The following is a 56,875-nucleotide window of genomic DNA, read 5'->3' on the forward strand; positions in this document are numbered from 1 at the left end:
CTTGAACCTCCGACCCCACGCTTATCAAGCGTGTGCTCTAACCAACTGAGCTACCAGCCCAAGCTCTCGCCACGCGGCAAGGGCCTGCGCAGCTGTTTCAGGATGAAGGGACATGAGGACGGCGGCAATGTTCTTTAGAAGCGATGGAAACCATGATGCTGCCAAGGCAGCGGTTGATCCATCACATCCTTAGAAAGGAGGTGATCCAGCCGCAGGTTCCCCTACGGCTACCTTGTTACGACTTCACCCCAGTCGCTGAACCGACCGTGGTCTGCTGCCTCCCTTGCGGGTTAGCCCACAGCCTTCGGGTCAATCCAACTCCCATGGTGTGACGGGCGGTGTGTACAAGGCCTGGGAACGTATTCACCGCGGCATGCTGATCCGCGATTACTAGCGATTCCGCCTTCATGCACTCGAGTTGCAGAGTGCAATCCGAACTGAGACGGCTTTTGGAGATTAGCTCACCCTTGCGGGTTTGCAGCCCACTGTCACCGCCATTGTAGCACGTGTGTAGCCCAACGCGTAAGGGCCATGAGGACTTGACGTCATCCCCACCTTCCTCCGGCTTATCACCGGCAGTTTCCTTAGAGTGCCCAACTGAATGGTGGCAACTAAGGACGAGGGTTGCGCTCGTTGCGGGACTTAACCCAACATCTCACGACACGAGCTGACGACAGCCATGCAGCACCTGTGTGTAGGCCCCGAAGGGAGAGATCCATCTCTGGAAATCGTCCTACCATGTCAAACGTTGGTAAGGTTCTGCGCGTTGCTTCGAATTAAACCACATGCTCCACCGCTTGTGCAGGCCCCCGTCAATTCCTTTGAGTTTTAACCTTGCGGCCGTACTCCCCAGGCGGACAACTTAATGCGTTAGCTGCGCCACTGAAACTCTAAGAGTCCCAACAGCTAGTTGTCATCGTTTACGGCGTGGACTACCAGGGTATCTAATCCTGTTTGCTCCCCACGCTTTCGCACCTCAGCGTCATCAATGGTCCAGTGAGCCGCCTTCGCCACTGGTGTTCTTCCGAATATCTACGAATTTCACCTCTACACTCGGAATTCCACTCACCTCTCCCATGATCAAGCGAGACAGTTTCAAAGGCAATTCCGGAGTTGAGCCCCGGGCTTTCACCTCTGACTTGTCAAGCCGCCTACGTGCGCTTTACGCCCAGTAATTCCGAACAACGCTAGCCCCCTCCGTATTACCGCGGCTGCTGGCACGGAGTTAGCCGGGGCTTATTCTCCCGGTACAGTCATTATCTTCCCGGGTAAAAGAGCTTTACAACCCGAAGGCCTTCTTCACTCACGCGGCATTGCTGGATCAGGCTTTCGCCCATTGTCCAATATTCCCCACTGCTGCCTCCCGTAGGAGTCTGGGCCGTGTCTCAGTCCCAGTGTGGCTGATCATCCTCTCAGACCAGCTAAGGATCGTCGCCTTGGTAGGCCTTTACCCCACCAACTAGCTAATCCTACGCGGGCTCATCCTCTGGCGATAAATCTTTGGTCTTGCGACATCATTCGGTATTAGCAGTCATTTCTAACTGTTATTCCGAACCAAAGGGCAGATTCCCACGCGTTACGCACCCGTGCGCCACTAAGGCCGAAGCCTTCGTTCGACTTGCATGTGTTAGGCATGCCGCCAGCGTTCGTTCTGAGCCAGGATCAAACTCTCAAGTTTTTGACCAGATCATCAGCCAGGGGAAAACCCGACCGACAACCCTGTTCAAGGAGCTTGTCTACTCTGCACAACGTTTTACTGACTTATTCACCGGTATAAACCGGCACAAGCGTATTGCGTTAGACATATAGACAGCTTGGTTTGACCGACCATCCAGACCTTGAAGCTCTGGGGGCCGGGACCGCCGTCCACATGTCCCTTCATATAAACCGACAATGAGAAAGAGCGACGCAATCCCTACCGGTCTTTTTCAAGTGACCGGTCAAACCGCTAGGCTTGAAAGGGATGCCAACCGAACCGCGTCGTTCCGAAGAACTTGGCGACCCGTCGTTGGCTGCGGAGGCGGCATATGACGCCGCGACCCACACCCGTCAACAGCTTTTTTCCAAAGGCTTGCGATTTTTTCGCCGTGCCGCAGGAACCAAGCCGAAACACTCATATGGCGTAATTTTCCGTCTTTTTCAACCCGCGCTGATATAATCTTTCAGCGCCAGCGCTTCCTGCTCGGCCTGCTCGATCCGCCGCTTCACCAGATCCCCGATCGAAACCAGCCCCACCAGCGAATCTGCCTCCACCACGGGAAGATGCCGGATTCGCCGATCGGTCATCAGCTCCATCGCGCTCACCACCGATTCGTCGGGCGCGATGGTGATCACCGGCGCCGTCATGATCGTCGCGGCACGCTCCGCCAGCACCGCGGCGCCGCGCGTCGCCAGACCGCGCACCACGTCGCGTTCGGATACCACGCCCACCACATGCCCCGATTCGACCACCAGCACGGCGCCGATCCGGCGCTCATTCAGCATCGCCACGATGTCCGCCACGCCGGTATCAGGCGAGACATGCGCGACCGCGCTGCCCTTTCCCCGCAAAATTGCCGCGATCGTCATCTGCGTCTCCCCAGCCAGAGGCGGCCCGCGTCAGCCGCGCGGATTGCCGCATGGCTTGAATGTCGCGCAAAAGCGGCGCTTTGAAAAGCCCATGACGAACGGCCCCGACCTTCCATCGCCGCTGGCGCAGGCGCGGCGCCGGTTCCGGCGGCTGATGCTGTGGATGTTCGCCTTCAGCCTGCTCGTCGTCGCGGCCGCCTATGCCTGGTTGTCGGGCAGCGGCACCCCGATGCGCGCGCACTTCCTGATCGCCGTGGCGCTGGGCATCGTTGCGTCGCTGATGCTGGCAGCCGTCCTGATGGGGCTGGTGTTCTTCTCCAACGCCTCGGGCGCGGACAAACAGGTCGGTCAGGACGACTGAGACCGCCACACAGGCCACATCGTGCACAGAACAGCGGGAAGGGAGCGACGGAATCGCACCGCCGCTCCCCCCCTGTTCCGCGGGCCGCGATCAGAAGTCGAGCGTGGCGCGCAGCCCGATCGAGTCGGACGAGTAACGACGGCCGGTCAGCGGTTCGCTGCCAAACGGCACCACCGTGCCCGCCAGCGGACCACCTTCCACATTCACATGCGCATATTGCAGCATGAAGCGCACATAATCGATCGGGATCCAGATCACGCTGGCCTGATAGGCGGTTTGCGAGCCCCCGTTCAGCACGCCGTTCACCACGCCGGTGCCAGTGCCGCCGACATTGTCCTTCAGATCGACATAGTCGACCCGGACATTGCCCTGCAACGCGCCCCAGCCGCCCTTGTCGAAGGGGTTCAGAACCCGCGTACGATCCCAGCGGCCATTGCGGTAGCCGCGGGTCTCACCCGTGAAGAAGTAACCCACTTCACCGTAGGCCGTCGTGAAGCCGGGATTGCTGGCCAGAAAGGTTCCCAGCGCCACCGAACCCGGCGGCAGAAGGGTGCCCGGGCGGAAGCCGTCGATCTTCGCGATCTGCCCCTCGGCGGCGAAGTGCAGCGCCTGGAAGATGGCGCCGAACTCCACGCCGACGATGTCATCGGCCTTGCCGGCGATGTTCCCGGTGGACACGAACCGCTGGTCGGTCAGCTGCGTCACCGGCCGGCTCTGATAGTTCACGCCAAGACCATTCTGCTGGAATTCGCGATGCTGATAGTTGGCGCCCAGGTGGAACTGGCCGCCGAACCACATCGGCGAGTAGGTGGCGCGCGCCGAGAACTGCCAACCGGTGTTCTGGAAGCTCTGCGGATTGCCGCTGATCGGCTGCCCGAAAAGACCCAGGTTTAGGCGCATGTCGCCCGCCTTGTTCACCAGGCCGAAATTCACCCCGATCCGGCGGCTGATCCCCCACGCCTCATGGACCTGCCCCCGTTCCAGGAAGGAGGTGAAGCGGTTGCTGGTCATCGTCTCCAGGCTGGACAGCGGCCATTGATGCCCGATCGTGATCGAGAAGGGCCGGCCGGCGGGCTCATAGGACAGCACGACATCCTCATAGTCGACGGCATTGCCAGCGAAATTGAACTCAGCATTGTAGCGGAAACCGCCCGGCAGCTCGCCTTCGGCCCCCAGCAGAAGCCGCCGCGCTCGCGAGGTGAAGCCGAGGTTCGGCGTATTGATCAGGTTCCCAGGGTTGCTGGTATAGCCGGCGTCGAACTGCACCGTGCCGCGCACCTTGAACGCCCAGTCGGTCCCGCGGAAGCGCGGCGCGCCGGCAAAAGCCGGGGTGATCTGCGTGGTCGTCTTCTTGACCGCATCCAGCTGCGCCTGCAGGGCATCGACCTGCGCGCTCAGGAATTCGGCGTTCGCCGCCGCCTCCTCGTCCGCCGCCGGTGCGGGCGCGGGCGCCGGGGCCGCGCTCATCGCCGTCACCCTGGCGTTCAGCTCATCGATTTTCGCCTGCTGCGCGGCGATCAGCGCGCGAAGCTCCGCTTCGGCCGAGGGACGGGCGGCCTTCTTGGTGGCGGCCGGCTTCTTCTTCGGCGCGGCGAGCACCGGCGCCGTGGCAACCGCCGAGAGCGCGGTCGCGCTGAGCAGCAGCAGGCCGAAAGTCCGGATGGAACGCGTTTTCATTGGGAAACCCCCTGACATGGAAATAGCGCCGCCGAATGCCATCGGCAGGCGAGGCAAGCGGTTAGTCGGGAGGAATGACGGTTTGGAGACTTCAAAGTTACGTATTTATGACAAGCACCCCGATCGTCCGATCGCCTGCCATCCTGCCGGCAACTGTGTCCCCACGGGCACAGTCAGGGCAGCAACCAGCGCCCCCGCCAGTGCCCACCATCCCAGTCGAGTCGGCCGCGCCGGTGCCCCGCATGGGCCAGGAACAGCCATTCCAGGCTGTCCACCGCCACCAGCATCACGCCGAATGCCCCCCTGCCGGCCTCGCTTTCGGCAAGACCCGGTTCGCGCTCGTCGAGACCGGTCGGCAGGCCGGACGCGGGCAGCGGAGTCTCGGCACCCGGTGCGTCGGGGGCCATGTAACAGCGGCGACTGAACGGCCGGGTGGCGGACCAGGCCGCATCCGCCACCGGCGATGCCGCCTCATACCATGCGCGGCCGCGAAGCCGCAGCTGCAAACGCAGCGGTGCATCATAGCAAAGCAGGCTGACCGCGGGATTCGCCGCAAGCTCGCGGACCTTCGCGCTGCGGCTGTCACTGTGCAGGCGCAATGTCCGACCAGCCTCGTCCGCCGCCCGCAGCACCATCACCCTTGCCTCTGGGGCGCCGTCCAGCCCCACCGTCGCCACCACTGGCACATGCCAGGGGGAACGGCGGTCGCCAGCGGCCTCACGCAACAATCGCCACAGCAGCGTCGCCACCGTCGCATGGTCGGTGAAATCCGCCTGCGATAGCATGATCTCAGGCTTCGACAGGAAGCGCCCCACCGGTCTTCGCATCCGCTTTCGCCGCATCGCTCTTGCGCGGCCGGCCTCGCTTCTTGGGCGCCTCGGCCACCGCCTCGACCGGCACCGGCTCCGCCGGCTCCGGCCGGCTGATCGGGCCACCAAAGGCCACCAGCGCCGCCTCGCCGTCGCTCACCGCCAAACGGTCGCGCCGGTCATCCCGGCGCCCTTCGTCGCGACGCGCCTCCTCCCGCCGATCACTGCGGCGTGGCTCCTCCCGCCGTTCATCGCGCCGGTCATCCCGGCGCGGTTCCTCCCGCTGGAACGTTTCGCGCCGCTCATCATCCCGCGCCGCGCGCGGTTCCCGATTGTCGCGGTTGCCTTCGCGATTGCCGTCCCGGTTGCCATCCCGGTCGCGCCGGTTGCGATTGTCGCGGTTGCCGTCCCGATCGCGTCCGTTCGGTGCGCCATTGTCGAAACGCCGACGTTCCCTGTTGCCGTCCCGGTCGCGGTTACCGTCACGCGCGACTTCACGGTTGCCGTCGCGGCGGCCGTCATCGCCCTCGTCACCATCATCGCGGCTCTCGTCGGCGCTGTCGTCCGCCTCGTCATCCTCGCCCTCGACCTCCTCGTCCAGCGGATCGAAGATGTTGCGGCGCGCGCGCATCTCCTCCTGCCGGATGCGGCCGTCATTGAGCACGCGGAAATAATGGTCGGCATGCTGAAGATAATATTCCGCCGCCACCCGGTCGCCGGCCTGATGCGCGTCGCGCGCCATCTGGCGATATTTGTCCAGCAACTGGTTGGCGTTGCCCCGCACGCGCACTTCCATGCGGTTGGCGCTGGGTTGCCCCATCGGGCGCGGGTTGTTGCCACCCCCTCCGCGGCTCCGCCTGCGCCCATTCTGCCGATTCTGCATCAAATCCGTTTCCTTGAACCAGATTGACCGGGGATGCGTCCATGCGCGACGCGCCGCAGGGGCCTTGCCCAACAAGGCGGTGGCCCGTGCCAGAGGATGTGCGAAATCCCGGTTACCGGCGACCCATCTGTCGATATCTGCCCCGGCGCATCCGTCCTAGCCGCTGTTTGCGCCCTTGCCAAGGGGGCGCAGCACCAGCGCGCGCGCATGCCCGCCAAGATCATGGCGCAACGCTGCTGACAGGCCGGGCGCCATCGCGATGACTGCCGTCGCCTGCCCGGCCCCCAACTCCAGCACGGCAACGCCATCCGGTGCCAGCAGGCGTGGCAGGTCGGGAATGATCCGGGCATAGGCGTCCAGCCCGTCGCGGCCGGCGAACAGCGCCGACGCCGGCTCGAACGCGGCCACCTCCGGCGGCAGCACCGCGCCTGTCTCGACATAGGGTGGGTTGCAGAGGATGAGGTCGAACCGCTCCCGCAAACCAAAGCCCCAGTCGCTGATGATGAACCGTGCGCGCGCCTCCAGCCCGTTGTGCGTCGCGTTCGCCCGTGCCACCGCCAACGCCGCTTCGCTTGCATCCACGCCCAGCCCGGTCGCATTCGGCCACACCGACAAGGCCGCCAGCAGCAGTGCGCCGCTGCCGGTGCCCAGATCCAGGATGCGCGCCGGCGGAACCGCGCACGCGTGGATGGCCGCCTCGATCAGCGTTTCGCTGTCCGGCCGCGGGATCAGCACCGCGGGTGTCACCGCCAGGTCCAACGTCCAGAATCCCCGCCGTCCGCATATATAGGCAACCGGCTCATGCGCGGCACGACGCGCCGCCAGCGCCTCGAACGCCGCGCGCTGTGCCGCATCGGGAACGACCTCCGCTGTCAACAGCTGCAACCGGTCGATACCCAGCGCATGGGCAAGCAGCAGTTCCGCATCCAGCAACGGCGTTTCACTGGTGAACCGCGCCGCCGCCGCCCGCAGCAGCGCGGCTGTGCCCCTGTTCATTCCGCGTCCAGCGCCAGCAGCCGCTCCGCCTCGTCTTCCGCGATCAGCGCGCCCACCAGCTCGTCCAGGTCGCCCTCCAGCACGCCGGGCAGGCGGTGCAGCGTCAGGTTGATGCGATGGTCGGTAATGCGCCCCTGCGGGAAATTATAGGTGCGGATGCGCTCGCTGCGGTCGCCGCTTCCGACCTTGCTCTTCCGATCAGCGGAGCGCGCGTCCGCCAGCTTCGCCCGCTCCAGCTCATAGAGCCTCGCCCGCAGCACCTTCAGCGCTTTCGCCTTGTTCTTGTGCTGCGATTTCTCGTCCTGCTGGCTCACCACCAGGCCGCTCGGCAGGTGGGTGATCCTGACCGCGCTGTCGGTGGTGTTCACCGATTGCCCGCCCGGGCCCGAGGAGCGGAACACATCGATGCGCAGATCCTTCTCGTCGATCTGCACATCCACCTCCTCCGCCTCCGGGAGCACCGCCACCGTCGCCGCGCTGGTATGGATGCGCCCCTGCGCCTCGGTCGCCGGCACCCGCTGCACGCGGTGCACGCCACTTTCGAACTTCAGCCGCGCGAACACGCCTTCGCCGGTGACGCTGGCGATGATCTCCTTGTAGCCGCCCAGCTCCGCGGCGCTCGCGCTCATCGGCTCCACCCGCCAGCCGCGCGCGGCGGCATAGCGTTCATACATGCGATAAAGGTCGCCCGCGAACAGTGCTGCCTCATCGCCGCCGGTGCCGGCGCGGATTTCCAGGATGGCGGACCGGCTGTCCGCGGCGTCTCTCGGCAGCAGCTTCAGCGCCAGGTCCCGCTCCGCCCCCGGCAGCGCCGCCTTCAGCGCATGCAGTTCCTCGTTCGCGAGCGCTCGCATGTCGGCATCGGCGTCCGCATCCTCGGCCATCGCCGCCAGCTCGGCCAGCTCGCCGCGCATTTTCACCAACGCCGCCGCGGCCTCCGCCACCGGCGCCAGCTCCGCCCGATCCCGCGACAGCTGCACCACCCGCGACGGCTGCAAGGCCGGATTGCCCAACTCGGCATCCAGCGCGGCGAAACGGTCGGCGATCTGGCGCAGCCGATGGTCGGAGATCGTGGTCATGCCGTCGCGATCGCAGTATTGCCAGCTGGCAACGCCAGTTGAAGCCGCAGAAGAGCTTCCTGGCCGCGGATGGTGTCGCTAACAAGAAAGAGTGGGACAACCGGACCATAGTCATCATGTCCTTCACCGCGAACATACAGCAGCCCATCTACTTTCGCCTTAAGGGCCTGCTCCTTCTGCCTCTTGGATGTCGATGCAAAAGTTTCCAAGACGCCTATGCCGTTGTTCCTTAACGATTGCCGGATCGCCGCCGCCTGTTCAGCTTGCTCGCATGTGTTAGGAATAACCGCTAGGAGCCAATCGTTCCGTAACGCTTCGCCAGCCAGCATTGCCAGCCGCTCGATCCCCGCTGCCCAGCCCACCGCCGGTGTCGCCGGTCCGCCCAGCGTCTCGATCAGCCCGTCATAGCGGCCGCCGCCCAGCACCGTACCCTGTGCGCCCAGCCGGTCGGTGACGAATTCGAACGCGGTGTGCCGGTAATAATCCAGCCCCCGCACCAGGTGCGGCGCCAGTTCATAGGCCACGCCCGCGGCGTACAGCCCCTCGCGCACCTTGCCGAAGAAATCCTGCGCCGCCCCGCTCAGCATCATCTTCGGCGCGCTGTCCGCCGCCGGCCGGTCGCGCGGGTCCTTGCTGTCGAGGATCCGCATCGGATTCTTTTCCAGCCGGCGCAGGCTGTCCTCCGACAAGTCGCCGCGATAGGCCTCGAAATGCGCCACCAGCGCCGCCCGCCAGGCTTCACGGCTTTCGCCATCGCCCAGCGTGTTCAGTTTCAGCGTCACGCCCTCGACCTTCAGCTCGCGCAGCAACTGGTCGGCAAAGCACAGCAGCTCCACGTCCGCCGCCGGTTCCGCCGCACCGATCACCTCGGCATCCAGCTGGTGGAACTGCCGGAACCGGCCCTTCTGCGGCCGCTCATAGCGGAACAGCGGGCCGTGCGTCGCCACCTTCAGCGGCGCATATTGCTGCCAGCCCTCGGTCAGGTAGGCGCGCGCGATGCCCGCGGTGAACTCCGGCCGCAGCGTCAGCGAATCGCCGCCACGATCCTCGAACGAATACATTTCCTTCGACACGACATCGGTGGTCTCGCCCAGGCTGCGCGCGAACACCGCGGTCGCCTCGAACACCGGCACCTCGACCCGGCCGAAACCATAGAGCCGCCGCACGCGGTCGAAGGTCTGCACCACATGGTTGAACCGCTCGGCCTCCTCGCCACGCAAACTCTGGGTCCCGCGGATCGGGCGTGGGGTCTCACGTCTGGCCATTGCATCCCTTAACCATTGCTTCGCGCGGCTGCCGCCACCAGACGGTCTGTAAGGCAAGCCGGGCTTGACCATAGGCATGCAACTGGCAAGTCTCAATCCATGCTGCACCCCCTCGCATTTCTGGTAAGCCTTGCCCTCACCGCATCCGCCGCGAACGCCGCCGAGCTCAGCGCGCCGCAACCGCTGCCCATCGTCGATGCGATCCCGGCACCACGCGACATCCCCTATCCCGGCACAATGACGCTGGCGGTGGACGCCACCGATACCGCCCGCGGCATCTTCCGCGTCACTCAGCGCATTCCGGTTCCCGCGCCCGGCCCCTTCACGCTGCTCTATCCCAAATGGCTGCCCGGCAACCACGCGCCGCGCGGCCAGATCGAGAAGCTGGCCGGCCTGACGATCAGCGCCGGCGGCAAGACGCTGCGCTGGGAACGCGACCCGGTGGACATGTACGCCTTCACCGTCGATGTCCCCGCCGGGGTCGGCATGCTCGATGTCAGCTTCCAGTTCCTGTCGGCGACGTCGGCCGACCAGGGCCGCATCGTCGTCACCAGCGACATGATGAACCTGCAGCCGAACAGCGTCGCGCTCTATCCCGCCGGCTGGTTCACCCGCCGCATTCCCGTCCAGCTGAGCGTCACCTGGCCCGAGGGGTGGCAGGCCGCCGGCGCGCTGCGGGAAACGAGCCGCAGCGGCACCACCATCAGCTATGCGCCCGTAAGCTTCGAGACGCTGGTGGACAGTCCCTTTTTCGCCGGCCGTTGGTTCCGCAAAATCGACCTCGGCCAGAATGTCAGCCTGAACATCGTGGCCGATGACGAGCGGTTCCTGAAAATCGCACCCCTGCATGTCGAGGCGCACCAAAGGCTGGTATCACAGGCGATCAAGCTGTTCGGCAGCCGCCCGTTCGACCGTTATGATTTCCTGCTGGCGCTGACCGACACGATGGGCGGCATCGGCCTGGAGCACCACCGCAGCAGCGAGAATGGCGTCAACCCCGGCTATTTCACTGAGTGGGATGCCGGCCCCGGGCGGCGAAACCTGCTGCCGCACGAGTTCGTTCATGCCTGGAACGGTAAATACCGGCGCGGCGCCGACCTGTTCACGGCGGATTTCCGCACGCCGATGCGCAACAGCCTGATGTGGGTTTATGAGGGGCAGACACAATTCTGGGGCTATGTCCTGGGCGCCCGCAGCGGCCTGTTCAGCAAGCAGGACACGCTGGACGCGCTGGCGACCATCGCGGCCACGCTCGACAACCGCCCGGCCCGCGCCTGGCGCAGCCTGGACGATACCACCAACGATCCGATCATCACCCCGCGCGCGCCCAAGGGCTGGCTGAGCCAGCAGCGCAGCGAGGACTATTATAATGAGGGGATGCTGATCTGGCTGGAGGTGGATGCCATCCTGCGGCGCGAGACCGGCGGCCGAAAGGGCATGGACGATTTCGCCCGCGCCTTCTTCGCCGGGCGGGAAGGCGACTGGGGAGTGGTCACCTACCAGTTCGACGATGTGGTGAAGACGCTGAACGGCGTCCACCCCTGGGACTGGCGCGGGCTGCTGACACGCCGCCTGACCGAAAAGGCGAGCAGCGCGCCGCTCGCCGGGTTCACGCTGGCGGGTTATCGCCTGACCTATGGCGAAAACCCGACGCCCTTCCAGAAGGACGCGATGAAGTCGGCGAAGGTCAATGACCTCAGCTTTTCCGGCGGCCTGGTGGTGGGCGCGGCGGGGAAATTGTCCCAGGTGATCTGGGGCAGCGCGGCGTTCGATGCCGGGCTGACCGTGTCCGACGAGCTGATCGGGGTGGATGACCGGCCCTATACCGATGACGGCCTTAAAGCCGCCATTGCGCTCAAGGCCCCGGTGAAGCTGCTGGTCAAGGCGGGCGACCGGATGCGTGCCGTAACCCTCAACTGGACCGGCGGCCTGCGCTATCCGCGGCTGGAAAGGCTGAGCGCCAGCGACGGCAGCCTCGACCGCCTGCTGGAACCACGACCGTGACGCTTGAGCTGACGCCGCAGGCGATCCTGCCGCTGGCAATCCCGGTCATTGTCGTCATCGTCATCCTGATCCGGTCACGCCGGCACCGGCGGGTGCATGCGGAGCGGTTGTGGATCATGCCGGCGCTGGTGACGCCGCTGATCCTGCTGGGCCTGTGGTTTCAGCCGCATCCGGCACCGAGCATTCTGACGGTCACCATCGCGCTGCTGGGCATCGCAGGGGGCATCGCCTTTGGCACCTGGCGCAGCCGGATGATGACGCTGTCGAGGGACCCGGGGACGGGGGCGGTCATGATGGCGCCATCCCGCGCCGCGCTGCTGGTGATCCTAGCCATGTTCGCCGTGCGCAACGGCCTGCGGTGGATGGCGGGTGACAGCGGCCATCCGGGAGCGGCCGCGCTGGCGATGACCGATGCGCTGATGCTGTTCGCGCTGGCGATGATCATTTCGCAGCGGGTCATGTTGTGGCGGCGGATTCGCGCCTTGCCAGTTGCCGGCTGAGGCCGCAGGATCGGGGTGGCGATGGTGTCGCAGGGTCGGAAAACGACACCATCGCCACTGCATGTCCCCTGCGCTTGCAGGCGAGGGCTCATGCGTCCCGGCTTTCGTTTGGAGGGCCGAAAGCCAGACCTTGATGCCCCCCACCCCTGTCATTCGCAACCGGGCGCGCTTGGCATACCAAGGATTGGCATGTCGGCGACGCACAGATCCAAGGGAAAACCGGCATGTATATGGTGATCTGTCAGGATGACGGGGGATCGGCGGCGGTCACACAGCGCGCGACGCTGTTGCAGGCGCACCTGGCGCATGTCGAGGCGAACATGGCGCATTATGCCGTCGCCGGACCGCTGCTGGACGAGGCTGGCCGAGTGACGGGTTCGCTGCTGATCCTGGATGTGGCGACACTGGCCGAGGCGGAGGCGGTGATGGCGGGCGATCCCTACAGCCATGCGCCGATCTGGCGGTCAGTCACCTATGCCCGATTTCGCGGGGTGGCAGGAAATTGGGTGGGCGGCGCGGCGTGGAAGCGTGCCTGATTGTTGCGACGTCGAAACTTGGAAGGTTTTTCTCAAAAAGTGACAGCCTGAATCAAGGGCTTAGGCGATTCCTCAATCGGTCAGATCATCCCAGGCATTTTTCAGCCGGTCCCAGAAGCCGTGCGATTTGGGACAGTTGCCGTTGGCGTCGCCTTCGATGGCGCGGAACTCCTCCAGCAGTTCCTTCTGCCGGCTGGTGAGCTTGGTGGGGGTCTCCAGCTCGACCTGCACCACCAGGTCGCCGAAACCATGGCCGTTCAGCGCCGGCATGCCACGCCCGCGCACGCGGAACTGCTTGCCGGTCTGCGTGCCCGCTGGAATCCGCACCTCCACCGGCTTCTTGTCGAGACCCGGAATGCTGAGGTCGCCACCCAGCGTCGCGGTGACGAAGCTGACGGGCACCTGCGCGAACAGCGTGGTGCCATCGCGTTTCCAGATCGGGTGCGGCTTCATGTGAACGAAGATGTAAAGGTCGCCGGGGCCGCCGCCGCGCGGGCCGGCCTCGCCCTCGCCCGCCAGCCGGATGCGCGTGCCGTCGTCCACACCCTTGGGGATGTTGACGTTCAGCGTCTTGCGCCGTTCCACCCGGCCTTCGCCATGGCAGGTGTCGCAGGGGTCCGAAATGACGCGGCCGCTGCCATGGCAGCCCGGGCAGGTGCGTTCGACGATGAACAGGCCGTTCTGCATCCGCACCTGGCCGCGGCCGCCGCAGGTGGTGCAGGCCTGTACCTTGGCCCCCGGCTTGCCGCCGGTGCCGTTGCAGCCATCGCACTGCGCCGCGACATCAAACGCGATGTCGGCGCTGCCGCCGTTGAAGGCGTCGTCGAAACTGACCTCCAGGTCATAGCGGATGTCGGCACCCCGTTGAGGCCCGCCCCGCTGGCGGCCACCCCCCATGAATTCGCCGAAGATATTTTCGAAGATGTCGCTGAACCCGCCGCCGGCGAAGCCCTGTCCGAAGCCACCGCCGCCATTCTGCTGGAAGGCGGCATGGCCATAACGGTCGTAAGCGGCGCGCTTCTGCGGATCCTTCAGCACCTCATAGGCTTCGCCGATGGCCTTGAAGCGCGCCTCCGCCGCCTTGTCGCCGGGGTTGCGATCCGGGTGCCAGCGCATCGCCAGCTTGCGATAGGCGCTTTTCAGCGTGCTGTCGTCAGCGGTGCGCTCGCATTCAAGCAGTTCGTAATAATCGACTTCGGTGACCATCTACGACAGTTCCCCCGCGCGTGTCCCGGAAAAGTGGATACCGGTTTTTCGTCAAGGACACGCGCCATCAAACCAAGCCGGGGGGATGATCCCCCCGCACCCCTCATTTCTTGCTGTCGTCCACTTCGGTGAAGTCGGCGTCAACCACATCTTCGGCTTTCGCCGCCGTGGGTTCGGCCGCCTTCGCCTGCTCGGCGGCATAGACCGCCTCGCCCAGCTTCATCGCCACCTGGCCCAGCGCCTGCGCCTTGGCGTTGATCGCCGCCGCGTCGCCGCTGTCCAGCACCGCCTTCATCTCGGCGATGGCGGTTTCGATGCCGGCCTTCGTCTCGGCGTCGACCTTGTCGCCATGTTCGGACAATTGCCGTTCGGTGGCATGCACCAGGCTGTCGGCCTGGTTGCGCGCTTCCGCCGCCTCGCGCTTGGCCTTGTCCTCGCTGGCGAAGGCTTCGGCTTCCTTCACCATCTTCTCGATGTCGTCCTTCGACAGGCCGCCCGAGGGCTGGATGCTGATCCGCTGTTCCTTGCCCGTGCCCTTGTCCTTGGCGGACACGGCGACGATGCCGTTGGCGTCGATGTCGAACGTCACCTCGATCTGCGGCACGCCGCGTGGTGCCGGCGGAATGCCCTCCAGGTTGAACTGGCCGAGCGACTTGTTGTCGCGCGCCATTTCCCGCTCGCCCTGGAAGACGCTGATCGTCACCGCGCTCTGGTTGTCATCCGCGGTCGAGAAGGTCTGCGACTTCTTGGTCGGGATGGTCGTGTTGCGGTCAATCAGGCGCGTGAACACGCCGCCCAGCGTCTCGATGCCCAGCGACAGCGGGGTCACGTCCAGCAGCAGCACGTCCTTGACATCGCCGGCCAGCACGCCGCCCTGGATGGCGGCGCCCATGGCGACCACCTCGTCCGGGTTCACACCGGTGTTGGGCTCCTTGCCGAAAATGTCCTTCACGAACTGGCGCACGCGCGGCATGCGGGTCATGCCGCCAACCAGGATCACCTCGTCGATGGCGCTCGCCTTCACGCCCGCTTCGTTCATCGCGTCGACACAGGGCTTGCGGGTGCGCTCGATGAGGTCGATCACCAGCTTTTCCAGGTCGGCGCGGCTGATGGTCTTCACCAGATGCTTCGGCCCGGTCGCGTCTGCGGTGATGAAGGGCAGGTTCACTTCGGTGCTGGCGCTGGACGACAGCTCGATCTTCGCCTTCTCGGCGGCCTCCTTCAGCCGCTGCAACGCCAGCTTGTCCTTGGTCAGGTCGATGCCCTCCGCCTTGCGGAACTCCGCCGCCAGAAACTCCACCAGCTTGGCGTCGAAATCCTCGCCACCCAGGAAGGTGTCGCCGGAGGTGGATTTCACCTCGAACACGCCATCACCCAGTTCCAGGATGGAGACGTCGAAAGTGCCGCCGCCAAGGTCATAGACGGCGATGGTCTTCGCATTGGCGTTCTTGTCGAGGCCATAGGCAAGCGCCGCCGCGGTCGGCTCGTTGATGATGCGCAGCACATCCAGCCCGGCAATCTTGCCGGCGTCCTTGGTCGCCTGCCGCTGCGCGTCGTTGAAATAGGCCGGCACGGTGATGACCGCCTGCGTCACCTTCTCGCCCAGATAGCTTTCGGCCGTTTCCTTCATCTTCTGCAGGATGAAGGCGCTGATCTGGCTGGGGCTGTAATCGGTGCCGCCGGCCTGCACCCAGGCGTCGCCATTGCCGCCCTTGACGATCTTGTAGGGCACCAGCGCCGCGTCCTTCTGCGTCAGCGGGTCGTTATACCCCCGGCCGATCAGGCGCTTCACCGCATAGATGGTGTTTTCCGGGTTGGTGACCGCCTGGCGCTTTGCCGGCTGGCCCACCAGCCGCTCGCCGTCCTTGGCGAAGGCCACCTGGCTGGGCGTGGTGCGCGCGCCCTCGGCATTTTCGATGACCTTCGCGGTTGCGCCTTCCATCACGGCAACGCAGCTGTTGGTCGTTCCCAGATCGATCCCGATCACCTTGGCCATAGTCCAGTCCTCTTGTCTTTGGTCTTGCTTGTTCAATGGAATGCAGTGGAGGGGCGTTGCCGCTTCTCCACCATGCCCTGCGACATATAGGGGCGGCATGAGCCGCATCAATGGTATCGGCGGAGAATCTGACTCCGCGACAGTCTGCCGGCTGGACGCCGCGACCGCACTTCCCCAGATGGCAGCCATCATCGATGGAGTGCGGAATGGCGGCGAAACGTCTGGGTTTGGGGGCGATCATCCTTTCGGTATTGCTGCTGCTGGCAGCTTTGATGTCCGGCCGTGGCGCCTTTGCCAGCGTCGGCGGCGCGATCGGCGTGGAGAGCGGCGCCTGGGTGCGGCTGCCGGTGGTGGCGGGGCGGCCGGGCGCCGGCTATCTCGTGCTGCGCGGCGGCGCGAAGGACGACCGGCTGGTGAAGGTGACGAGCCCGCTGGCCGGACGCATCGAATTGCACACCATGTCGATGGAGGGCGGCATCATGCGGATGGCGCAGGTGGACGGCTATGCGCTGCCCGGGGGCGGCCTGCTGACGCTGGCGCCGGGCGGCAACCATCTGATGCTGTTCGACCTGAAGGCCGGGGCGAAGCCGGGAGCGAAAATCCCGCTGACGCTCGCCTTCGCCAGCGGCGCGAAGCTGGAGCTGATGGCCGAAGGGCGCAGTGCCACCGACAGGGCCAGCGACAAGCCGGCCGGGCACGCCCATCATTGAGAGGCCACTGACGGAAGGTGAGCGCGCGCTGGTGGCGCGGGTGTTCGGCGCCGCCGTCGATCCGGGACCGGTACGGATCAGACAACAGAAATACTGGATGTGGCAGCCGGCCTGGGTGACGATGGCGCCGGACGGTGACCTGTGGTTTCACCCCAATGGCGACAATTGCTGCGCCGATTTCGCCGCCACCGACATCGACCGCGAAGGCCATTTCATCCATGAAATGACGCATGTGTGGCAGGTGCAGATCGGCGGCAACCTGCTGTGGCGGCGGCTGCCCTGGGCCCCCTATCGCTACCTGCCGCTGGTGCCGGGAAAGCCGTTCGCCGCCTATGGGCTGGAGCAGCAGGCGGAGATGGTGCGGGAGGCGTGGATGCTGGCGCGGGGGCTGCGGCTGCCGGGGCGGCCGGCGCTGGCGGATTATGCCGCGATCATTCCCTTTTTCCAGCCATAACCGCCGACGAGTTCGCCATACATGTCGAACAGGGCATCGAAATGCCGCCCCGCCGGCGCCACGCGGGTGCGGCCGGCGGCGATGGCGGCGTGGCGCAGGGCATCGGGGTTGCGCGCCAGCAACCGGTTGATGGCGGCGGTCGCCCCGGCACGGCTGCCGGGTTCATAGGTTTCCGACCAGTCGGGGTGGGCGAGCGCGCTGCACCCGCCGACACTGGGGACGATCAGCGGGGTGCCGCTGGCCAGGGCCTCGGCCGCGACCAGTCCGAAGGTCTCGCTGCTGCACCCATGGATCAGCGCATCGGCGGAGGCGAGGAGGCGGGCGATGAGCGCGCGGTCGCCGATCTGGCCGGCGACATGGACGTGCGCGGCGTTCGCCGCGGCCCGGTCGACCGCGGTGCGGGACAGGCCGTCCCCCACCAGCAGGAGGCCGACGGGGCGGCTGGCCTGTGCCGCGTTCGCCGCCTCGATCACCATCGGCCAGCGTTTTTCGGGGTGATGGCGGCCGATGCCCAGCAGCAGGGCGGCATCGGGACCGAGGCCGGTTTTCGCCAGCCATTCGGCGCGCAGCGCGGGCGACCGCTTGCGTGGCGAGAACAGCCGCGTGTCGATGCCGAAGGTGGCGACGCGGGGTTGCGCAACGCCCTGCCCGGCCAGGCGCTGGGCGAGCCAGTCGCCGCCGACCACCACTTCATCGAAGCGGCTGGCGAGGCGGCGGAGATAGTTCCAGAACCAGCCGAACAGCCGGTCGATCTGGTCCCGCCGCAGCGCGCCGCCCAGCCACTGGTGTGGATAGCTGGCGACCGGGTCGGCGTGCATGAACAGGACCCGCTTGGCATCGCCGCGCCAGCCGGCGGCGATCCAGGCGCCGCGCCAGGGAGAGGAGGCCTCCAGCACATCGGGCTGCTCGGCATCGAGCACGCGATGCACATCCTCGGCATTCCAGAACACATGATAACGCTTGTCGAGCGGCAGGACCGGGGCCTTCACCCAGATCACCTTGCCGCCCTCGCGCTCCTCCGTGCGGTTTTCCGGGCCCGGCGCGATCACGGTGACGGCATGGCCATGCGAGGCCGCCAGCGCGATCTTCTGGTCGACGTAGGTTTTCACGCCGCCCCCCAGGGGGGCGTAGAATTCGGCGACGTCGACGATCTTCATGCTTACTGGCCTTCTGCCATGCGGGTGGGGGGGGGTGGCGACACGGTCGAGCGGGCGCATGGCAAGACCGCGCAGATAGTTGAGGGTGACCGGAATCTCGGTGACGCCGGTGCCGATGGTGACGGTGACCTTCGACACGTCGGGCTGGCTCCATCCCAGTTTCGGATTGTTGGAGAAGCCGACGCCATGCTGGCGGAAGTTGAATTTCCGCACGCCGTCGGTCGAGTGCACGACGTTGATGGCATAGCGGCCGGCGGCGGGCACCCGCAGGCAGAGGTTGATGTTGCCCGAGGCCGGCACGCGCAATTCGGCCCGGCGGAAGGGCTTGCCTTCCTGCTTCAGGACATAGTCGTCCTTCAGGAAATCCTCTTTTGTTGCCGGGAACAGCTCGGCGCGGATGGTGCCCTCGCGGTTTTTCAGGCCGGCGACCTGCACCAGCACGGCGGGGCCGCGGCCCGAGGTGCAGGCGTCGGCATCCTCGCCCAGCACCTGGGCCTGGACCGGGACGCCAAGGAGAGCGAGCAGGAGAAGCGGAACACGGATCATGCGGGAGCCTTTCGCAACAGTTCAGCCCCCTGAACGAGCGCGTAACCAAGCGCGTGGAAGACGAAGGTCATGGCGGCGGTCGCCGCCAGCAGCGCCGCCACCTGCGGCTGCGCGGCACCGGCGAGCGCCACGGCGAGGCCGGTGAACAGCAGGTCCTTGTTGGGGACGAGCGGCAGGCGGCTGATGATGAGGCGCATGGCACCCAGCAGCAGCCAGACACCGACGCTGACCGCCGGGAGCGCCATCGTCCAGGCGACGAGCACCAGCGCGCCGGCGGCCCCCAAGCGGAGGCAGGCGACGAGGAAGGCGAAGCGGTTGTCCGCGGGCGACAGGCTGAGGACGCGCTTGCGGAACAGGACGAGCGCGACGGACACCGCCATCACCAGCGCGGTGCCGAGTGCGATGGCGCGCATCGTGTCGCCGGAGATGGCGGCCTGGAACAGCGCGCTGTGGGCGAAGGGGAGCGCGGCGAGCACGAGCAGTAGCGTCGCGAGGTTGCCGGCCAGCGCCGACATGATGGCGACATCCTTGACGCCGGCCAGCGCCGATTCGCGCAGGCGGGCGCGGTTGCGCGCCCAGACGAACAGCCAGGCCTCGCCGGAATAGCCGAACACGGCGTCGTTCAGCACCCGCTTCTTGACGAACACCCCGAACGCCGGCCAGCCGATGTTCCAGAGCCGGCGGAAGATCAGCAGCTCGGAGAAGGGCAGGGTGAAATAGGCGGCCGCCAGCAGCAGGTAGAAAAGCGGGTTGGCGGGAAGCACGGCGACGATCGCTGCCCAGCCGAGCTGGCCGACACTGTAGAACAGGAAGCCGATGACGCCGGCCGACAGCGCGAAGCCGAGCAGCCGCTGCCAGTTCGGCGTGCGGTTGTCATCGGCGTCGAGGGCCAGGGGGGCGGTGGCAAGGGTCAAGCAGCGGTTCCATCCGGGCGGAGGCCCGGTCATGCTGCGGACCTAGGCGGGGATTGCGACTCAATCGGGGCAGTTTCGCGGTCAGAAGGGGATGCGCTGCCCGTCCCAAGCGAGCGCGAAGCCATTGTCCTCTCGGGTCAGGCCCTGGATCACGCGCCACAATTGCGCCGCGCTGTGCGCCGGCGTGAAGAGTTTCTCCGGCGCGACGTTCCGCTGGAAGGGTTTCGACAGGCCGGTGTCGACCGTGCCCGGATGCAGCGTGACCGCGACCGCGGCCGGGTTCTTGCGCGCCAGTTCGATGGCGAGCGTGCGCACCAGCATGTTGAGCGCCACCTTCGAGGCCCGATAGCTGTGCCAGCCGCCCAGGCGATTGTCCGCAATCGAGCCGACCCGGGCGGAGAGCGCGGCGAAGACGGAAGGGTCGCCGCGCCGCAGTTTCGGCAGCGCATGTTTGGCGACCAGCGCCGGCCCGATCGTGTTGATGGCGAAATTCTCCGCCATCCAGGCGGCGTCGAGCTGCCGCCAGTCGCGCTCGGGCTGGCGGTCCTCGCGGTGCAGCAGCCCGGTGGCGACGATGACGCCAGCAAGGTCGGCAAGGGGCGCGAAGGCGGCGGCGATGCTGCCCTCATCGGTCAGGTCGAGACCGGTGCGGCGCGACAGTCGCACGACAGGCGCACCGGTCGCCGCGATGACATCGGCGAGCGCGCCACCGACCCCGCCCGATGCGCCGACGATGGCCCAGGCGGTCAATCCTCGTCCCTCGGTTGCGGCGGGGGCGCCTGCTCGCCCGGCTTGCGCGTGATGCCGGCCATGATCAGGTTGGGGATGCGGCTGTTGTCCCACTCGTCGGCACCGTCGCGCTTGCCCCATTCACCGGTGCGCACGATCACCAGCTGCTCGCTGGGGACGATCCACACCGCCTGGTTGCTGTTGCCGTCGAACAGGAACAGGTCGGCGGCATGATAGGGTTCGCCATGCAGCACCTTGCGGCCGGGGCGGGTGGGGTTGGCGAACCCGCGACGTTCGATGAACGGGCCGGCGACATAGACGCCCAGGCCATACCAAGGGTTCTGCTTCGTCGGCGTGCGCATGGCGGTGACATAGCCGGCGGGAAGCAGTCGCGTTTTGCCAATGAAACCATCGTTCGCCAGCAAAACGGCGATGCGGGCCCAGCTTTCGGGTGGCAGCATGATGCAGCAGCCGCTGTGCGCGAGGCCGCCGGGCCGGTTCAGCCAGACCTGGCCGCCGGCGGCACCGATGGGTTTCAGGATTTCCGTGGAGACGAACTCCGCATAGCGACGGCCGGTGGCGCGTTCGATCAGCAGCGCGACCAAGTCGCTGGTGACATTGGAATACTCGTAACGCGTGCCGGGCGGATCGGTCAGCGGATAGTCGTTGACCATGACATGGTCATGGTTGGGATGCAGGTAGGCGCGGTTCCAGATGCTTTGCGGGGTCGGTTCGAAGCCCTGCGCCAACAGGCCGGAGCGCATGTCGAGCAGGTGGCGGACCAGGATCGCCGCCTTCGGCGTGCCCTTCCATTCAGTGATGAAGTCGGCAACGGGCTGGTCGAGCGACTTCACCTTCCCCAGCATCAACGCACGACCGACGACGAGCGCGGTCAGCGGCTTTGCCAGCGACTTGCTGACGATGGTGTCGGCGGCGGTGCGGCCGGGGGCATAATATTCGCCGACCAGCCGGCCGCGGTGCAGCACCAACAGGCTGCTGCTGTTCTGCGTGGCGGCATAGTCGGTCGCCGCCTTCAGTGCGGCGGGATCGATGCCGTCGCTGCCGCGCGGCAGCGGCGTCGGTTTCGCGGCGCCGGGCACCGGCTCCAGCGGGTCATAGGCGGGCAGCTCCCCGCTGCGGCTGGAGGCCATCGCCTGGAAGCGTTGCAGATAGACGGCCTCGGTCTCCGGCGTTGGTGCGGCCAGCGGGGGATTGGTGGCGACGGTGGGGGCGGCGAGCACCGGCGTCGCGAGCAATGTGGCGATCAGGGCACGAAGCAGCATCGGCACTCTCCTTGGCCGCCGCCCTATCACAGCGTTGCGCCGGGGCAGCCTGTGGAAGCCGCCAGTTCATCCGCCTGCCGGACAGCGGGCGGGTGCGACGCTTTGCCGGGCGCGGGCGGCCGCGATAGGGCGGCGCAAAGGGAGTGTGGCGATGGGCGGCTATTCGAAGGCAGCGAAACTGTGGGGCTGGCTGATGATGCTGGCCTATGGCCTGCATAGCCTGATCACCATCAACCTGCCGCGCACCGACAAGGCGCTGCCGCTGCGCGACGAGCTGCGCGGCTGGCATTATCTGGCGGGCACGCTGCTGTTCATCGCAGTCAGCGTGCGCATTTTCATCTGGTTTCGTGAACGGCATCGGGAAACGCCGCCGGCCGGGCTTCCGGAGGGTGCGTTCCGCTGGGGACGGGCACTGGCAGCCGCGTCCTGGTTCCTGATCTTCCTCGCGCCTTTCTTTGGCGTGCTTTACGCCTGGTCGCAGAGCCTGCCGGTGCATCTGGGGCCGCTGCCGGCGCTGCCGCCGCTGGTGGAGGCGAACCGGCTGCTGTGGCAGTTCACCGGCTATTTCCATTCCGGCCTGGGCTTCATGCTGCTGCTGCTCAACCTGACGGTGGTGCTGTCGGGCGGCTTTTTCCTGCTGCGTTACGGCCATGGCCTGCTCAGCGCCTTTCCCCCGGGGCAGGGCGCGCTGAGTCTGGTGGGGCTGAGCGTGACGGTCTATGCCTTCGCCACCTTCCGCTCGCCCGATCCCGGCCCCGTCGCGGTCGGCATCTTCTGGCTGATCTGTGCAGCGGTGTGGGGGCTGTCGCGCCTGCTGAAACGACGCGAGAAGGCGCTGGATGCGCCGCGCCGGCCGGTGCATCCGGCGATGGCCTATGCCATCCCGGTCGCGGCGGCGGCGATCGTCGTGGGGGGGGCCTATGGCCCGCATGCGATGTTCCGGGTGACGCCCTGGCCGATGGGCGAGGTGGTGGAGGCGCCCGATGGCGTGGAATGGCACGCCGCACGGGTGCAGGCGGTGACGCTGCCGACGCCGGCCGAGCTGGCGGAAGCGCGGCGGATCGGGCAGGACACCTACAAATGGTGCACCTTCTGCCACACGGTGACCAAGGGCAAGAAGCATCTGGTCGGGCCGAACCTGTTCGCGCTCTATGGCCAGAAGGCAGGCACGGTGCCCAATTTCGCCTATTCCGATGCCATGGTGAAGGCGCGGGAAGGCGGGCTGGTGTGGAACGACGAGACCATCGCCGCCTATATCGCCGACCCCGACCGTTTCATGCCGGGGACGAGCATGATCATCAGCAGTGGCCCGGTGAGCGATCCGAACGTGCGCGCCGCGGTGGTGACAATCTTGAAATATGAAACCATGCGGCCGGAGGCCGGGGAGTAGGTCAGGCCTTCTCCAGCGTGCATTGCAGCGGGTGCTGGTGCTGTTTGGCGAAATCCATCACCTGCGACACTTTGGTCTCGGCGACCTCGTAGGTGAAAATCCCGCAGACGCCGACGCCCTTCTGGTGGACGTGGAGCATGACGCGAGTCGCGTCCTCGATGCTCATCTTGAAGAAGCGCTGCAGGACATGGACGACGAATTCCATCGGGGTATAATCGTCGTTCATCAGCAGCACCTTGTAAAGGGACGGTTTTTTCGTCTTCGGTGCAGTCTTGGTGATGACGCCGGTACCGGTCCGCCCGTCGTCCTCGTCACGACGCTCCGCCATCAGGGTAGGAGAAGGGGCGCTGGTCATCATGGGCCGAATTATTGAATCCTGAGGGATAGGACAAGCGGGAAGATGGCCAACCGCAGGGAACGCGCGGGCACATCGCGGGCTTGTGACGCTTGTCATTGTGTTGTCATGAAGCTTGGCGCAAGGGAAGGATTGTAGATCATCCATGAGTAAGCGCTTGTCCTTCCATCGCCTGACCCCGTCATTGGTGCCGCTGTTGTTGCTTGCCGCGGGTTGCTCGCAGGGCGAGGCCAAGGATGATGCCGCCAAGGGCAGCGGCGGTGGCGGGGGACGCGCCCCGTCGGTGTTCGTCGGCACGGTCGCGACGGCGTCCTTGTCCGACCGGATCGAGGCGGTCGGCACGGCCGTGGCGAATGAGCAGGCCAGCCTGAACAGCACCGTCAACGAGCGCATCGAGAGCGTGCGTTTCGCCGACGGCGCCTTCGTGCCGAAGGGGGCGGTGATCGCCACGCTGTTGCAGGCGGAGGAATCGGCCAATCTGGGCGTGCAGAGCGCCCGGCTGAAGGAGGCCGAGTTGCAGCTGGCGCGGCTGCGGCAGTTGCAGGCGCAGGGCTTTGCCACCAAGGCGCGCATCGACGAGCAGGTGGCGGCGGTGGAGACGGCGCGGGCGCAGGGCAATGCGGTGCGGGCGCAGATCGGCGACCGGGTGATCCGCGCCCCGTTCAGCGGCTGGCTGACGCTGCGGCGCGTCTCGCCGGGCGCCATCGTCACCACGGGAACGCCGATTGCCACGATCGTCGACTATTCAAGGATAAAACTGGATTTCACCGTGCCCGAGCTGCTGCTGGCGACCATCCGCCCCGGCCTTGCCATCGAGGCGACGGCGCCGGCGTTTCCGGGCGAGACGTTCACGGGCACGGTGGCCAGCATCGACCCGCTGGTCGACCCGGTGACGCGCGCGGTGACAGTGCGGGCGCTGCTGCCCAACCCGCAGCTGAAGCTGCGGCCGGGCATGCTGCTGACGGTGGAGCTTTCCGGGCGGCCGCGGCAGACCCTGGTGGTGCCGGAACTGGCGGTGCTGGGCCAGGGCGGCGAGAATTTCGTCTATCGCGTGGGACAGGACAACAAGGCGGTGCGGACACCGGTGGAGATCGGCATCAAGCGCGACGGCAAGGTGGAGATCCGCAGCGGGTTGAGCGCCGGCACGCGGATCGTGATCGATGGCACGGTGAAGGTGCGTGACGGCGGCGCGATCCGGCCGGTGGATCCGCAGGCGGCGCGGGCCGGGCGGCCGCAGAAGGCGGCGGCATGACGCTGTCGGACCTGTCCGTCCGGCGGCCGGTGTTCGCGGCGGTGATGTCGCTGATGCTGCTGCTGGTGGGCATTGTCGCGTTCGGCCGGCTGCCGGTGCGGGAGCTGCCCGACATCGACCCGCCGGTGGTGTCGATCGATGTCACCTATCGCGGCGCCTCCGCGGCGGTGGTGGAGAACCGGATCACCCAGCTGATCGAGGACCGGATCAGCGGCATCGAGGGCATCGAGAATGTCATCAGCCGCTCCCGCGACGGGCGCGCCGACATCACCATCGAATTTTCGGCGACCCGCGACATCGACGCGGCGGCAAATGATGTGCGCGACCGGGTGGCGGGCGTGCTGGATGACCTGCCCGACGACGCCGAGCCGCCGGACATCCGCAAGGTGGATGCCGATGCGCAGCCGATCCTGTGGATGAACCTGCTGCACCCGACCTGGACCAAGATGCAGCTGTCGGACTATGCCGACCGTTTCCTGCTGGACCGCTTCGGCGCGATCAACGGGGTAGCCCGCGTGCAGATCGGCGGCGAGGCGCGGCCGTCGATGCGGGTGTGGCTGGACCGGTCGAAGCTGGCGGCCTTCCAGCTGACGCCGGCCGATATCGAGGCGGCGCTGCGGCGGCAGAATGTCGAGCTGCCGGCGGGGCGCGTGGAGGGCGAGACCAAGAATCTGACCGTCCGGGTGGCGCGCAATTTCGTGACGCCGGCGCAATTCGAGAACCTGGTGGTGACGCGCGGCAGCGACGGCTATCTGGTGCGGCTGGGCGATGTCGCACGCATCGAGCAGGCGCCCGAGAACCGCTATGTCATGTTCAACTCCAATGGCGAAAGCGCCATCGGGCTGGGCATCGTGCGGCAGTCCGGCGCCAATACCTTGCAGGTGGCGGACGATGTGAAGGCCGAGATCGAGCGGCTGAAACCGACGCTGCCCGCCGGCATGATGCTGGCGGTGAGTTTCGATTCGTCGCAGTTCATCGACCGGGCGATCCACAATGTCTGGGTGACGCTGGCCGAGGCGGCCGTGCTGGTGGTGCTGGTGATCTATGCCTTCCTCGGCTCGCTGCGGGCGACGATGATTCCGGCGGTGACGGTGCCGATCTGCATCGTCGCCACTTTTGCCGTGCTGTGGGCGTTCGGCTTCAGCCTCAACCTGCTGACCTTGCTGGCGCTGGTGCTGGCGATCGGGCTGGTGGTGGATGATGCCATCGTGGTGCTGGAAAACATCTATTACCGCATCGAGCAGGGCGAGACGCCGCTGGTCGCCGCCTATCAGGGGGCGCGGCAGGTGGGGTTCGCGGTGATCGCGACGACCATCGTGGTGTGCGCGGTGTTCGTGCCGGTGATGTTCATCGCCGGCAATACCGGCCTGCTGTTCCGGGAGCTGGCGGCGGCGATGATCGGGGCGGTGGCGTTCAGCGGCTTCGTGGCGCTGTCGCTGACGCCGATGCTCTGTTCCAAGCTGTTCAAGCCGCTGGAGCCGGGCAAGAGCGGGCACAACCGCATCACGCAGTGGATCGACGCGCGCTTCGCCTCGCTCTCGGCCGCCTATCGCTCGCGGCTGACCAAGCTGATCAACCGCCCGCTGCTGGTGGGCGCGGTGGCGTTCGGCGTGGTGGCGGCGTGCGGCCTGCTGGGCACCATGCTGAAATCCGAACTGGCGCCCGAGGAAGATATCGGCAATTTCCAGGTGAGCGTCAGCGCCGCCGAAGGCACCGGCTTTGCCCAGATGCAGCGCTATATGGAGCGTATCCAGGGCAAGATGCTGCCGCTGGTGGAGGAAGGGACGATCCGCCGCATGATCACCCGCGTGCCCGGCGGCGGCGGGGGGGGCGGGGGCGAGGAATATAACAGCGGCGCGATGACGGTGTTCCTCTACCCCTGGGAAGAGCGCGACTATACCACCCGCGAGGTGGTGGAACGCGTTCAGAAAATCCTGCGCAGCGATCCCAGCGTGCGCGGCAATGCCAGCATCCCGTCCTCGCTGTCGCGCGGGCGGGGGCGGCCGGTGAATTTCGTGATCGCCGGCGGCACGTTCGAGGAGCTGGCGAAGGCGCGCGACGCGATCCTGAAGGCGGCGGAGAGCAACCCCGGCCTGGTGGATGTGGACAGCGACTATAAGGAAACCAAGCCGCAGATCCTGATCGACATCGACACCGCGCGGGCGGGCGACTTGGGCGTGCCGATCGCCGACATCGGCTCCACGCTGGAGACGATGATGGGCAGCCGGCGGGTGACCACCTATGTCGACCGCGGCGAGGAATATCGCGTCATCCTGCAGGCCGGCGATGCAGACCGGGTGTCGCCCGACGACCTGTCCAACGTCTATGTCCGTTCCACGGTGACGCGGCAGATGATCCCGCTGTCGAACCTGGTGCAGCTGCGCACGGTGGCGGAAGCGGGTGACCTGGGGCGGTTCGACAAGCTGCGCGCGATCACCATCAGCGCCAACCTGGCACCCGATTATACGCTGGGCGAGGCGCTGAGCTGGCTGGAGGCGGAAGCGGCGAAGCAGCCACAGGTCAGCCGCGTGGGCTATCGCGGCGAATCGCGGGCTTTCAAGCAGACCGGCGCCTCGCTCTACATCGTGCTGGGGCTGACCGTGGTCCTGGTGTTCCTGGTGCTGGCGGCGCAGTTCGAGAGCTTCGTGCACCCGACGGTGATCATCCTGACCGTGCCGCTGGCGGTGGGCGGTGGCCTGCTGGGGCTGTTCGCCATGGGCGGGACGCTGAACCTCTACAGCCAGGTCGGCATCGTCATGCTGGTGGGGCTGGCGGCGAAGAACGGCATCCTGATCGTGGAGTTTGCGAACCAGCTGCGCGACGAGGGCAAGGCCTTTCTGGACGCCATCATCGAGGCGAGCGAGCGCCGGCTGCGCCCGGTGCTGATGACCAGCATCGCCACCGTTGCCGGCGCCGTGCCGCTGATGCTGGCGAGCGGCGCCGGCGCCGGCAGCCGGCGGGCGATCGGCGTGGTGATCGTGTGGGGCGTAAGTTTCGCCACGCTGCTGACGCTGTTCGTGATCCCGGTGTTCTACGCGCTGCTGGCGCGGCGCACGCAATCGCCGCAGACCATCGCGCGGCGGCTTGACAGCGAAATGGCAGGGCAGCCGGCGGCGGCGGAATAGCGGCGACTCGCTTTTTGCGCCGCGCGACGCTATCTTGCCCTCATGCAGAACCAGAATGCGATTCTCGAGGATCTTGCCCGGCTTGCGAGCAGCGTGGCGGGAACCGTGGCCGGCGCCGGGCGTGAGGCGGAAGCGAAGCTGAAGGAAAAGCTGCGCGAGGCGATGGGTGGCGTGGACATGGTGAGCCGCGAGGAGTTCGAGGCGGTGCGCGAAATGGCGGCGAACGCGCGGGCCGAGGTGGCGGCGCTGCGGGCCGAGCTGGACGCGCTGAAGGCCAAGGGCTGAGCGCTCCGGCCGATTTATCCACAATATTCCCGTCCGCCGATGCGGCGAGACTTGCACCGCCGGTTCTGATGCCCCAAGATGTGGGGGCTGATCGGCAACAGGAGCCCCATCCCTTGACCAGCCTTCAGTTTGAAAGCGCGCCGGATCCCGCCGCCCCCATCGACATGCTGGAACATTATTTCAGCAGCCACAACTGGGCGTTCGAGCGCGCCGGCGATGAGGAGATCGTCTGCACCGTGAAGGGCAGCTGGTCCGAATATGAGCTGCGCGCGCTGTGGCGCGAGGATGAAGGCGTGTTGCAGTTCATCGCGCTGACCGGGATCAGCGTGCCCGAGGCCAAGGCCAGCGACGCGCGGGCGAATGTCTATGAGGTGCTGGGGCTGATCAACGAGCAGCTGTGGCTGGGACATTTCGAACTGTGGTCGGCGGACGGCTCGGTGCTGTTCCGCCACGCGGTGCTGCTGGACGGCGAGGAGGATGAGCCGGCGCTGACGCTGTCGCAGACCGAGGCGCTGGTCGATGCCGCCATCGACGAGTGCGAACGCTTCTATCCGGTGTTCCAGTTCGTGCTGTGGGGCGGGAAAAAGCCGGCGGAAGCGCTGCAGGCGGCGCTGCTGGACACGGTCGGCGAGGCCTGAGGCGCGGCGCGACTTTTCGAGTCGCACTCACATTATTCCCCCTGCCACGCGCGAATGAGCTGTTTCGTGCCATGATTTTTTCGCATGGCTGCCATGCGCCAGCGGATGTCCTTCAAGATTAATCTCGCTTTAACAGCATGTTAATATTCCCACGATGGACGTCGCTTATGTGTCGGTCGGGAAATTCGCGTGGCACTCAAATTTTCGCTTGACCGCCAACTGAGTGACACTTTAAAGCTCCACTCAGTTGAATTGAGCGGAACTCGAAACCGCTCCGTTCACCAACCGGTGCCGCCCCGCCCCTCCCCCGGAGCAAGGACGACGCCCATGATCAGGAAGGATTTTGACATGCGCTCGATCAGTTTCGCTCTGCCGCTGGCCCTGGTTGCCACCGTTGCCACCTTCGGCCTGTCCGCCGGCCCGGCCATGGCGTCGCCCGAAGCCTGTGCCGCCGCGCCCGCCGCGCTGACCACGCTCGCCAACAAGGCGACCGGTGACGCCCAGCGCATCGCGCTGTCCAACATCTCGCTCGGCCAGAAGCTGTGCGAAGCCGATGCCCGTTTCGAGGCGTCGAAGAAGTTCAAGGTTGCCGCCAAGGCGCTGGGCACCGATCTCGCCGCCGTGATGAACGGCACCGCGACGGCCGCCGCCGCCGAGTAAAAGACAAGCTCCCACGACAGGCGTCCCCCTCCAACCGCCTGTCCCCTTGGGCCGCCCTGTCCCTTTGGACCGGGCGGCCCTTTGCGTTCCATGGCGGTTGTCCCGTTCCGCGGCGCGTGCCAAAGCGGCGCGATGGGTGATCATCTGAGGCTGGAGTTCGAGGGCGCGGTGGCGCACCTGAGCATCGACCGCGCCGACCGGCGCAATGCCTTCAACCAGGCGATGTGGGAAGCCATGCCGGGCCTGATCGAGGCCGCGGTGGCGCCACCGGCCGTGCGCGCGGTGATCCTGCGGGCGGCCGAGCCGGGGGTGTTCTGCGCCGGCGCGGACATCGCCGAATTCGCGACAAAAGCGCCCGATGCCGAGTGGCGGCGCGTGAACCAGGCGGCGATCGCGCGCACACAGATCGCACTCGCCCGGGCGGCGAAACCGGTGATCGCGGTGATCGACGGCGATTGCGTCGGCGGCGGCTGCGGCCTGGCGCTAGCGGCGGACATCCGCGTGGCCTCGCCCCGCGCGCGCTTCGGCATCACGCCGGCGAAGCTGGGCCTCGTCTATTCGCTGCACGACACCAAGCTGCTGGTCGACCTGGTCGGCCCGGCACAGGCGAAGCGCATCCTGTTCACCGCCGGGCTGCTGGACGCGGCGGAGGCGACGCGGATCGGGCTGGTAACGATGCTGGCCGACGATCCGCTGCCGGCGGCGCTGGCGCTGGCGGCGCAGATCGCGGCGACCTCGCCGTTCACGCATCGGCATGCCAAGGCGATCGTCCGCCGCATCCTGGACGGGGAGAGCGCGGATTCGCCGGAGACGGCGGCCCTGTTCGACAGCGCCTTCACCGGCGCGGATTTTCAGGAGGGGGTGGCGGCGTTCCTGGCCAAGCGCGCCCCCGTTTTCGCCGACCGGTGAGCGCCCTGTCGAGCGCCGCAGAAGTCATTGCCGGCAGCGACGGCCGCTGGCTGATCGTGGCCGACCACAGCAGCGCGGCGGTGCCGCCGGGCATCGACCTGAAGGTGGCGCCGGCCGTGATGGGCACCCACATCGCCGTCGATCTGGGCGTGGAGGCGCTGAGCCGCACGCTGGCCGCCGACCTTGGCTGCCCGGCGGTGCTGGCGACGGTCTCCCGCCTGGTGGCGGACTTCAACCGGCCGCTGGACAATGAGGGGATGGTACCGGCGAGCAGCGATGGAGTGACCATCGCCGGCAACGTCGGGCTTTCGGCCGAGGCCCATGAGGCACGGCGGGCATGGCACCGCGATTACCACCGCCGGCTGGCGGCGCAGGTGGCGCAGCAACGCCCGCGGCTGTTGCTGAGCCTGCACAGCTTCACCCCGGCGCTGGCGACCCGGCCGGACGAGGCGCGGCCCTGGCCGGTGGGCATCCTGTGGAACGAAGATGCGCGGGGGGCGGAACCGGCGATCGCCGCATTGCGGGCGCGCGGCCTGCTGGTGGGGGAGAACCAGCCCTATTCCGGGCGCGAGCTGAATTTCAGCATGGACGTGCATGGCGAAGCCAACGGCATCCCCTACACCGGGTTCGAGGTGCGGCAGGACGAGCTGGCGGACGATGCCGGCATCGCGCGCTGGAGCGCGCATCTGGCGGCGGCGGCGCGCGCGGTGCTGGACGCGCTGCCATGATCGGCCGCGTGCTGGGCTGGATGCTGAGCCTGGTCTTCGGGCTGGTGCTGCTGTCGCTGCTGTGGGTGCTGGCCTATCGCTGGGTGGATCCGCCGATCACCTGGATCCAGGCGCGGGACCGGCTGGCGGGCGTGCCGGTGCAGCAGCAGTGGGTGGGGCTTGAGGGCATGACGCGGGCGATGCCGCGCGCGGTGATCGGGGCGGAGGACGCCAATTTCTGCGCCCACAACGGGTTCGACCTGGAGGCGATCGAGGCGGCGATGGAGCGCAACGCCAAGTCGAAGCGGGTGGTGGGCGGTTCGACGATCAGCCAGCAGACGGCGAAGAATGCCTTCTTGTGGCCGCAGAGGAGCTGGGTGCGCAAGGGGCTGGAAGCTTACTTTACGGTGTTGATCGAGCTGGTGTGGGGCAAGCCGCGGATCATGGAGGTGTATCTGAACATCGCCGAGATGGGCCGCGGCATCTATGGCGTGGAGGCGGCATCCCGCCATTATTTCAACAAGAGCGCGGCGACGCTGACGCGGCGCGAGGCGGCGCGGCTGGCGGCGATCCTGCCGCAGCCGATCAAGCGCGATCCGACCGAGTTGAAGCGCAAGGAACGGCGCAAGGCGCGGGCGATCGAGAAGCGCATCCGCGTGGTGCGCGACGAGAATATCGACGCCTGCCTGTTTTAGAACAACCAGCTGGTGGGATCGGCAATCGGGCTGCGGCTGCCGGCGGCGCTCAAGGATTTGGCGCAGCGGACGATGAACCAGATGGCGACGACGGCATAGAGCAGGATGCCGATGAGGGCGACCACCAGGATGGTGGCGATGGCGGAATAGAGGAGGCCGATCCAGAAGGTGCGGATGAGATATTGGTAATGGCTCGATTCCCAGTCGGCGTGCGCCTCGTCCTTCCAGACATAGGCCAGCACGACGCCGATGATCGCGGTGATGCCGACGAGGAAACTGGCGAGGTAGAGGATGGCGATGATCGTGGGCCGGGGCGTTCCCTGCTGCGTCTCGCTCATCTCAATCCTCCTGCTGCGGGGTGACCGGGGCGCCGGCGTGGGCGGCGTTGGCCTTGTCGCCGCCCAGGCCGCCGGGCAGCGCGTTGGAGGCGCGCGCGGCTTCCCTGTCCGCGGCGGCTTCGGCCTGGGCGGCGCTTTGTATGCCGACGCCGCGTTCGGCCATCTGGTTGAAGGCGCCGGCGGCCTCGCGCGCGGTGGCGCAGCCGGCAAGGAGCGCGAGCAGCAGGAGCGGCAGCAGGGGTTTCATGGCCGCGACTGTTGACGCAGCGCGCGCGTGTTGGCAAGCGGGCTTCACCATCACAGGCGTGGACGGCCGCCGGCGGGCAACCGCGGGAGGAAAGTCCGGGCTCCGCGGATCAACGGTGGCGGGTAACGCCCGCCGGGGGCGACCCCAGGGACAGTGCCACAGAAAACAGTCCACCGTCCGGCTTTCGGGTGACGGCCAGGGCGAAACGGGGCGGCAAGAGCGCACCGCGCGGCTGGCAACAGCCGTGGCAGGGCAAACCCCACCGGGAGCAAGACCGAATAGGCGCGTCAGGCAGGATCCAGCCGACGGCGCGCGGGTTGGTTGCTGGAGGGTGCGGGCGACCGCATCCCTAGAGGAATGGCCGTCCAGGGCGTTCGCGCCCGGACAGAACCCGGCTTACAGCGCCTGTGGTGGGATTGCCGGGTCAGTAGTGAAAACGGCATTGCGCGATTTCCAGCCGTTGCTCCTTGCCCTGCCCGGCTACACGATAGACCAGCCGGTCTTCGCGTGTGATGCGACGGGACCAGAACCCTTTCAGCTCGTTTTTCAAAGGCTCCGGCTTTCCGGTTCCGGTGAAGGGGTGACGACAACATTCCTCGATCAGGGCGTTCAAACGTTCCAGGGTCTGCCTGTCCGTTGCCTGCCAGTGACAATAGGCTGTCCAGGCGGTCGGGAAGAAGACGATGATCACGGATTGATGAGTTCGCGTTCCACACCCAGCCCGGCGTTCAAGCCGGCCACCGCCTCGCGCAACGCCGCCGCATTGGCCGGCGTGGACAAGAGATAGGCAGTCTCGTCCATTGAGTTCCAGTCCGACAGCGATACGATCACCACCGGCTCCCCGTTACGGCGCGTGACGATGACAGGCTCATGGTCATCGACCACCCGGTCCATCACGGTTTTCAAGTTCGCCCGCGTATCGGAATAGTGCATTGCTCGCATGGAGACGATATTGTGCAGGATGTTGCACAAGTCAAGTCGCGCTTGCCCATGTTTCCCGTCGCCGCCATAGGCTGCCCTTCATGCATGATATAAAAGCCATTCGTGCCGACCCTGCGTGGTTCGACACCATGTTAGCCAGGCGCAACATCCCAAGCGCCTCAAAATCCATCATTGAATCGGACGCTCGGGTCAAAATCTACGAAACTCAAAATCAGGAACAGGCCGCACAGAAAAACCAGATTGCCAAAGCCGTCGGTCAGGCCAAGGCAAGCGGAGACACGGAGGCTTTGCAACAGCGACTGGAAGATGCGCGTCTTCATGCCGCGATGAGCGAATCGATCGGCGAGCTCATCGCTGAGCATTCCAAATCACGGGATGACCTCCTCGCCGCGCTGCCCAACCTGCCAGCCGATGATGTACCAGATGGCGCAGACGAGAGCGGCAATGTCGAGCTGAAGCGCTGGGGCACGCCACGGCAGTTCGATTTTGCGCCGCGCGACCATGACGCCGTCGCAGCCCGCCTTGGCTATGATCCCGAGGCCGCCGCCGCCATCGCCGGCGCGCGCTTCGCCATCCTGCGCGGCGGGCTGGCGCGGCTGCATCGGGCGCTGGGACAGTTCATGCTGGACACCCACACGCGGCAGTTCGGCTATACCGAAACCATCGCGCCGCTGCTGGTGCGCAGCGAGGCGATGTTCGGCACCGCGCAGCTGCCGAAGTTCCGCGACGACCAGTTCGAGACCACCGATGGCCGCTGGCTGATCCCGACCGCGGAAGTGTCGCTTACCAACCAGGTGCGCGAACAGATCCTGGACGGCGAGCGCCTGCCGCTGCGTTTCACCGCGCTGACCCCCTGTTTCCGCAAGGAGGCGGGCGCCGCCGGGCGCGACACGCGCGGCCTCATTCGCCAGCACCAGTTCGAGAAGGTGGAGCTCGTCAGCATCACCCGGCCGGAGGACAGCGACGCCGAGCATGAGCGCATGACGCGCGCCGCCGAATCGATCCTGGAGGCGCTGAACCTGCCCTATCGCCGGATGATCCTGTGCGCCGGCGACATGGGCTTTGCCGCGCGCCGGACCTTCGACCTGGAGGTGTGGCTGCCGGGCGCGAAGGCGTATCGGGAGATCAGCAGCTGCTCGACCTGCGGCGATTTCCAGGCGCGGCGCATGGAGGCGCGGTTCCGCACCAAGGGGGAGAAGGGCACGCGCTTCGTCCACACGTTGAACGGCAGCGGGCTGGCGGTGGGGCGGGCGCTGGTGGCGGTGATCGAAAATTACCAGACGGCGGACGGCGCTGTCATGATTCCCGATGTGCTGGCGCCCTACATGGGCGGTCTGAACCGGTTGGAGCCTGAGAGTTGATGCGCATCCTGCTGACCAACGACGACGGCATCAACGCGCCGGGCTTCGCCGCGCTGGAGCGGATCGCGGCGCAACTGTCCGACGATGTCTGGATGGTGGCGCCGGCGGAGGAACAGTCCGGCGCCGGCCATTCGCTGACGCTGACCCGCCCGCTGCGGATGCGGCAGCCGGGCGAACGTCGCTTCGCCATCGCCGGCACGCCGACGGACAGCGTGATGATGGCGCTGGGGATGGTGATGAAGGACAGCCCGCCCGACCTGATCCTGTCCGGCGTCAACCGCGGCCCGAACATGGCGGAGGATGTGACGTATAGTGGCACCGTCTCCGCCGCGATGGAGGGGACGCTGGCGGGCGTGCGCTCGATCGCGCTGTCCCAGGCGATGAACGATTACACCGTGGGCAACGAAAGTTTCGCCAGCGCCGAGGCGAGCGCCGCCGACATCATCCGGCGGGTGGCGGCGGCACCCTGGCATCCGGGCACGCTGGTGAACATCAATTTCCCGACGCGGGCGGAGCCGCTGGGCGTGCGGGTGACCGAGCAGGGTTTCCGCGACTATGGCCATATCGCCATCGAGCGGCGGGTGGACCCGCGCGGCTATCCCTATTTCTGGTTCGGCTATGGCCGGGAGATCGAGACGCCGGCGCACCGCACCGACCTGGAGGCGGTGCGCGCCGGCTATGTCAGCGTGACGCCGCTGCACCTGGACCTGACCGCGCGGGAGGCGATGGCGGCGCTGGCGGCGACGCTGGAATAGGAAAAGGGCGGGGTTTGCCCTCCCCGCCCTCTCGTGACGAACTGTGAATCCGGCGCATGTCCCGATGCGCACTCTGGTTATGCAAGCAGCTTGCCAACCGCGATGGGCGCGCGAAATTTCTTGATTATCAATGTTTTGATAGCGCTGTGTCGCCAAGTTTATCCATTTATGTGTAAAGTTTTTCGACACGCCGCGTGCGATGTCCGCGCCTTGCCTTGGCGCGGCAGCTGCCGCATGGGGCGCGCATGAACAGCCCTTCTCCGCTTCGCATCGGCCTTGCCGGCCTTGGCACCGTCGGCGCCGGTGTCGTCCGCCTGCTGGATACCAACGCCGCGCTGGTGGCGCGGCGGGCCGGCCGGCGCATCGAGGTGAGCGCCGTCAGCGCCCGCGACCGTGCGCGTGCGCGGGGCATCGATCTGGGGCGCTTCGCCTGGGAGGATGATGCGACCGCGCTGGCGGCACGCGACGATGTCGATTGCGTGGTGGAGCTGGTGGGGGGCGCCGATGGCCCGGCGCTGACGCTGGCGCGGGCGACGCTGGCGGCGCGGAAACCCTTCGTCACGGCGAACAAGGCGATGCTGGCGCATCATGGCCTGGCGCTGGCGCAGGCGGCGGAAGAGGCCGCCGTGCCGCTGAAGTTCGAGGCGGCAGTGGCGGGCGGCATTCCGGTGATCAAGGGCATCCGCGAGGGCGCGGCGGCGAATGAGCTGGCGCGGGTCTATGGCATATTGAACGGCACCTGCAATTACATCCTGACGCGGATGGAGCATGAGCGGCTGGGCTTTGCCGAGGTGCTGGCGGATGCGCAGCGGCTGGGGTTCGCCGAGGCCGACCCGACCTTCGACATCGAGGGCATCGACGCCGCGCACAAGCTGGCGATCCTGGCCAGCCTGAGCTTTGGCACGCGCATCGATTTCGCCGGCGTCGCCACCCAGGGCATCGCGGCGGTGACCGCGGGCGACATCGACCATGCGGCGACGCTGGGCTTCCGCATCCGGCTGGTGGGCAGCGCCGCGGTGGACGATGGCCGCCTGATGCAGCGCGTGCACCCCTGCCTGATCCCGCTGGGGCATCCGCTGGCGGCGGTGGAGGGCCCGCTGAACGCGGTGGTGGCGGAGGGCAATTTCGTCGGCCGGCTGTTCTTCCAGGGGCGCGGCGCCGGCGAGGGGCCGACGGCGAGCGCGGTGGTCGCCGACCTCATCGACATCGCGCGCGGCGAGGCGGGGCCGGCCTTTGCCATGCCGGTGGCGGCGCTCGCCGCGATGGCGCCCGCCGATCCCGGCGACAGTGTCGAGCGCTGCTATCTTCGCGTGACGGTGCAGGACCGGCCCGGCGTGCTCGCCGAGCTGACCGCGGCGCTGCGGGACGCGGGCGTGAGCATCGAGAGCCTGATCCAGCGCGGGGTGGGCGAGGATGGCGGCGTGTTCGTGGCGATGGTGACGCATGTGGCAAAGGGGCAGGCGGTGGCCGCGGCGCTGAAGGCGATGGCCGCCGGCAGCAGCCTGACCGCGGCGCCGGTCATGATGCCGATCATCGAGCGCTGAAAGCGGCCGTGGGCGCTGGCAATCGGTGCGGTTCGCGCTTAAGCGCGGGGCAACGGTGATGAAGAGGACAGGGTGTTGACGACGCAGCCAAGCAGGGTTCTGGACCGGGTGCTGGTTCTGGAGATGGTGCGGGTGACCGAATATGCGGCGATCGCGGCGAGCCGCCTGATCGGCCGCGGCGACGAGAAGGCGGCCGATGCCGCCGCGGTGGAGGCGATGCGCGACGCGCTCAACAAGCTGCCCTTCGACGGCACCGTGGTGATCGGCGAGGGCGAGCGCGACGAGGCGCCGATGCTGTACATCGGCGAGAAGGTCGGCACCATGCAGGGCAGCGGGCCTAAGATCGACATCGCGCTCGACCCGCTGGAAGGGACGACGATCACCGCCAAGGCCGGGGCCAACGCGCTCGCCGTGCTGGCGATCGCCGAGGAAGGCGGCCTGCTGAACGCGCCCGATGTCTATATGGACAAGCTGGCGATCGGGCCGGGCTATGCACCCGGCCTTGTCAGCCTGAACCGGACGCCGACCGAGAACATCCGCGCGCTGGCGGCGGCGAAGGGGGTTGAGCCGCACGAGATCATCGCCTGCGTGCTCGACCGGCCGCGGCATGAGGCGCTGATCCGCGAGCTGCGCGGCCTGGGGGTGGGCATCCAGCTGATCCCCGATGGCGATGTGGCGGGCGTGATCAACGTGACCGATCCGGACAGCACGGTCGATATCTACATGGGCAGCGGCGGCGCGCCGGAGGGCGTGCTGGCCGCCGCCGCGCTGCGCTGCGTGGGCGGGCAGATCGAGGGGCGGTTGCTGTTCCGCAACGACGACGAGCGCGCGCGGGCGCGGCGCTGGGGCATCACCGACCTCGACCGCATCTACCAGCTGGAGGATCTGGCGAAGGGCGACTGCATCTTCGCCGCCACCGGCGTCACCGACGGCAGCCTGCTGGAAGGCGTGCGGCGCAAGCGCGGCGGGCGCATCACCACCGAAAGCATCGTCATGCGCGCCTCCACCGGCACCGTCCGTCGGGTGAAGAGCAACCGCGCCGGCGACCCCCCCAAGGCCGGGTGAGCCGCGCGCTGAAGGTCGAGCGGTCGCTGCTGGGCCAGCCCTGGGTGTGGCGCGCGGCGCCGCTCGATCTGGGCGGCGGTGCGCGTCTGGGGCTGGACGACCTGTCCGCCAGCCTGTTCCTGTCGCGCGGCTGCGCACCCGCCGACATCGCCCGCTTGCTGCGGCCCACGCTGCGCGACTGGATGCCCGATCCGTCGATCTTCATCGACATGGACGCGGCGGCGGAACGGCTGGCGGACGCGGTGCAGCGGCAACAATCCGTGGTGATCTTCGGCGACTATGATGTCGATGGCGCGACGTCCGCCGCGATCCTGATCCGGCTGCTCCGCTCGCTGGGGGGCGTCGCCAGCCATTACATCCCGGACCGGCTGCTGGAGGGCTATGGGCCATCGGCGGACGCGCTGGTGGCGTTGAAACGCGCCGGTGCCGACCTGGTGGTGGCGGTCGATTGCGGCACGCAGGGCTTTGCCGCGCTGGAGGCGGCGAAAGCGGCGGGGCTGGATGTGATTGTGGTCGATCACCACAAGGCATCCACCGCGCTTCCCCCCGCCATCGCCATCGTCAACCCGAACCGGCTGGACGAGGGGGCGGAGGCGGCGGCGCATGGTCATCTGTGCACCGCGGGGCTGGCGTTCCTGTTGGGTGCCGCGCTGAACCGGGTGCTGCGGTGCCGGGGCTGGTTCGAGACGCGGCCGGAACCGCGGCTGGCCGAGCTGCTGGACATCGTGGCGTTGGGAACCGTTGCCGATGTGGTGCCGCTGACCGGGCTGAACCGTGCCTTCGTGGCGCTGGGACTGCGCACCATGGCGGCGCGGCGCAATCCGGGCATCGCCGCGCTGTTCGATGTGGCGAAGCAGGAACGGGCGCCGACCGCGCGCGACCTGGGCTTCGTGCTGGGGCCGCGAATCAATGCCGGCGGGCGGGTTGGACAGGCCGATCTGGGCGTGCGGCTGCTGACCACCGAGGATGCGGCGGAGGCGCGGGCGCTGGCGGAGACGCTGGACGAGCATAACCGCGAGCGGCGCACCATCGAACAACTGGTGACCGACGCCGCGATGGCGATGGCGGAGAAGACCGCGAACGCGCCGGTGGCGGTGGTCGCCGGGCCGGGCTGGCACCCCGGCGTGATCGGCATCGCGGCGGGGCGCCTGAAGGAACGGCTGCACAAACCCGCCATCGTGATCGGCGTGGAGGGCCGCACCGGCAAGGGCAGCGGCCGCAGCGTGGAGGGTGTGGACCTGGGGTCGGCGATCCTGGCGGCGAAGGAGGCGGGGTTGCTGGAGGCCGGCGGCGGGCATGCCATGGCGGCGGGGCTGACCATCGCGGCGGGAAAGATCGACGCCTTCACGCAATTCCTGTGCGAGCGTCTGGGTGGGGACTGCGCGCGGGCCAGCGACGGCCGGGCGCTGAGCCTGGACCTGGCGGTGGCGGCAGGCGGCGTGACGGTGACGCTGGCGGACGCGCTGGAGGCGGCCGGGCCCTATGGCCAGGGCTGGCCGGCACCGCGGGTGGCGGTGGGGCCGGTGCAGATCCTGAAAGCCAGCATCGTGGGGGCGGCGCATGTGCGGTTCGAGGCGCGAGGGCGGGATGGCGGCTATGTGAAGGGCATCGCCTTTCGCGCCGCGGACAGCGCGCTGGGTCAGGGCCTGCTGACGGCGGGCGAGCGGCCGCACTGGCTGGCGGGCCGGGTGAAGAAGGGGGAATGGAATGGGCGCGTCTACGCGGAGATGGAGCTGGACGACGCTGCGCTGGCGTGAGGCAGCGCTTGACGGCGACGGCGCGGGCGACTAATCCGCCGCCTCTTCCCGCTGCGGTCCCTTCGTCTAGCGGTCTAGGACGTCGCCCTTTCACGGCGAAAACACGGGTTCGAGTCCCGTAGGGATCACCAGGCGATGCGCCCGCGCGAGCGATGGGGCCAAACAGCCGACATGATGGGGTGGTAGGCCCGGCAGGACTTGAACCCGCAACCAATCCGTTATGAGCGGACTGCTCTAACCAGTTGAGCTACAGGCCCCTGTGTGACGCAGGCGATAGCCGAGGCGCGCGGATAAAAAAAGAGACCCGGATGCGGGGGAGCATCCGGGTCTCGAATTTTCGGCCGCCTGCCCGGGGAGGGAGGGAGATGGGCGGCGGCCTGCCGGGGCGCCTCGGGGGAGAGTGAGGCGGGCCGGTTGCGCTGCAATGCAGCAACGAAATCCATATAGGCCTTGGCCGTTTATTGTGCAAGTGCGAAGAGAATGGAGGGCAGCCATGCAGCAGGCGCATGGGGGACCGCTGACTCTGCGGGAGAAAATCGCGGGAGAGCGTGGCGGGACGGCCGATGTAGGCTATGGCGACCGATCAATCGGGCGTGGAGAATGACGCGATGGTGAAGCTGAACAAAATCTACACGCGCACGGGGGATGACGGCACCACCGGGCTGGCGGACGGCGCGCGTCGGCGCAAGGATGACGCACGCATCGCCGCCTATGGCAGCACGGACGAAGCGATGAGCGCGATCGGCATGGCGCGGCCGCACGCCTCGCCGGCGCAGGATGCGATCCTCAGCCGCATTCAGAACGACCTATTCGATGTCGGGGCCGACCTGGCGACCCCGGGCGATGACTTCCTACCCGGCGGCACCAAGCCCGAATGGGAGCCGCTGCGCGTCGTGCAGGCGCAGATCGACCGGCTGGAGGCGGAGATCGACACGATGAACGCCGAGCTGGTTCCGCTGAACAGCTTCATCCTGCCCGGCGGCACGGCGCTGGCGGCGCACCTGCATCTGGCGCGGGCGATCGCGCGGCGGGCGGAACGGGACGCGGTGACGGCGGCGGCCGCGGAGACGATCAATCCGCTGGCGGTGCGCTATCTCAACCGCCTGTCGGACCATCTGTTCGTGATGGCGCGCCACGCCAACCTGCCCGATGGCGACCCGCTGTGGGTGCCGGGCAAGAATCGCTGAGAAGCAGGGGCGCTCATCCACTGCAAAACACCGGTGCCCACTTTTTCGCGGTGCGCTCTATGCCGCGCGGGCCACGGCCGTCCTGCGCAGGCCGGCGAATCGTTGATCGAGGATCGCATCCGCCTCGGCGATGATGCGGTCGATCAGCGCCTGGCAGGTGGGGATGTCGTGGATCAGCCCCTGCACCATGCCGGCCCAGAACACGCCCTTGCTCATATCGCCGCTGTCCAGCAGCTCCTTGCCGGCGCGGCCGTTCACCAGCTCGGCGACGTCGCTGAACTGCGCGCCGGGCTGCGCAAGGCGGCGGACGACCTCCTCGCTGACCGCGCTCCTGCCGACCCGCGCGGTGTTCTTGAAGTTGCGGAAGATCAGGAAGCTGCCGCGCTCGTCATTGTCGATATAGGCCTGTTTGACGTTGGGATGGATCGGCGCCTCCACCGTCGCGCAGAAGCGCGTGCCCATGTTGATGCCGTCCGCGCCCAGCGCCAGCGCCGCCACCAGCCCGCGCCCGTCGCCGAAGCCGCCGCTCGCCAGCATGGGAATTTTCACCTTGTCAGCGGCGGCGGGAATCAGGATCAGGCCGGGGATGTCGTCCTCGCCGGGATGGCCGGCGCATTCGAAGCCGTCGATGGAGATGACGTCGATGCCCTTTCGCTCCGCACTGAGCGCGTGGCGGACGGCGGTACATTTGTGCAGGATCAGCGTGTCGCGGGCGCGCAGTTCGGCCCAGACCTCGGCAACGGCGGGCGTGCCGGCGGTTTCGAAGATCCGCACGCCGGCGTCGAGCGCGGCGCGGGCGTAGGCGGTGTAATCGGGCGCGTTGATCGTGGGAAAGACGGTGATGTTGACGCCGAACGGCCGGCTGGTCATCGCGCGGCAGCGTTCGATCTCGGCCCGCAGCGCGTCCGGTGACGGTTGCGTGAGCGCCGTCAGGATGCCGAGGCCACCGGCGTTGGAGACCGCGGCGGCGAGTTCGGCGACCCCGACCGACTGCATGCCGCCCTGAACGATGGGGTGTTCGATGCCGAGCAGGCGGGTGATTCGGGTATCGAAGGGCATGGCGGATCCTTTGCGGTGGCGATGATGGCATAGGGGGTTTTGCCGCCGCGCGGGCCTCTCCGATTTTAGCGGATGGGCAAGGCGGGTTGGCGCGGCTATCGCTGCCGCGATTTTCGGGCAGGTGGAGACTTCATGCGGCAGATCGATCATGTCATCGCGGGCGGCACCGCTGCGGCATCGCGGTTCGGTGATGTCTATGACCCCAACGCCGGGACGGTGCAGGCGAAGGTGGCGCTGGGTGATGCGGCGGTGCTGGAGGCGGCGGTGGCCGCGGCGCTGAAGGTTCAGCCCGGCTGGGCGGCGACCAACCCGCAGCGCCGGGCGCGGGTGATGTTCGCCTTCAAGGCGCTGGTGGAGCGCGAGATCGACAGCCTCGCCCGGATGCTGAGCGCCGAGCATGGCAAGGTGGTGGCGGACGCCAGGGGCGACATCCAGCGCGGGCTGGAGGTGATCGAATATGCCTGCGGCATTCCACACGCGCTGAAGGGCGAATATACGCAAGGCGCCGGGCCGGGGATCGATGTCTATTCGATGCGCGTGCCGTTGGGGATCGGGGCGGGCATCACGCCGTTCAACTTCCCGGCGATGATCCCGATGTGGATGTTCGGCGTGGCGGTCGCCTGCGGCAACGCCTTCATCCTGAAACCCAGCGAGCGTGACCCGAGCGTGCCGGTGCGGCTGGCCGAACTGATGCGGGAGGCCGGCGCGCCCGAAGGCATTTTGCAGGTGGTGCATGGCGATGCCGAGATGGTGAACGCCATCCTGGATCATCCGGCGATCGCCGCGGTCAGCTTCGTCGGATCGTCCGACATCGCGCACCATGTCTATCGGCGCGGCGTGGCGGCGGGCAAGCGCGTGCAGGCGATGGGCGGCGCCAAGAACCATGGCATCGTGATGCCGGACGCCGACCTGGACCAAGTGGTGCATGACCTGGCGGGCGCGGCGTTCGGCAGCGCCGGGGAGCGCTGCATGGCGCTGCCGGTGGTGGTGCCGGTGGGCGAAAAGACGGCGCTGGCGCTGCGCGAGAAGATGATCCCGGCGATGCGCAAGCTGCGCATCGGCGTGTCAAGCGATCCGGAGGCGGATTACGGCCCGGTGGTGAACGCCGCGCACAAGGCCCGGGTGGAGGGCTGGATCGCCAAGGGGGTGGAGGAAGGCGCCGAGCTGGTGGTGGACGGCCGCGGCTTCACGTTGCAGGGCCATGAGGGTGGCTATTTCATCGGGCCGAGCCTGTTCGACCATGTCACGCCGGCGATGGAGAGCTACAAGGAGGAGATTTTCGGACCTGTCTTGCAGATCGTGCGGGCGGACGGCTTCGAGGACGCGCTGCGGCTGGCGAGCGATCATCAATATGGCAATGGCGTCGCCATCTTCACCCGCAACGGCCATGCCGCGCGGGAGTTCGCGGCGCGGGTGAATGTGGGGATGGTGGGCATCAATGTGCCGATCCCGGTGCCGGTGGCCTATCACACCTTCGGCGGCTGGAAGCGCAGCGCCTTCGGCGACACCAACCAGCATGGGCCGGAAGGCGTGAAGTTCTGGACCAAGGTGAAGACCGTGACGGCAAGATGGCCCGACGGGTCGCCTGATGGCGGGAATGCCTTCGTCATTCCGACGATGGGGTAGCACCGGTGCGGCTTGCCACGGTTGCCTTGCTGGTGCGGGACTATGACGAGGCGATCGCCTGGTTCACCGGCTGCCTGCGGTTCGCCCTCCTCGAGGACAGCGATCTTGGCGGGGGCAAGCGCTGGGTGAGGGTGTCACCCCCGGGCGGGGGCGCGGCACTGCTGCTGGCGCGCGCCGTGGGACCGAGGCAGGAAGCGGCGATCGGCAACGGGTTCGGCGGGCGGGTGGGGCTGTTTCTGCAAAGCGATGATTTCTGGCGGGACTATGAGGCCATGAGCGCCAGGGGCGTGACCTTCACCGATGGGCCGCGTGTCGAGGATTATGGGATGGTGGCAGTATTCGTTGATCTTTATGGCAATCGCTGGGATTTGCTGGGATCGGGTGTGACACAGGAGCCAAAGGCGTGACCCAGTTCGACCTGACCGACGACCAGCGCGCCATTCAGGATATGGCGCGGCGGTTCACTGCTGATGCCATTACGCCGCATGCCGCCGAGTGGGACGAGAAGCATCTGTTTCCGCGCGACACCATCCGTGCCGCTGCCGAGCTGGGGTTCGCCTCCATCTATGTCAGCGAGGCGTCGGGGGGGATCGGGCTGGGGCGACTGGAGGCGGCGCTGATCATGGAGGCGATGGCCTATGGCTGCCCGGCGACCTCCTCCTTCATCTCGATCCACAACATGGCGGCCTGGATGATCGACTGTTTCGGCGGCGCCGAGGTGAAGGCGAAGTTCCTCCCCGATCTGGTCGGCATGGTCAAAATGGCCTCCTATTGCCTGACCGAACCCGGCAGCGGCTCGGACGCGGCGGCGCTGAAGACCAGCGCGAAGCGGGATGGTGACCATTATGTGGTGAACGGCACCAAGCAGTTCATTTCCGGCGCCGGGGTGAACGACATCTATGTGACCATGGTGCGCACCGGGGGGGACGGGCCGAAGGGCATCAGCTGCCTGGTGATCGAGAAGGGGATGGAGGGGCTGAGTTTCGGCGCGCCGGAACGGAAACTCGGGTGGAACGCCTCGCCGACGGCGCAGGTGATTTTCGACAATGTCCGCGTGCCGGTGGAAAACCGGGTGGGCGCGGAGGGGGACGGGTTCCGCTTTGCCATGGCGGGGCTGGACGGTGGGCGGCTGAACATCGGCGCCTGTTCGCTGGGCGGCGCGCAGCGCTGCCTGGACGAGGCGATTGCCTACACGAAAGAGCGGCAGCAGTTCGGCCAGCCGGTCGCGGATTTCCAGAACACGCAGTTCATGCTGGCCGACATGGCGACCGAGCTGGAGGCGGCGCGGGCGCTGCTTTATCTGGCGGCGGCGAAGGTGAGCGCCAATGCGCCGGACAAGAGCCGCTTTTCCGCGATGGCGAAGCGGCTGGCGACGGATACCGGTTCGTCGGTGGTGGACCGGGCGTTGCAGCTGCACGGCGGCTATGGCTATCTGCGCGACTATCCGATCGAGCGCTTCTGGCGCGACCTGCGCGTGCATTCGATCCTGGAGGGGACGAACCAGGTGATGCGGATGATCGTGGGCCGGGACCTGTTGCGGCAATGAGCGGGGTGATCGCCGATGTGATGGGCGGCGCCGGCCGGCTGCGGCTGAACCGGCCCGGGGCGCTGCATGCGCTGACGCTGGAGATGGTCCATGCGATGACCGACGCGCTGCTGGCGTGGCGGGACGATGCAGCGGTGAAAGCCGTGCTGATCGACCATGCCGAGGGGCGCGGCTTTTGCGCGGGCGGCGACATCGCCTTCCTGCGCGAATCGGCGCTGGCGGGGCGCGCCGAGGGGCGGCGGTTCTTTCATGACGAATATCGGCTGAACCATCTGCTGTTCAGCTACGCCAAGCCGGTGGTGGCGTTCATGGACGGCATCACCATGGGCGGCGGCGTGGGGATTTCGCAGCCGGCGCGGTTCCGGATCGCCACCGAGAACACGCGCTTTGCCATGCCGGAGACGGGGATCGGCTTGTTCCCGGATGTCGGTGGCGGCTGGTATCTGTCGCGGCTGCCGGGGCGGGTGGGCGCCTATCTGGCGCTGACTGGGGCGCGGCTGGACGGGGCGGAGTGCCTGAGCGTGGGGCTGGCGACGCATTATCTGCCCGCCGCCTCGCTGGAGGCGGTGAAGGCGGCGATTGCGGATGCGCCGGGTGAGATCGAGGCGATCCTGGACGCGCATGCGGTGGCGCCGCCAGCGGCGAAGCTGGAGGCGCAGCGGGCAGACATCGACCGCTTGTTCGCCAGCGATGATTATGAGGCGATCCTGGCGGCGCTGGCGGCGGATGGCAGCGCGTGGGCGGCGGCGACGCTGAAGACACTTCAGGCGAAGTCGCCGCAGACCTGCAAGGTGGCGTTGCGGCAGCTGGCGACCAGCGCCACGCTGCCGGATTTCGCCGCGAACATGGTGATGGAATATCGGATCGCGTCGCGCGTGCTGACCCGGCCGGACTTCATCGAGGGGGTGCGCGCGGTGATCGTGGACAAGGATCATGCGCCGCGCTGGGACCCGGCGACGCCGCAAGGGGTGACGCCGGCGCTGCTCGACAGCATTTTCGCGCCGTTGGAACAGGAATGGACGCCGCTATGAGTTATGAGACGATCCTGGTGGAGACGATCGGCGCGGTGACGCGCATCACGCTCAACCGGCCGCAGGCGTTGAACGCGCTGAATAGCGCAGTGCTGCGCGAGCTCATCGCGGCGTTCCGGGCGTTCGATGCCGATGCGACGCAGCGCTGCGCCATCCTGACCGGCAGCGAGAAGGCGTTCGCCGCCGGTGCCGACATCAAGGAGATGCAGGGCCAGTCCTTCGCCGACATGTATGGCGGCAATTTCTTCTATGGTTATGAGGCGGTTACCGCGACGCGCAAGCCGTGGATCGCGGCAGTCTCGGGCTTCGCGCTGGGCGGCGGCTGCGAGCTGGCGATGATGGCGGACTTCATCATCGCGGGCGACAATGCCAAGTTCGGCCAGCCGGAAATCAAGCTGGCGGTGACGCCGGGCATGGGGGGATCGCAACGGCTGACGCGCGCCATCGGCAAGGCGAAGGCGATGGAAATGTGCCTGACCGGCCGGATGATGGGCGCGGTAGAGGCCGAAGCCGCAGGGCTGGTGGCCCGCGTGGTGCCGGCGGCCGAGCTGCAGGCCGAAGCGCTGAAATCCGCCGAAGCGGTGGCGGCGATGGCGCCGCTCGCCGCAATGGCGGCGAAGGAGATGGTGAACGCGGCGTTCGAGACGACGCTGGCCCAGGGCATCAATTTCGAACGGCGGCTGTTCCACGGGCTGTTCGGCAGCGCCGACCAGAAGGAAGGCATGGCGGCGTTCGTGGAGAAGCGGCCGGGCGTGTGGAGCGGGCAATGAGGATTGGCTTCGTCGGGCTGGGCAATATGGGCAGTGGCATGGCCGCCAATCTGGTGAAGGCCGGGCATGCGGTGCGCGCGTTCGACCTGTCCGACGCGGCGCGGGCCCGCGCGGGCGAGGCCGGGTGTATGGTGGCGGACAGCGCGCGCGCGGCAGTGGCGGAGGCGGATGTGGTGGTGACGATGCTGCCCAATGGCGCCATTGTGGAGCGCGTCTATGCTGATGATATCGTGGGGGTTTCGCCGCCGGCTGCACTGCTGGTCGACTGTTCGACGATCGATGTGGCGACGGCGCGGCGGGTGGCGGAGAGTGCTCAGGGATACGCGATGGTCGATGCGCCGGTGTCGGGCGGAATTGCGGCGGCAAACGCCGGCACGCTGACCTTCATGGTCGGCGGTGATGGGGCGGCGTTCGCGCGTGCGGAGCCGGTGCTGGCGGCGATGGGCAAGGCGGTGATCCATGCCGGTGGCAGCGGCGCCGGGCAGGCGGCGAAAATCTGCAACAACATGATCCTGGGCGCGACGATGGTGGCGACCTGCGAGGCGTTCGCGCTGGCGGAGCGGCTGGGACTGGATCTGCGGACCTTCTACGACATTTCCTCCAAGGCGTCGGGGCAGAGCTGGTCGATGACCAGCTATTGCCCGGTGGCGGGCGTCGGCCCTGTTTCACCGGCGGATCGTGATTTCACTGGTGGATTTGCCGCTGCGCTGATGCTGAAGGACCTGAGGCTGGCGACCGAGGCGGCCGCCGCCGCGGGGGCCGAGGTGCCGATGGGGGCACGGGCGGCGGAGCTTTACGCGGCCTTCGCCGAGGCGGGCCATGGTGGCCTGGATTTTTCGGCGATCATCCGAACGTTTCAGCAGTAAACACGCGTTTCGCTAGTGCAATGGCACCGAGCGGCCCGGCGCGGTCGCCGAGCGCCGGCGGCATGATGATGGTTTCGAGGCTGCTGGCGTCGATGCCGGGCAGATAGCCGCCAAGCCGGTCGGCGACGGCGGCGCGCAGGCGTTTCATCCGTGAACCAAGCGCCAGGCCCACCCCGCCGCCGATCAGGATGCGCTGCGCCGAGACCGTGAGCAGCAGCGTCGCGAGCAGGTCGGCGAGTTCATCGCAAACCTCTGCCCAGACGGGATGGTCCGGTGGCAGGGCTTCGCCGGGCAGGCCGGTGCGGGCGGCGAGCGCGGGGCCGGCGATCAGCCCTTCGAGGCAGTCGCCATGGAAGGGGCAGATGCCCTTGAAGGATGCGCCCGCCGGTCGTGAGACGCGGACATGGCCCAGTTCCGGGTGCAGCAGGCCATGCAGCGGCGCGCCGTTCACCACGATGCCGCCGCCCAGGCCGGTGCCGATGGTCAGATAGGCGTGGACGGCACAGCCCCGGGCGGCGCCCCACTGCCCCTCCGCCAGGGCGGCGCCGTTGACGTCGGTGTCGAGGGCGACCGGGCCGTCGAACCAGCCGGCGAGGCCGCCACGGATGTCGGCGTCGCTCCATCCGGGCTTGGGGGTGGGCAGCATGTGGCCGAAATCGGCGGCGGCCGGGTCCAGCCGCAGCGGCCCGAAGCTGGCGATGCCCAGCGAGGCGAGCGGATGTTCGGCGTGGCGGGCGGCAAGCCAGGCGGCGAGCGGCGGCAGCAGCCTGTCCGGCGCGGTGGTGGGCAGGCGGCACTGATCGAGGATGGTGGCGCCGTCGCTGATGAGCGCCAGCGCCTTGGTGCCGCCCAGCTCAACGCCGCCAAACCGTGCGCCCGCCATGAGAAATCCTTCTGCCACCAGGCAATTGCCTCTGACAGCGCCGGGAAAATGTGGCAAGGCTGGCCCCAGGGGCGCCACGCTGGGGAGAGCGATGTCGCGGCATGAAACGGTTGCGCCGGCAATGTCGGATTGGCAATAATATTGCTTTACATTGCCAGATACTGCAATAAAGACGCGAACCACGCCCTTTCCTTGTCAGGTTGTTGTGCAAATGGCCAGTCATGCCTCCGTCGATTCCGTTCCGGCCGCCATCCCGACTCGGCATAATCCGGTGCGCACGCGGGCGGATTGGCAGGCGATGCGCGACGCCTGCGTGGCCGATCCCGGCGCCTTTCACGGCGACATCGCCGCGACGACGATCCACTGGTTCGTGCGCGAACAGAATGCCTGGCTGATGCGCGATGCCGATGGCGTGTGGCGCGGCTGGGATGCCACGACGGGCGCAGCAGTATCGCGCGCGCTGCCGGATGGTTTCGCGCCCTGGGCGCGGGCGTTCAATGGCGATGACGCGCCGCACTGGCGCTGGTTCGAGGGCGGGCGGACGAACGCCGCGTTCAATGAGGTCGACCGGCATGTGCTGGCCGGGCATGGCGAGGAGGCGGCGCTGATCTTCGAAGGCGACCGTTGGGACATGGCGCGCGACGGCGGACGCGGCGGGCCGATCGACAGCTTCCGCGTCAGCCGCAAACAGTTGCTGCTGGAGAGCGTGAAGTGCGCACTGGCGCTGCAGGCGCTGGGGCTGAAGGCCGGCGACCGAATCGCGCTCAACATGCCGAGCATCGTTCCGCAAATCTATTGGACCGAAGGCGCGAAGCGGCTGGGGATCGTCTATACGCCGGTGTTCGGGGGCTTCAGCGACAAGACGCTGTCCGACCGGATCGCCGATGCCGGCGCGCGGGTGGTGGTGACGGCGGACGGCAGTTACAGGAACGCGCAGGTGGCGGCCTTCAAGACCGCCTATACCGATCCGGCGCTCGACAATTTCGTGCCGGTGCCGGTGGCGATGGCGCTGCTGCGGGGGCAGCTGGCGGAGGCGGCGCTGGGGCTGGATGCGGCGGACGCGGCGCGGATCGAGGCGGTGGTGGCCGAGACGCTGGCCGGCGAAGTGACGGTCGAGCGGTCCGACGTGATGCGCGGTGTCGGGCGGGCGCTCGCCGAGCTGGGCGCGCGGCTGACGCCGGCGGAAGCGTCGAAGGTGCGGATCGCGATCGCCTCCGCGCTGGTGGAGGCGCCGCCGCGGGTGGAGGCGGTGGTGGTGGTGCGCCACACCGGGCAACCGGATATCGTCTGGCGGCCCGAGCGCGACCGCTGGAGCCATGAGCTGACGGCGGCGGCGCTGGAGACATTGCTGGCGGCGGCGCGGGACGCGGGGTTCGCGGTGGCGGACGAGGCGGCGCTGCAGGCGCTTTCGGATGCGGATTTCGTGCGCGCGCTGTGGGCGGCCTGCCCGCCGCTGCCGGTGGAGGCGGACTATCCGCTGTTCTTCATCTACACCTCCGGCTCGACCGGCAAGCCGAAGGGCGCGGTGCATGGCCATGGCGGCTATGTCGCCGGCATCGCGCACAGCATGAAGGTGGCGTTCGATGCCGGGCCGGGCGACGTCATCTATGTGGTCGCCGATCCGGGCTGGATTACCGGGCAGAGCTATCTGATCTCGGCGGCGCTGACGACGCGGGTGACGAGTGTGATTTCCGAAGGCTCTCCCGTGTTCCCGCACGCCGGCCGCTTCGCCTCGATGATCGAGCGGCATGGCGTGACCATCTTCAAGGCCGGGGTCACCTTCCTGAAATCGGTGATGACCGATGCCGCGAACCTGGCCGACCTGAAGGCCTATGACATGGGCAGCCTGAAGGTGGCGACCTTCTGCGCGGAGCCGACATCGCCGGCGGTGCAGGCATTCGGCATGGAACATGTGACGCCGCGCTACATCAACAGCTATTGGGCGACCGAGCATGGCGGCATCGCCTGGACTCATTTCTTCGGCAATGAAGATTTCCCGCTGCGGGCGGATGCGCATACCTATCCGCTGCCGTGGATCGTGGGCGATGTGTGGGTGGAGGATACGCAAGGGACGGGTGCCGGCCTTTATGCGCGCGACGGCGATGACGGCGTGCCGTGGCGGGTGGCGGAGGAGGGCGAAAAGGGCGAGATCGTGATCGCGGCGCCTTATCCCTATCTCGCGCGGACGATCTGGGGCGATGCGCAAGGCTTCCGCGTGACCGATGGCGCGGTGGACGGTGCCTGGCGGGGTGATGCGGCGCGGTGGGAGGGCGGATACTGGCGGCGCTGGCGCGGCGCCTGGGGCTATACCCAGGGCGATTTCGCGGTGAAGCATGGCGACGGCAGCTTCAGCCTGCACGGCCGCAGCGACGATGTGATCAACGTGTCCGGCCACCGCATGGGGACGGAGGAAATCGAGGGGGCGATTTTGCGCGACAAGGCGCTCGACCCCGAGTCGCCGGTGGGCAATGTGTTGGTGGTGGGGGCGCCGCACCGGGAGAAGGGCCTGACGCCGCTCGCCTTCGTGCTGCCGGCGGCGGGGCGGAAGTTGAGCCGCGACGACCGGCGGCGGCTGGCGGACCTGGTGCGCACGGAAAAGGGCGCGGTGGCGGTGCCGGCGGATTTCCTGGAGGTGAGCGCCTTTCCCGAGACGCGCAGCGGCAAATATGTGCGGCGGATGGTGCGGGCGCTGGTGGAGGGCGGCGAGCTGGGGGATACCTCGACGCTGCGCAATCCGGAGAGCCTGGACGAGCTGCGGCGGGTGATCGACGCGTGGAGCCAAGAGCAGGCGCTGGCGGACGAGCAGCAGCTGTTCGACCGTTACCGTTATTTCACCATCCAGTATAATCGGGTCGCGCCGGGCAAGCGGGTGGCGACGGTGACGGTGACGAATCCGCCGGTCAATGCGCTGAACGAGCGGGCGATCGACGAGCTGGTGATCGTGGTGGAGCATCTGGCGCGCAAGGATGATGTGGTGGCGGTGGTGTTCACCGGGCAGGGTAACGCCAGCTTCGTGGCGGGCGCGGACATCCGCCAGATGCTGGAGGAGGTGCACAGCCGCGAGGAGGCGCTGGTGCTGCCCAACAACGCGCAGCTGGCGTTCCGCAGGATCGAGACGATGGGGAAGCCGTGCATCGCCGCCATCCAGGGCGTGGCGCTGGGCGGCGGGATGGAGTTTGCGCTGGCGTGCCATTACCGGGTGGCGGAGCCGGTGGCACGGTTCGGCCAGCCGGAGATAAGGTTGCGGTTGTTGCCGGGCTATGGCGGGACGCAGCGGCTGCCGCGGTTGCTGGCGGATCGCGGCGGGGCGCAGGGGTTGCGCGATGCGCTGGACCTGGTGCTGGGCGGGCGCAGCATCGACGCGGCGAAGGCGGCCGACATCGGCCTGGTGGACCGGGTTGTCGAGGGCAGCGAGGATGCGCTGTCCGCGGCGCATGCGGCGATCCGCGACTGGCTGCTGCATGGGGCTCACAGCGCGCTGGGGCATGCGTTCGACGAGCGGGAGCGGGCGATCTCGGGCTGGGAGGCGGCGGAGCCCTTCGATTTCGATGCGGCGCTGGCGGACGCGCATGTGCAGCGGATTTTGCGGCAGCTCGACTGGGCCGGGCGGGGCGCGGCCGGCGCGCGGGCGGTGGAGGCGATGCGCACCGGCTGGACCAGGGGGATGAGCGCGGGGTTGCGGCGGGAGGCGGAATTGTTCGCCGATGCCATCGTCGATCCGGCGGGCGGCAAGACCGGCATCCGGCAGTTCATGGACAAGACCAGCCCGCCACTACCCGTGCGGCGCGATGGCGTGTGGATCGATGGCGAGCATGCGGCGCGGCGCGAGCGGTTGATTGCCGCCGGCGAGATGCTGCCGCTGGGGGCGGCTTTCTATCCGGGCGTGACGCCGATCCCCGAGTGGCAGCTGGCGTTCGGGGTGGCGCGGGACGCGGAGACGGGGGCGCCACGCTTTGGCCCGCCGGCGAGCCATGAGCGCGAGCTGATCGTGAAGGTGGAGCGGCCCGAACCGAACGAGGCGCTGGTGTACATGCTGACCAGCGAGGTGAACTTCAACGATATCTGGGCCCTGACGGGCATCCCCGTGTCGCCTTTCGATGGCCATGAGGAGGATGTGCAGGTGACGGGGTCGGGGGGCATTGCCCTGATCGCGGCGCTGGGGAGCGAGGTGAAAGCGGAGGGACGGCTGAAGGTGGGGGATCTGGTGGCGGTCTATTCCGGCACCAGTGACCTGTTGTCGCCGGCGGCGGGGAATGACCCGATGTTCGCGGGGTTCGCCATCCAGGGCTATGAGACGAAGACCGGCAGCCATGCGCAGTTTCTGGTGACCCAGGGGCCACAACTGCATCCCGTGCCCGCCGACCTGCCGCTGGAGGCGGCGGGGAGCTATGTGCTGAACCTGGGGACGATCACCCGCTGCCTGTTCACGACGCTGGCGATCGAGCCGGGACGGACGCTGTTCGTGGAGGGTGCGGCGACGGGAACCGGGCTGGACGCGCTGCGCAGCGCGGCGCGGACGGGCTTGCAGGTGACGGGGCTGGTTTCGACAGAGGAACGCGCTGCGTTCATCGGGACGCAGGGAGCGATCGCCGCGATCAACCGGCGGGATGCGCGGTTCGCGGACGGGTTTACCATTGTGCCCGAAGCACCGGACGCGGCGCGGGCGTGGGAAGCGGCGGGGCAACCGCTGATCGAGGAATATCGCCGGCTGAACGGCGGCAGGCTGGCGGATTATGTGGTGAGCCATGCCGGCGAGACGGCGTTTCCGCGCAGTTTCCAGCTGCTGGCGGAGGGTGGCGTGCTGGCCTTCTATGGCGCCTCCTCAGGCTATCATTTCAGTTTCATGGGCAAGGCGGGCAGGGCGATGCCGGAGGTGATGCTGCGGCGCGCGGGGTTGCGGGGCGGGGAGGCGGTGCTGCTGTTCTACGGCCCGCGCTCGACGGCGTTGCTGGACGAGACGGGCCTGGAGATGATCGAGGCGGCGCGGCGGTTCGGGGCGCGGACGGTGGTGGCGGTGACCACCGATGGCCAGCGCGAGTTTTTGCAGTCGCTGGGGCTGGAGGAGGCGATTGCCGGGATCGTCAGCCTGGAGAGCTTGCGGCGGCGGGCGGGCAGGGATTTTGACTGGCCCGAGACGATGCCGCGCCTGCCCGATGCCAAGGTGGATATCGAGGCGTTCAAGGCCGCGGTGCGCGATTATCAGGAGCGGACGATGAAGCCGTTCGGCGGCGCGGTGGGGGCCATCCTGCGATCGGCCGACAATCCGCGCGGCGCGCCGGACCTGGTGATGGAGCGGGCGGGGCAGGACACGCTGGGGATTTCGACCTCTCTGGTGAAGCCGTTCACAGGCCGGGTGGTGTTTGCCGAGGAGATGGCGGGGCAGCGCTTCACTTTCTATGCGCCGCAGGTGTGGACGCGGCAGCGGCGCATCCTGATGCCGACGGCGGAGATTCGCGGCACGCATTTGTGCAACGCGCATGAGGTGACGCGGATGAACGACATGATCGCCGCGGGCCTGCTGGAGGTGACGCCGCCGACGGTGGTGCCGTGGGAGGGACTGCCGGAGGCGCACCAGGCGATGTGGGAGAACCGGCACGGGGCCGCCACCTATGTGGTCAACCATGCGCTGCCGGCGATGGGATTGCGCGGGCGTGACGCGCTGCTGGAACGCTGGGCGAGCCGAGAGGGAGACGGGGCATGAATGCGGCGGTGAGCATGGTGGGCGCAAGCAGTGGCCGGCTGGCGGGGAAGGTGGCGGTGATCACCGGGGCCGCGGGCAATCTGGGGGGCGAGATCGCCCGCGCCTATGCGCGCGAGGGGGCGATGGTGGTGATGACCGGGCGCACGCGCGAGCGGGTGGAGGCGGCGCGGGAGGCGGTGGTGACCGCGACCGGGGTGGCCGATGAGCGGGTGGCGACCGCCTGCCTGGACGGCGCGGATGCGCAATCGGTGCGCGATGGCATCGCCGACATCGTGGCGCGCTTCGGCCGGATCGATGTGCTGGTGAACAATGCGGGGTCCGCGGGGCCGAAGCAGACATTGGTGAAACTGCCGCTGGACGAGGCGGAGCGCGCGGCGCAGGGCGATGCCGAGAGCGTGGGCGATGCCATGCGCAACATCTTTGGTGTGACCTGGAACCTGGTGCGCAGCGTCGCGCCGGTGATGGCGGAGGGCAGCGCCATCATCAACGTGTCCACCATCTTTTCGCGCACGCCCTACTATGCGCGCACCGCCTATGTGGTGCCGAAGGCGGCGCTGAATGCGCTGTCGCGCGAATTGTCCCTGGAGCTGGGGCCGCGTGGCATCCGCGTGAACCTGCTGTTTCCCGGGCCGATCGCCAGTGAGCGCATCCGGAGCGTGTTCGCCGCAATGGATGCGGCGAAGGGGGATGAGGCGGGCGCGACCGCGAAGCAGTTTTTCGACATGATGTCTTTGGAGCGCAGCGTCGATGGCGCGGCGCGAGCCAAGACCTTTCCGACGCCGGCGGACATTGCCGCCACCTGCGTGTTCATGGGCAGCGACGAATCGGCGGCGTTCAACGGCCATGATTTCGAGGTGACGCACGGCATGACGGTGCGCAAGGAATCGCGCGCCACCTATCTGGCACGGCCGACGATGCGATCGATGGACGGCACGGGCCTGGCCGTACTGGTGGCCGCCGGCGAGCAGTGGGAGGAAGCGCTGGAGATCGCGCGGGTGCAGTTGGCGTGCGGCGCCAGCGTGCTGCTGGGGGTGTCGCGGCAGGCCGACGTGGCGATGGCCGAAGCGCGGATCAGGGCCGAGGGATTGGGCGACGCGGTGCATGTGGCGCGCTTCAGCCGGCGCGATCCGGCGGGCATGGCGGCGGCGCTGGCGGATTTCGGCGCGCGGGGGCAGCCGGTGACGGGGGCGATCATCCTGCCGGCGCACGCGTCCGACCGGTTCCGGGGGGCGCTGTCGGCCGCGTCCGACGAGGATGTGGTGGCGTTCATGGACGATGAGCTGACGGGGGCCATTGCGCTCTCGCGGACGCTGAGCCGATATTGGGCGGAGCAGGGGCGTCTGCTGGCCGATCCGCGCTTCCTGTTCCTGTCGAACGGCAGCGACGGGGCGGGCAATGGTTATGCGCACATGCTGCGTGCCGCGCTGGAGCAGCTGACGCGCATCTGGCGCGATGAATCCGCGGTGGCGGTGGCGAAGGGCGAACGCGCGCAGCCGGAATGGGGCAGCCAAATCATCCGTTTCACCAACGAGGAGCCGGAGAATCTGCGCTTCGCCGCGGGGCATGCGGCGCGCATCCTGCTGAAGGAAAGCCGGATGCAGGAAGTGACGCTGTATATCCCCGAGAGCATCGGCGAGGCGACCGGCGCGCGCAAGGCGATGCCGGGGTTCAGCGAGAATATCACGGGCCTGCATCTGGGGAAGGTGGCGCTGATCACCGGCGGTTCGGCGGGGATCGGCGGGCAGGTGGCGCGGTTGCTGGCGCTGGCGGGTGCCAAGGTGATGATGGTGAGCCGGCGGGCGAGTGAGCTGGATGCCGCGCGCGCGCGCATCATCGAGGAGCTGGCGGACGTGGGGTTCGCGGGCGTCGAGCGGCGGGTGCAGACGCTGGCGGATATCGATGTCAAGGATTTCGCCGGCCTGGCGAAGGCGGTGGCGGCGACGGAAGCGGCGTTCGGGCGGATCGATTATCTGATCAACAATGCCGGCGTGGCGGGCGCCGAGGAGATGGTGGTGGACATGGGGGTGGAGGCGTGGCGCGCCACGCTCGACGCCAATCTGGTGAGCAACTATGTGCTGATGCACCATGTCGTGCCGGGGATGAAGGCGCGCGGCAGCGGCTATGTGCTGAACGTGTCGAGCTATTTCGGTGGCGAGAAGTTCATGGCGGTCGCCTACCCCAATCGCGCCGATTATGCGGTTTCGAAGGCGGGGCAGCGGGCGATGGTGGAGTCACTGTCACGCTTCCTGGGGCCGGAAGTGCAGCTGAACGCCATCGCGCCGGGACCGGTGGATGGCGACCGGCTGTCCGGCACCGGCGGGAAGCCGGGGCTGTTCGAACGCCGTGGCCGGCTGATCCTGGAGAACAAGCGGCTGAATGCGGTGCATGCGGCGGTGATCGCCGCGGTGCGGCGCGGCGCGCGGGCGGAGGCGATCCTGGCGCGGCTGGCGGGGAATGACACGGCGCGGCTGTCGCACGATACCAATGTGCCGCGCGAAATCCGCGACC

At 67.6% G+C, this 56,875-nt stretch carries 49 protein-coding genes, 3 tRNA genes, 1 rRNA gene and 1 other RNA gene (2 of these 54 running past the window's edge); 31 read left to right on the forward strand and 23 right to left on the reverse strand.

Annotated features, from left to right (window positions below):
* The 3 genes from H3309_RS14540 to H3309_RS14550 form a co-directional block, all read right to left on the reverse strand.
* Window positions 1-60: transfer RNA gene (locus tag H3309_RS14540), tRNA-Ile, on the reverse strand (it extends 17 nt beyond the left edge of the window).
* A gap of 133 nt (window positions 61-193) precedes the next feature.
* Window positions 194-1,678: ribosomal RNA gene (locus tag H3309_RS14545) — 16S ribosomal RNA — on the reverse strand.
* Window positions 1,679-2,139: 461 nt separating this feature from the next.
* Window positions 2,140-2,568, reverse strand: coding sequence for a CBS domain-containing protein (locus tag H3309_RS14550; protein WP_182295510.1), 429 nt, complete (start codon window positions 2,566-2,568; stop codon window positions 2,140-2,142).
* 91 nt (window positions 2,569-2,659) lie between these two features.
* Between H3309_RS14550 and H3309_RS14555 the strand changes: the two genes are divergently transcribed.
* Entirely contained in the window at window positions 2,660-2,929 is a 270-nt protein-coding gene (locus H3309_RS14555; RefSeq protein ID WP_182295512.1) for a hypothetical protein, read from the forward strand.
* Window positions 2,930-3,019: 90 nt separating this feature from the next.
* On the opposite strand, the gene H3309_RS14560 is transcribed toward H3309_RS14555, so the two are convergent.
* From H3309_RS14560 to hisS, 6 genes are all read right to left on the reverse strand, one after another.
* The gene (locus H3309_RS14560; RefSeq protein WP_182295514.1) at window positions 3,020-4,606 is read right to left on the reverse strand and encodes an OprO/OprP family phosphate-selective porin; all 1,587 of its coding nucleotides are present in this window, start codon (window positions 4,604-4,606) and stop codon (window positions 3,020-3,022) included.
* Between the two features lie 173 nt (window positions 4,607-4,779).
* The gene (locus H3309_RS14565) at window positions 4,780-5,433 is read right to left on the reverse strand and encodes a pyridoxamine 5'-phosphate oxidase family protein (RefSeq protein WP_207791518.1); all 654 of its coding nucleotides are present in this window, start codon (window positions 5,431-5,433) and stop codon (window positions 4,780-4,782) included.
* Window positions 5,396-6,235, reverse strand: coding sequence for a DUF4167 domain-containing protein (locus H3309_RS14570; RefSeq protein ID WP_243453753.1), 840 nt, complete (start codon window positions 6,233-6,235; stop codon window positions 5,396-5,398). Before H3309_RS14570 ends, H3309_RS14565 begins: the two co-directional genes overlap by 38 nt.
* 219 nt (window positions 6,236-6,454) lie before the next feature.
* The gene (gene prmC / locus H3309_RS14575; RefSeq protein ID WP_182295517.1) at window positions 6,455-7,294 is read right to left on the reverse strand and encodes a peptide chain release factor N(5)-glutamine methyltransferase; all 840 of its coding nucleotides are present in this window, start codon (window positions 7,292-7,294) and stop codon (window positions 6,455-6,457) included.
* A complete protein-coding gene (gene prfA / locus H3309_RS14580) occupies window positions 7,291-8,373 on the reverse strand; it encodes a peptide chain release factor 1 (protein ID WP_182295518.1) in 1,083 nt (360 codons plus the stop codon). Before prfA ends, prmC begins: the two co-directional genes overlap by 4 nt.
* A complete protein-coding gene (hisS, locus tag H3309_RS14585; protein WP_182295519.1) occupies window positions 8,370-9,638 on the reverse strand; it encodes a histidine--tRNA ligase in 1,269 nt (422 codons plus the stop codon). Before hisS ends, prfA begins: the two co-directional genes overlap by 4 nt.
* Window positions 9,639-9,737: 99 nt before the next feature.
* Here hisS and H3309_RS14590 point away from each other — a divergent pair, with 99 nt between their 5' ends.
* The 3 genes from H3309_RS14590 to H3309_RS14600 all read left to right on the forward strand — a co-directional run bounded on the left by H3309_RS14590 (window position 9,738) and on the right by H3309_RS14600 (window position 12,678).
* Entirely contained in the window at window positions 9,738-11,642 is a 1,905-nt protein-coding gene (locus tag H3309_RS14590; protein ID WP_182295520.1) for a M61 family metallopeptidase, read from the forward strand.
* Window positions 11,639-12,142 carry a CcdC protein domain-containing protein gene (locus tag H3309_RS14595; RefSeq protein ID WP_182295521.1) on the forward strand — a complete coding sequence of 168 codons (504 nt, stop codon included), beginning with the start codon at window positions 11,639-11,641 and terminating at the stop codon, window positions 12,140-12,142. Before H3309_RS14590 ends, H3309_RS14595 begins: the two co-directional genes overlap by 4 nt.
* A 224-nt stretch (window positions 12,143-12,366) precedes the next feature.
* Window positions 12,367-12,678, forward strand: coding sequence for a YciI family protein (locus H3309_RS14600; RefSeq protein ID WP_182295522.1), 312 nt, complete (start codon window positions 12,367-12,369; stop codon window positions 12,676-12,678).
* A gap of 72 nt (window positions 12,679-12,750) precedes the next feature.
* Here H3309_RS14600 and dnaJ read toward each other — a convergent pair whose 3' ends face one another.
* Together dnaJ and dnaK are read right to left on the reverse strand one after the other, a co-directional pair.
* Window positions 12,751-13,884 (reverse strand): molecular chaperone DnaJ, encoded by a 1,134-nt coding sequence (gene dnaJ, locus H3309_RS14605; protein ID WP_182295525.1) that lies wholly within the window; start codon window positions 13,882-13,884, stop codon window positions 12,751-12,753.
* A 103-nt stretch (window positions 13,885-13,987) separates the two neighbouring features.
* Window positions 13,988-15,880 (reverse strand): molecular chaperone DnaK, encoded by a 1,893-nt coding sequence (gene dnaK, locus H3309_RS14610; RefSeq protein ID WP_182295526.1) that lies wholly within the window; start codon window positions 15,878-15,880, stop codon window positions 13,988-13,990.
* Window positions 15,881-16,086: 206 nt separating this feature from the next.
* On the opposite strand from dnaK, the gene H3309_RS14615 reads away from it, so the two are divergent.
* On the forward strand, window positions 16,087-16,590 hold the full coding sequence (locus H3309_RS14615) for a copper chaperone PCu(A)C (protein WP_182295528.1): 504 nt from the start codon (window positions 16,087-16,089) through the stop codon (window positions 16,588-16,590).
* Between the two features lie 31 nt (window positions 16,591-16,621).
* Window positions 16,622-17,044, forward strand: coding sequence for a vgr related protein (locus H3309_RS14620; protein WP_398398713.1), 423 nt, complete (start codon window positions 16,622-16,624; stop codon window positions 17,042-17,044).
* Here H3309_RS14620 and H3309_RS14625 read toward each other — a convergent pair.
* The 4 genes from H3309_RS14625 to H3309_RS17405 form a co-directional block, all read right to left on the reverse strand.
* A complete protein-coding gene (locus H3309_RS14625; protein ID WP_207791519.1) occupies window positions 17,011-18,747 on the reverse strand; it encodes a glycosyltransferase in 1,737 nt (578 codons plus the stop codon). The two genes, H3309_RS14620 and H3309_RS14625, sit on opposite strands and share 34 nt — an antisense overlap.
* Window positions 18,744-19,661, reverse strand: coding sequence for a hypothetical protein (locus H3309_RS14635; protein WP_182295530.1), 918 nt, complete (start codon window positions 19,659-19,661; stop codon window positions 18,744-18,746). Before H3309_RS14635 ends, H3309_RS14625 begins: the two co-directional genes overlap by 4 nt.
* A gap of 81 nt (window positions 19,662-19,742) precedes the next feature.
* Entirely contained in the window at window positions 19,743-20,411 is a 669-nt protein-coding gene (locus tag H3309_RS14640) for an SDR family NAD(P)-dependent oxidoreductase (protein WP_243453754.1), read from the reverse strand.
* Window positions 20,408-21,673, reverse strand: a complete 1,266-nt coding sequence (locus H3309_RS17405) for a serine hydrolase domain-containing protein (RefSeq protein ID WP_243453755.1) — start codon at window positions 21,671-21,673, stop codon at window positions 20,408-20,410. The genes H3309_RS14640 and H3309_RS17405 overlap by 4 nt, the downstream gene beginning before the upstream one ends.
* Window positions 21,674-21,824: 151 nt before the next feature.
* Between H3309_RS17405 and H3309_RS14645 the strand changes: the two genes are divergently transcribed.
* Entirely contained in the window at window positions 21,825-23,063 is a 1,239-nt protein-coding gene (locus tag H3309_RS14645; RefSeq protein WP_182295534.1) for a c-type cytochrome, read from the forward strand.
* Window position 23,064: 1 nt separating this feature from the next.
* On the opposite strand, the gene clpS is transcribed toward H3309_RS14645, so the two are convergent.
* The gene (gene clpS, locus H3309_RS14650) at window positions 23,065-23,391 is read right to left on the reverse strand and encodes an ATP-dependent Clp protease adapter ClpS (RefSeq protein WP_182298815.1); all 327 of its coding nucleotides are present in this window, start codon (window positions 23,389-23,391) and stop codon (window positions 23,065-23,067) included.
* A gap of 172 nt (window positions 23,392-23,563) precedes the next feature.
* On the opposite strand from clpS, the gene H3309_RS14655 reads away from it, so the two are divergent.
* The 8 genes from H3309_RS14655 to mtgA all read left to right on the forward strand — a co-directional run bounded on the left by H3309_RS14655 (window position 23,564) and on the right by mtgA (window position 31,689).
* Window positions 23,564-24,670 (forward strand): efflux RND transporter periplasmic adaptor subunit, encoded by a 1,107-nt coding sequence (locus H3309_RS14655; protein WP_182295536.1) that lies wholly within the window; start codon window positions 23,564-23,566, stop codon window positions 24,668-24,670.
* The gene (locus H3309_RS14660; RefSeq protein ID WP_182295538.1) at window positions 24,667-27,795 is read left to right on the forward strand and encodes an efflux RND transporter permease subunit; all 3,129 of its coding nucleotides are present in this window, start codon (window positions 24,667-24,669) and stop codon (window positions 27,793-27,795) included. Before H3309_RS14655 ends, H3309_RS14660 begins: the two co-directional genes overlap by 4 nt.
* 93 nt (window positions 27,796-27,888) lie before the next feature.
* Window positions 27,889-28,080 (forward strand): accessory factor UbiK family protein, encoded by a 192-nt coding sequence (locus H3309_RS14665; RefSeq protein ID WP_243453756.1) that lies wholly within the window; start codon window positions 27,889-27,891, stop codon window positions 28,078-28,080.
* 113 nt (window positions 28,081-28,193) lie between these two features.
* Window positions 28,194-28,718, forward strand: a complete 525-nt coding sequence (locus H3309_RS14670; protein ID WP_243453757.1) for a type III secretion system chaperone family protein — start codon at window positions 28,194-28,196, stop codon at window positions 28,716-28,718.
* Window positions 28,719-29,066: 348 nt separating this feature from the next.
* Complete coding sequence (locus tag H3309_RS14675) at window positions 29,067-29,378, forward strand: hypothetical protein (protein ID WP_182295544.1); 312 nt, start codon at window positions 29,067-29,069, stop codon at window positions 29,376-29,378.
* 132 nt (window positions 29,379-29,510) lie between these two features.
* Window positions 29,511-30,287 carry an enoyl-CoA hydratase-related protein gene (locus H3309_RS14680; protein ID WP_182295546.1) on the forward strand — a complete coding sequence of 259 codons (777 nt, stop codon included), beginning with the start codon at window positions 29,511-29,513 and terminating at the stop codon, window positions 30,285-30,287.
* Window positions 30,284-31,015, forward strand: a complete 732-nt coding sequence (locus H3309_RS14685) for an N-formylglutamate amidohydrolase (protein WP_243453758.1) — start codon at window positions 30,284-30,286, stop codon at window positions 31,013-31,015. The genes H3309_RS14680 and H3309_RS14685 overlap by 4 nt, the downstream gene beginning before the upstream one ends.
* Window positions 31,012-31,689 (forward strand): monofunctional biosynthetic peptidoglycan transglycosylase, encoded by a 678-nt coding sequence (gene mtgA, locus H3309_RS14690; RefSeq protein ID WP_182295548.1) that lies wholly within the window; start codon window positions 31,012-31,014, stop codon window positions 31,687-31,689. The genes H3309_RS14685 and mtgA overlap by 4 nt, the downstream gene beginning before the upstream one ends.
* Here the strand turns inward: mtgA and H3309_RS14695 are convergent.
* Window positions 31,686-32,027, reverse strand: a complete 342-nt coding sequence (locus tag H3309_RS14695) for a DUF4870 family protein (RefSeq protein WP_182295550.1) — start codon at window positions 32,025-32,027, stop codon at window positions 31,686-31,688. The two genes, mtgA and H3309_RS14695, sit on opposite strands and share 4 nt — an antisense overlap.
* Window position 32,028: 1 nt before the next feature.
* The gene (locus H3309_RS14700; RefSeq protein ID WP_182295551.1) at window positions 32,029-32,274 is read right to left on the reverse strand and encodes a hypothetical protein; all 246 of its coding nucleotides are present in this window, start codon (window positions 32,272-32,274) and stop codon (window positions 32,029-32,031) included.
* Between the two features lie 50 nt (window positions 32,275-32,324).
* Between H3309_RS14700 and rnpB the strand changes: the two genes are divergently transcribed.
* Window positions 32,325-32,689, forward strand: an RNA gene (rnpB, locus tag H3309_RS14705) — RNase P RNA component class A.
* A gap of 9 nt (window positions 32,690-32,698) precedes the next feature.
* Here rnpB and H3309_RS14710 read toward each other — a convergent pair.
* Together H3309_RS14710 and H3309_RS14715 are read right to left on the reverse strand one after the other, a co-directional pair.
* A complete protein-coding gene (locus tag H3309_RS14710) occupies window positions 32,699-32,965 on the reverse strand; it encodes a Txe/YoeB family addiction module toxin (RefSeq protein WP_182295552.1) in 267 nt (88 codons plus the stop codon).
* Window positions 32,962-33,216 carry a type II toxin-antitoxin system Phd/YefM family antitoxin gene (locus H3309_RS14715; protein WP_182295553.1) on the reverse strand — a complete coding sequence of 85 codons (255 nt, stop codon included), beginning with the start codon at window positions 33,214-33,216 and terminating at the stop codon, window positions 32,962-32,964. Before H3309_RS14715 ends, H3309_RS14710 begins: the two co-directional genes overlap by 4 nt.
* A gap of 80 nt (window positions 33,217-33,296) precedes the next feature.
* Between H3309_RS14715 and serS the strand changes: the two genes are divergently transcribed.
* From serS to H3309_RS14745, 6 genes are all read left to right on the forward strand, one after another.
* Window positions 33,297-34,577: a serine--tRNA ligase gene (gene serS / locus H3309_RS14720; RefSeq protein WP_182295554.1), complete on the forward strand. Its 1,281-nt coding sequence runs from the start codon at window positions 33,297-33,299 to the stop codon at window positions 34,575-34,577.
* On the forward strand, window positions 34,577-35,332 hold the full coding sequence (gene surE, locus H3309_RS14725; protein ID WP_182298817.1) for a 5'/3'-nucleotidase SurE: 756 nt from the start codon (window positions 34,577-34,579) through the stop codon (window positions 35,330-35,332). Before serS ends, surE begins: the two co-directional genes overlap by 1 nt.
* 245 nt (window positions 35,333-35,577) lie before the next feature.
* Window positions 35,578-36,876: a homoserine dehydrogenase gene (locus tag H3309_RS14730; RefSeq protein ID WP_182295555.1), complete on the forward strand. Its 1,299-nt coding sequence runs from the start codon at window positions 35,578-35,580 to the stop codon at window positions 36,874-36,876.
* 123 nt (window positions 36,877-36,999) lie between these two features.
* The gene (gene glpX, locus H3309_RS14735) at window positions 37,000-37,941 is read left to right on the forward strand and encodes a class II fructose-bisphosphatase (protein ID WP_182298818.1); all 942 of its coding nucleotides are present in this window, start codon (window positions 37,000-37,002) and stop codon (window positions 37,939-37,941) included.
* A complete protein-coding gene (gene recJ, locus H3309_RS14740) occupies window positions 37,938-39,698 on the forward strand; it encodes a single-stranded-DNA-specific exonuclease RecJ (RefSeq protein ID WP_182295556.1) in 1,761 nt (586 codons plus the stop codon). Before glpX ends, recJ begins: the two co-directional genes overlap by 4 nt.
* A gap of 55 nt (window positions 39,699-39,753) precedes the next feature.
* Window positions 39,754-39,829, forward strand: a tRNA-Glu gene (locus tag H3309_RS14745).
* 49 nt (window positions 39,830-39,878) lie between these two features.
* Here H3309_RS14745 and H3309_RS14750 read toward each other — a convergent pair.
* Window positions 39,879-39,955: transfer RNA gene (locus H3309_RS14750), tRNA-Ile, on the reverse strand.
* Between the two features lie 351 nt (window positions 39,956-40,306).
* Between H3309_RS14750 and H3309_RS14755 the strand changes: the two genes are divergently transcribed.
* Complete coding sequence (locus tag H3309_RS14755; protein ID WP_182298819.1) at window positions 40,307-40,885, forward strand: cob(I)yrinic acid a,c-diamide adenosyltransferase; 579 nt, start codon at window positions 40,307-40,309, stop codon at window positions 40,883-40,885.
* 57 nt (window positions 40,886-40,942) lie between these two features.
* Here H3309_RS14755 and H3309_RS14760 read toward each other — a convergent pair whose 3' ends face one another.
* Window positions 40,943-41,944 (reverse strand): NAD(P)H-dependent flavin oxidoreductase, encoded by a 1,002-nt coding sequence (locus H3309_RS14760; RefSeq protein WP_182295557.1) that lies wholly within the window; start codon window positions 41,942-41,944, stop codon window positions 40,943-40,945.
* Between the two features lie 132 nt (window positions 41,945-42,076).
* Here H3309_RS14760 and H3309_RS14765 point away from each other — a divergent pair, with 132 nt between their 5' ends.
* The 6 genes from H3309_RS14765 to mmsB are packed head-to-tail and all read left to right on the forward strand — an operon-like array spanning window position 42,077 to window position 47,783.
* A complete protein-coding gene (locus tag H3309_RS14765) occupies window positions 42,077-43,570 on the forward strand; it encodes a CoA-acylating methylmalonate-semialdehyde dehydrogenase (RefSeq protein WP_182295559.1) in 1,494 nt (497 codons plus the stop codon).
* Between the two features lie 5 nt (window positions 43,571-43,575).
* Window positions 43,576-43,977, forward strand: a complete 402-nt coding sequence (locus H3309_RS14770) for a VOC family protein (RefSeq protein WP_182295561.1) — start codon at window positions 43,576-43,578, stop codon at window positions 43,975-43,977.
* A gap of 41 nt (window positions 43,978-44,018) precedes the next feature.
* The gene (locus H3309_RS14775; RefSeq protein WP_243453940.1) at window positions 44,019-45,116 is read left to right on the forward strand and encodes an acyl-CoA dehydrogenase family protein; all 1,098 of its coding nucleotides are present in this window, start codon (window positions 44,019-44,021) and stop codon (window positions 45,114-45,116) included.
* Window positions 45,113-46,147, forward strand: a complete 1,035-nt coding sequence (locus H3309_RS14780; protein ID WP_182295564.1) for an enoyl-CoA hydratase/isomerase family protein — start codon at window positions 45,113-45,115, stop codon at window positions 46,145-46,147. Before H3309_RS14775 ends, H3309_RS14780 begins: the two co-directional genes overlap by 4 nt.
* The gene (locus tag H3309_RS14785; protein WP_182295566.1) at window positions 46,144-46,917 is read left to right on the forward strand and encodes an enoyl-CoA hydratase-related protein; all 774 of its coding nucleotides are present in this window, start codon (window positions 46,144-46,146) and stop codon (window positions 46,915-46,917) included. The genes H3309_RS14780 and H3309_RS14785 overlap by 4 nt, the downstream gene beginning before the upstream one ends.
* The gene (gene mmsB / locus H3309_RS14790; protein ID WP_182295568.1) at window positions 46,914-47,783 is read left to right on the forward strand and encodes a 3-hydroxyisobutyrate dehydrogenase; all 870 of its coding nucleotides are present in this window, start codon (window positions 46,914-46,916) and stop codon (window positions 47,781-47,783) included. Before H3309_RS14785 ends, mmsB begins: the two co-directional genes overlap by 4 nt.
* Here mmsB and H3309_RS14795 read toward each other — a convergent pair.
* Complete coding sequence (locus H3309_RS14795) at window positions 47,761-48,666, reverse strand: ROK family protein (RefSeq protein ID WP_182295570.1); 906 nt, start codon at window positions 48,664-48,666, stop codon at window positions 47,761-47,763. The genes mmsB and H3309_RS14795 overlap by 23 nt on opposite strands.
* Before the next feature lie 211 nt (window positions 48,667-48,877).
* Here H3309_RS14795 and H3309_RS14800 point away from each other — a divergent pair, with 211 nt between their 5' ends.
* Both H3309_RS14800 and H3309_RS14805 read left to right on the forward strand, forming a co-directional pair.
* Window positions 48,878-54,367 (forward strand): AMP-binding protein, encoded by a 5,490-nt coding sequence (locus H3309_RS14800; protein WP_243453759.1) that lies wholly within the window; start codon window positions 48,878-48,880, stop codon window positions 54,365-54,367.
* On the forward strand, window positions 54,364-56,875 hold the 5' portion of the coding sequence (locus tag H3309_RS14805; RefSeq protein WP_182295571.1) for an SDR family oxidoreductase. 1,130 nt of this gene lie beyond the right edge of the window; the window shows 2,512 of its 3,642 coding nt (coding positions 1-2,512); the start codon lies at window positions 54,364-54,366; the stop codon falls past the right edge of the window. The genes H3309_RS14800 and H3309_RS14805 overlap by 4 nt, the downstream gene beginning before the upstream one ends.

Source organism: Sandaracinobacteroides saxicola (assembly GCF_014117445.1).
GTDB classification, from domain to species: domain Bacteria; phylum Pseudomonadota; class Alphaproteobacteria; order Sphingomonadales; family Sphingomonadaceae; genus Sandaracinobacteroides_A; species Sandaracinobacteroides_A saxicola.

Excerpts from the sequence above, each read along its gene's own strand:
- prfA (WP_182295518.1), bottom strand. The coding sequence starts at position 8,373 with ATGACCACGATCTCCGACCATCGGCTGCGCCAGATCGCCGACCGTTTC.
- clpS (WP_182298815.1), bottom strand. The coding sequence starts at position 23,391 with ATGGCGGAGCGTCGTGACGAGGACGACGGGCGGACCGGTACCGGCGTC.
- H3309_RS14695 (WP_182295550.1), bottom strand. The coding sequence starts at position 32,027 with ATGAGCGAGACGCAGCAGGGAACGCCCCGGCCCACGATCATCGCCATC.
- H3309_RS14800 (WP_243453759.1), top strand. The coding sequence starts at position 48,878 with ATGGCCAGTCATGCCTCCGTCGATTCCGTTCCGGCCGCCATCCCGACT.
- H3309_RS14655 (WP_182295536.1), top strand. The coding sequence starts at position 23,564 with ATGAGTAAGCGCTTGTCCTTCCATCGCCTGACCCCGTCATTGGTGCCG.
- H3309_RS14680 (WP_182295546.1), top strand. The coding sequence starts at position 29,511 with ATGGGTGATCATCTGAGGCTGGAGTTCGAGGGCGCGGTGGCGCACCTG.
- H3309_RS14555 (WP_182295512.1), top strand. The coding sequence starts at position 2,660 with ATGACGAACGGCCCCGACCTTCCATCGCCGCTGGCGCAGGCGCGGCGC.
- H3309_RS14775 (WP_243453940.1), top strand. The coding sequence starts at position 44,019 with ATGGCGCGGCGGTTCACTGCTGATGCCATTACGCCGCATGCCGCCGAG.
- dnaK (WP_182295526.1), bottom strand. The coding sequence starts at position 15,880 with ATGGCCAAGGTGATCGGGATCGATCTGGGAACGACCAACAGCTGCGTT.
- H3309_RS14675 (WP_182295544.1), top strand. The coding sequence starts at position 29,067 with ATGCGCTCGATCAGTTTCGCTCTGCCGCTGGCCCTGGTTGCCACCGTT.
- dnaJ (WP_182295525.1), bottom strand. The coding sequence starts at position 13,884 with ATGGTCACCGAAGTCGATTATTACGAACTGCTTGAATGCGAGCGCACC.
- serS (WP_182295554.1), top strand. The coding sequence starts at position 33,297 with ATGCATGATATAAAAGCCATTCGTGCCGACCCTGCGTGGTTCGACACC.
- H3309_RS14645 (WP_182295534.1), top strand. The coding sequence starts at position 21,825 with ATGGGCGGCTATTCGAAGGCAGCGAAACTGTGGGGCTGGCTGATGATG.
- H3309_RS14730 (WP_182295555.1), top strand. The coding sequence starts at position 35,578 with ATGAACAGCCCTTCTCCGCTTCGCATCGGCCTTGCCGGCCTTGGCACC.
- H3309_RS14700 (WP_182295551.1), bottom strand. The coding sequence starts at position 32,274 with ATGAAACCCCTGCTGCCGCTCCTGCTGCTCGCGCTCCTTGCCGGCTGC.
- H3309_RS14780 (WP_182295564.1), top strand. The coding sequence starts at position 45,113 with ATGAGCGGGGTGATCGCCGATGTGATGGGCGGCGCCGGCCGGCTGCGG.
- glpX (WP_182298818.1), top strand. The coding sequence starts at position 37,000 with ATGGTGCGGGTGACCGAATATGCGGCGATCGCGGCGAGCCGCCTGATC.
- H3309_RS14760 (WP_182295557.1), bottom strand. The coding sequence starts at position 41,944 with ATGCCCTTCGATACCCGAATCACCCGCCTGCTCGGCATCGAACACCCC.
- H3309_RS14795 (WP_182295570.1), bottom strand. The coding sequence starts at position 48,666 with ATGGCGGGCGCACGGTTTGGCGGCGTTGAGCTGGGCGGCACCAAGGCG.
- H3309_RS14715 (WP_182295553.1), bottom strand. The coding sequence starts at position 33,216 with ATGCGAGCAATGCACTATTCCGATACGCGGGCGAACTTGAAAACCGTG.
- H3309_RS14660 (WP_182295538.1), top strand. The coding sequence starts at position 24,667 with ATGACGCTGTCGGACCTGTCCGTCCGGCGGCCGGTGTTCGCGGCGGTG.
- H3309_RS14600 (WP_182295522.1), top strand. The coding sequence starts at position 12,367 with ATGTATATGGTGATCTGTCAGGATGACGGGGGATCGGCGGCGGTCACA.
- mtgA (WP_182295548.1), top strand. The coding sequence starts at position 31,012 with ATGATCGGCCGCGTGCTGGGCTGGATGCTGAGCCTGGTCTTCGGGCTG.
- prmC (WP_182295517.1), bottom strand. The coding sequence starts at position 7,294 with ATGAACAGGGGCACAGCCGCGCTGCTGCGGGCGGCGGCGGCGCGGTTC.
- H3309_RS14590 (WP_182295520.1), top strand. The coding sequence starts at position 9,738 with ATGCTGCACCCCCTCGCATTTCTGGTAAGCCTTGCCCTCACCGCATCC.
- H3309_RS14785 (WP_182295566.1), top strand. The coding sequence starts at position 46,144 with ATGAGTTATGAGACGATCCTGGTGGAGACGATCGGCGCGGTGACGCGC.
- H3309_RS17405 (WP_243453755.1), bottom strand. The coding sequence starts at position 21,673 with ATGCTGCTTCGTGCCCTGATCGCCACATTGCTCGCGACGCCGGTGCTC.
- H3309_RS14550 (WP_182295510.1), bottom strand. The coding sequence starts at position 2,568 with ATGACGATCGCGGCAATTTTGCGGGGAAAGGGCAGCGCGGTCGCGCAT.
- mmsB (WP_182295568.1), top strand. The coding sequence starts at position 46,914 with ATGAGGATTGGCTTCGTCGGGCTGGGCAATATGGGCAGTGGCATGGCC.
- H3309_RS14565 (WP_207791518.1), bottom strand. The coding sequence starts at position 5,433 with ATGCGAAGACCGGTGGGGCGCTTCCTGTCGAAGCCTGAGATCATGCTA.
- H3309_RS14755 (WP_182298819.1), top strand. The coding sequence starts at position 40,307 with ATGGTGAAGCTGAACAAAATCTACACGCGCACGGGGGATGACGGCACC.
- H3309_RS14625 (WP_207791519.1), bottom strand. The coding sequence starts at position 18,747 with ATGATCCGTGTTCCGCTTCTCCTGCTCGCTCTCCTTGGCGTCCCGGTC.
- H3309_RS14615 (WP_182295528.1), top strand. The coding sequence starts at position 16,087 with ATGGCGGCGAAACGTCTGGGTTTGGGGGCGATCATCCTTTCGGTATTG.
- H3309_RS14560 (WP_182295514.1), bottom strand. The coding sequence starts at position 4,606 with ATGAAAACGCGTTCCATCCGGACTTTCGGCCTGCTGCTGCTCAGCGCG.
- H3309_RS14765 (WP_182295559.1), top strand. The coding sequence starts at position 42,077 with ATGCGGCAGATCGATCATGTCATCGCGGGCGGCACCGCTGCGGCATCG.
- H3309_RS14570 (WP_243453753.1), bottom strand. The coding sequence starts at position 6,235 with ATGGGGCAACCCAGCGCCAACCGCATGGAAGTGCGCGTGCGGGGCAAC.
- surE (WP_182298817.1), top strand. The coding sequence starts at position 34,577 with ATGCGCATCCTGCTGACCAACGACGACGGCATCAACGCGCCGGGCTTC.
- hisS (WP_182295519.1), bottom strand. The coding sequence starts at position 9,638 with ATGGCCAGACGTGAGACCCCACGCCCGATCCGCGGGACCCAGAGTTTG.